A 57,671-nucleotide genomic window follows, 5' to 3' on the forward strand; every position below is an offset into this window, starting at 1 on the left:
AAAGGGTAAAGACCGACTTAACGCGGATGCCGTTGATTTCCCTGTCAACTTCCAGGTCGCCGGCTGTTGCCCGGTCATGGGGGGTCGGGACACCATCCTGCATAACCACGTACTGTTCGGGGGTCCCCAGACCAAGGTCGGCGGCTCGTAGTTTGGGACGGCCCGGTGCGGAGACATTAACCAGGTGGGTGGCATCGCTCCAGGTCGGTTCGCCATCGGCCCGGGCCGCGGCCTGGTTGGGGTTTTCCAAATACTTCCTATCAAAACGTTCTTTTTCAATAATCCACCTGGCCATACCCAGAGCCAGGGCGGCATCAGTACCAGGTATAATTGGTACCCAGCGATGGGCCTTTTCAGCAATGCGGCTTAAACGGGGATCGATTACTACCAGTTTCATACCGCGCTGGAGGGCATTGATGATCCTGGGTGCCAGCCAGGTCGGGCCCTTGTTGGCTACCAGGGGATCGGTACCCCAGATGATGAGGTACTCGGTGTAATCTATATCAGCGTACATTCTATCTTTCTTCTTGGGGCCGCTGAAGGAACGTATATTCCCCTGGACGCCGCTCTGGCCACAAACGCCGCCGTGATGGTAAAAGTTGATACTGCCCAGGCAAAGTTTCCAGAGCCTATCCTGGATGAGATCCCGCCGGTCCCCGGCCATATTTACCACCTGGTTTACCCTGGGCCCCAGGTCTGGATGCCTGGTGTCAATGAGGACATCTTTATAACGCCGGTCAAATTCCTCCCAGGGCATCTGGCCTTTTTCGACTTTATCCCAGTCAGCCATGACGGGCTCCTGGGGCACATAGGCCACCAGGGAGCGGAGGCCGGGGGTTCCCAGGTCGGGGCTTCCTTCCAGGATCTCTTGCAGGGCCTGTTCCCAGGTAATGGTCTGGAACTGGCCGCTACCGCGCGGCCCTACCCGTTTCAGGGGTTGGCGCAGGCGGTAACGGTCATAGGCTATCTGGATACCGGCCTGCCCTTTCAGGCAGGTACGACCGCCTCTGAAACTACGTCCTCGAGTAGCCACATCGCCGTTACCCTTGGCGGCTTTCTCGGGCGGTGTGTTATAAGGGATAGGTCCGAAGGGAACGGTATTCAGCTGGCTATAGGGGTTACCCGTAATTTTGCGGACCATTACCCCTTCCGACGTTTCCTGCACCACGGCCTTGATGGTGCAGTGGGTATTACATTGTTCGCAGACGGTGTAAATAATACTGTCGGCCCCATAATCACCGGTGGCTTTACCTGTACCGTGGTTTTGCGGCGGGATCCACAAATGGTCCAGGCCTGCGGCCAGGGTGTCCGAACTGCCCCCGGCCAGCAGGGCCATAGCCGCGCCGCCCGCCGCCAGGCTGCCGGCCAGGAAGTGGCGGCGGGTTATTTTTTTACCCCCCTTTTTTTTACTCATGGGATACCACGCTCCTTTCATCCACTGGCTCCATGGGGAACCAGTTAATGAGAAGGGTATATAAAAGGGCACCCAGGCTGATAATACCGGTGGCAACCAGCCATTCGGCCAGGTTGGGGACATAGTAACCAGCGGGCAAGCCGGGTAACAGCGGCGGTATAAGCGCCGGTACAACGATATTGAACCGTACGGCCAGGATTCCCACATCTACCAAGGCCGCAGCTAGAACCTGAGCCCATACGGACCGTGCTGTGACCGGATAAAAATAGAGAAAAAGAGGAACAACCGCCCCCAGGCCCAGCTGGACACCCCAGTAAGTCCAGGCAAAGGGGCCGCCGGTCATAACCTTTAATGTGGCCAGTTCAGCTTCTTCCAGGCTGTAAAGCCCGATAAGGATTTCAAAGAACTGTAAGCCCAGGTCCACCAGCAAAAAGGCGATCATGAGCCCGGCAAGATTTCTTACCAGGGCGGGGTCGCTACCTGGCTTCCCCTGCCGGTGGCGCAGGGCGTAGATAATAGTAAGGAGCGCGGTACCCGAAACCAGGGCCGAAATGACGAACACGACGGGAAAGATGGCCGTATTCCAGTAAGCCCGGGCCTTGACCACGCCAAAAAGGGCTCCTGTACCTCCGTGGACGCCAAAGATGGCAATGGGGATACCGAGGATGCCCAGGATCTTCAGCCAGGCGGCGTCACGCCCGGCGCTTCGTGGGGAGAGATCCCTGTATCCCAGGGTAAGGAAACCGGCCAGGACCCCTCTGAAACCTTTTTCCTGGCTCCTGTACACCAGGTCGCGGCGCAGGGAAAAATAGAGTTCAGCCATTAAGAGGAGGACATAAAGTACATAAAACCGGATTTCCCACCCCAGGATGCTGGTCCAGTTCCAGTATATCAGGGCATGCCAGAACCGTTCCCAGTGTCCCAGGTCGAAAAGGATGAAGGTCATGGCCACGGCCATACTGAGTATGGCCACCAGCAACGCATCCCGGGCCACCTTTTCGAATTGTTTGAAACCGAAGACGGAATTCAGGGTTGAAAGCAGGAAGGCGCCCGCGCTCATGCCGACGAAATAAATGTAAAAGGCAACCCAGGCTCCCCACGGGGTGGTGCTGGTGAGATAGGTAGCAGCCAGGCCATGGACACCACGCTGGACGGTGCCGTAAAGACCTAACAGGATCCCGACCCCAAGTAAACTGTACCAGAGGGTCTTGCCGGGGTTTGGGGACACAGAGGGGGAAACCGATGGTACTGCCATCCGGAAAACCTCCTTTCAATTATCTGAGATAAAAAACTCGCGGTTCTGTACCCAGCTCCTCCTTCAGGCGAAAGGCCCGCGGACTGGTTACCAGCCTGGCGACGATACTTTCCGGGTCATTTAAGTTTCCGAAGTAGCGGGCATCTCCCAGGCAGGTTTCCACACACGCCGGTTCCTCACCCCGTTCGAGGCGGTGGAAACAGAAATGGCACTTGCGTGTTACCCCTACCGGGACCTTTTTCTTCCGCCGTGGCCCGCGTTCAATACCATACTCGGGAGCCTGGATCGCCAGGGCTCCTATCATTTCTTGCCCGTAATCTTCACCAAAGTCAAAGGAGCGGGCCCCGTAGGGGCAGGCTGTAATGCAGTAACGGCAACCGATGCACCGGTCGTAATCGATGGCTGTGATACCGTTGGCCATCTTATAAGTGGCGCCTACAGGACAAACCTGGGCGCATGCCGGCCGGTCGCACTGCATGCAGGGCCGCGGCAGGTGAGTAACTGTTACCCGGGGAAAACTCCCCCGCTCTTCTTCCAGGACAACATTGTAGCTGACTCCCGGTGGTGTCCTGTTTTCAGCCTTGCAGGATACCGTACAGGTGTCACAACCCAGGCATTTTTGCAGGTCGATGACCATGGCCCAGCGGGGGCTCTGGTCGGTAGTTCGTTCTGACATTCTTTTCCACCTCTTGCTCCTTATTTGTGCTAACCAGTACATACCCATGGTTATGCAAATTTCATGCCACCCTTCGCCAACTACCGTGACGAACTACCGGGGCATTATTAAAAGGCCTGCCCAAAAGGGCAAGCCTTTTAATAATGCCATTATGTCATGGTCCGTGACAATTTGTCAGGGGATTAATGGTGCGAAGGCTGCCACCCATATTGTTCCAGTTTACGATAGAGGTTGCGCACGCTGATGCCCAGTACCCTGGCAGCCTCCGTACGATTCCAGCCGGTAGCCTCCAGCACCCGGCGGATGTGCCTCTTCTCCACTTCTGCCAGGGGCAAAAGGGTGGGGTCGCTGGCCTTAAACAGCTGCTCTACCAAAATATCCTCCGGTTCCACCGGCCGGTTGCCGCTGAGAAGAAGGCCGCGTTCCAGCAGGTTGAAGAGTTCCCGCACATTCCCCGGGAAAGAATAAGCCATGAGGGTTGCCATGGCCCTGGGTGTCAGGGCATCTGGCGCTGCGCCTTTAAGGCGCAGGAAATGCTCTACCAGGAGGGGAATATCTTCTCGCCTTTCCCTCAGTGGAGGGACAAGAACCTGGACCACGTTTAGCCTGTAGTATAGATCCCGGCGGAAACGCCCGGCTTCCACTTCTTGAAGCAGGTTCCGGTTAGTAGCGGCTACCACGCGTACATCGGCCACTCGCTGGCGGTTATCTCCTACCCGGCGGTATTCGCCCGTTTCCAGAAACCGCAGCAACTTGGCCTGGAGGGCTAGATCCATCTCACCAATTTCATCGAGGAAGAGGGTTCCCCCTTCGGCGGCTTCTACCAGCCCGGCTCGGGCTGTGGTGGCGCCGGTGAAGGCCCCGCGGACGTGACCGAAGAGCTCGCTTTCCATGAGGTTTTCAGGAATGGCCGCAGAATTCACGGCAATAAAGGGCCCGTCCTGACGCCTACTTTCCCGGTGAATAGTCCGGGCAACCAGTTCCTTCCCGGTCCCACTTTCCCCCAGAATGAGGACCGGGACCTCGGTAGGAGCAACCCGGTGCACCACATCCAGCATCCGCCTGATGGCTTCACTACGACCGACGATAGTAGCGGTGGCCGTACCGCGTGAAGCCAGGCGCAGGCCTTCATTATGAACTACCAGGGCGCGTCTATCGGCGGCTTTTTCCAGGACTACTTCCAGTTCGGCCAGGTTGACTGGCTTGGTCAGGTAATCATAGGCCCCCCTTCTCATAGCCTCAATGGCTGTTGCAATGGTGCCGTGGCCAGTAAGAATCACTACTTCCAGATCTGGTTGCCTTTCGCGTGCCTGGTGCAAAAGCTCAAGTCCGTCCCCGTCCGGGAGCTTCAGGTCAAAAATGGCCACAGAATAAATGGCAGTTCCCAGGCGGGCCAAGGCTTCCCCAGCAGTACCGACACCATCAGCTTTCCACCCCTTACGGTTTAGACGGGCTACGATGAGCTCTCGCAGAGCTTCTTCGTCATCAACGACGAGAACACGGGGTAAATCTTTCATCGCTTCTCCTCCTTACCCTCACCTGCCGCTGTGTTCTCTCCCGTACTGGCCAGGGGTAGAGTCACCAATACGGTGGTCCCGTGCCCTGTTTCACTGCTTATAGTGAGGTTGCCTCCGGCCTTGGTAACAATATGGTGGCAAATGGTCAGCCCCAGACCAGTTCCCTGACCCGGTGGCTTGGTAGTAAAGAAAGGCTCGGTCGCCCGGGACAAATATTCTGCCGGCATGCCTTTGCCGGTATCAGCGATACGGATAATTATCATTCCGGCTTCTTGGAAAAGATCAATGGTCACCCTACCACCGGCCGGGGTAGCGTCCAGGGCGTTTTGTAACAGGTTAAAGAGCACTTGCTGGAGTTCAGAGGTATCGATCTTTACCCTGGGGAAAGGCTTAATAGATGGGGCCTCCCAGTTAAGGGCCACCCCCTTTTTGTGAAAGGCATAGCTTACCAGGGCTACTGTTTCCTTCACCGCCGTTAGTACATCTGCCGGGCCGGTTTCACCAAGGGGGGGCCTGGCAAAATCCAGGAGGCGCCGCGTAATTGTTTTACATCGTTCTACCTGAACCCGGACTACCCCCAGGTATTGCTCCAAGGTGCCGCTTTTTACCAGGTAATCCCAACCTTCCTCGTGCCCACGATCGGCCAGGTCTTCTGCATAGGCCGCTAATGTGGCCAGGGGGTTGTTGATTTCGTGGGCTACGTTTGCCGCCAGCTGACCCACTGCGGCCATTTTTTCTGCCCGGCGGATGGCTTCTTCTATACGGGCCTTTTCGGCTAGTTGCCGTACCATGGTGTTAAAGGAGCGTTCCAGATGGCCTATTTCTGTTGTTGATCTTTCCGGTACTGTGATATCCAGCCTGCCACGGCCAACCTCGGCTGCGGCCTTACTGAGGCGAGTAATGGGGGCTGTAAACGCCTCTGCGGCTTTATATCCACATACAGAAACCAGAGTTACTACTATCAATAAAAATAGCAAGAGTTGGCGGGTATGCTGTTGAAGGCGGAGCAGGGCCTCTTCCATTGGGACCTCTACCAGGGTTACCCAACCCAGACCCTCTACCACTTTTCCGGCCCCCAACATTTCCCCGCCGTTCGTTAAGTTGTACTGCAGAGGGATTGCCTGCTTACTTGTGTTATTGGCAAGAATTTGTTGCACACCTGGGTAGTTACTTAGGTCCTCTCTAAGAAGTACTGAGCTGAAGTCAGGGTGGCCAATGAGCTTTCCCTGCCTGTCAACTACATAAAAGGTCGCTCTCTGCAGAGAAATAAGGGTTGTGACATGATCCATGACACCGCGCAGGCTGACCTCGCCCCAGAGCACTCCGACCGGGCCCCCGTCCTTAAGACCCGGAACAGGAACGGCCAAGGATAGAAGTGGTCGCCCATCAACACCCGGTGCAGGCGTACCAAAGGCTGTCTGGCCTGTAATGGCCGTATTCCACACCGGTTGCCCGCGCATATTTACCAGGTCGGCGGGGGTAATAACCCTCCGCCGGGAAACCCGCGTTAACTCGCGACCTTCCCGGTTAGTCACGCTGACTTCTTCCAGGACAGGTACCTGCTGTAAGAGGGAATATAAAATTCGTTCTTGTTCTTCTGGCTTTGATGTAAGCAATGTCTCACGATAGGTAGTGGCCACCAGTTTCATCTGATCGGTCACGCTGACGGTGGCCAACCATACCGAGGAAGCAACTTCTTCTACAGCCTTGAGGTTTTGGTTTTTAGTTGTTTCAACCAAGTCTGCGCGCAGGGTGCGTAAATGGTAAACGCCAAGAAGATAGAGTGGTAGAATCGTTAGCACTAATCCGGCCAGCAATACTCGAAATCGGATTCTATTCCACCATGAGAACGACATTGTTATTGACACCTCTGTCCAGGATTTGACTCGCCAAACCCAGCACGGTAGGTGAAATTTCTATTCCCAACTGCCGGGCCACCCCCAGGTTAACAACCAGTTCCAACCTATCCGGAGTTTCAATCGGGATGGCAGCCACGTCCTTACCAGCTAGAACCTTAGCCACCAGCCTGGCTGCCTGCCGGCCTTGCTCAACAAAAGGGCATCCGTAAGCCGCCAGGGCACCGGCTTCGGCATCGGCGATATTCAGGCCCATTACCGGCCAACCTTTAGCAATGGCCGCTTTCCCGATACTTCCCATACCCTCTTCAAGTAAAAAGCCAGACATAACCAGGACAGCATCAGCTGCTTCTGGTGGAATCATTTCCAGATTTGCTTTGAGTTCCTTCAGGGAAGTTACGGCCACCACGTGTAAGAGGATGTTAAGTTTCCGGGCAGCTTCCTGCACTACCGCCAGGCTGGCCGGTCCAGGTACTACCCGGGGATCGTAAAGAACCAGGACCCGCTGAATACCAGGCACCAGTTTGACCAGGAGCTCCAGCCTTTTCCCGGCCAGGTCTACGTGATAATTATCGATGCCGGTAATGGCACCGCGGGCTCCCAGGTCGCTCTGCTGGACATTCCAGGTAGCAGCTGCCCCCATAAAAATCAAAGGGATGTTTACTTTTTGGGCCTGGGGAGCCAGCACTTCAGCTTCCACCCTCCCGCCGGCTACCAGGACGTCTGGTTTTTGGGCCACAAGTTCTGTGGCCAGGTGTTCCAGGTCGTCCCGCTGACTCCTGGCGTTGGCTGTTATAAAGGTTATATTCTTTCCTTCGGTATAACCCATTTGGGCCAGGCCGTCTCGCAGGCCGGTAAGTTTTTCCTGCCGGGCGTCATTCATCAAGAGCACAGCCACCAAGGGTTGGTGATCCGTCTTGCGAAAAGCGTGGGGTAAAAAGAAGATGGTAGTTACGACTAAAACAACTATTATCCAGCTCCGTACATATTTCTTCATTCAGGAACCCCTCCTCTCTAAATTACTAAATATAGTTCGGTTTCCTAATATGTTTTTTTCAGTTTTCCAGTCTACACTTTTATAGTTTAGCAAATTTCGTGTCACGTGTCAGGGAACAGAAAAACCCCTCAATTCATGAGGGGTCATCAAGGAAGTAACTCTTAGAATACGTCCAGGCTAATCATTAAGAAACTTGTCGAGTTGGAGATTGGTATTATCCTTAATCTCTGCCAGGATCATCCCGGCCAGCAAGCAACCGGCCCCCTGGCGCCAGGTCAGGGTCTCCTGGCCCCAGAGATAGGCTGCCAGGGCGGCAAAGACGGGTTCCATGGTAAAGATAATCACTGTATGGGTAGCAGTGGTAAACTGCTGGACTTTGTTTTGAATCAGGTAGGCCAGGGAGGTGGTACAAAAAAGCCACCGCGGGTAAACCGTGGTGGCTTAAAAAATAATCTATGGCTAGAGGAGGTATGAGGGGAGCGCTAACGGGGCTGCTTGTGCTGGAAAAATTTGCTCAGGTCTAGTTGCTCCAGGCGACTTAAAATCTTGTCGGCTTTATCCTGGGTTAGCTTGCCACTGGCGACTTCCTGATCCAGTTTGGTTTTAGCCTCATTAATTAGCTTTTCTTTGAGCTGTGCCAGGGTCAGGCCCTTTTCAGTAGCTATCTGCTCCAGGGTTTTACCACTCTGGAGTTCCTGGCGCAACTCCTGCGGCGTCATTCCCAGGGCGGTGGCAATGGCGTTACCCGGGAATTGCTGCCGTCCGTGAGGTCCGGGTTTGTACCCTGCGAACCATGGCCAGTCTCCAGCAGCAATGGCCTTTTGCAGCTTCTCTGCCCTGGCGCTGTCCATTAAACCGGCAGATACAGCGGCGTCAAGGGCCTGCTGCCCGGCATTTTTCATAGCATCCTGGAGCTTGTCTACTCCTATTCCCAGGTTGGCGGCCAGTTTTTCCAGGTAAAGCTGCTTCAAGCTGGTCCGGGGCTGGGAAGAGGAATTGTCCTGGGCCATAGCTATTCCCGCGGCAGCCAGGCTCAGGACCACTACCAGGATTAAAACCGGGCTGAGGTACTTTTTGATTTTAGCCAAGTTCATCACCTCCTCTCTGGAGGTTATTTTATCCACCTATGTTGAAAAAAAGATGAAATTAACCTGAGAAAATCATAAGAAATTATGCGCTCCTCAACAACGGCAGGATAACCCTGAAGGTCGTACCCTCCCCTACCCTGCTTTCTACCTTAATCTCTCCCTGATGTTGCTCGACAATCCAGCGGGCAATGGCCAGCCCCAGGCCGGTACCGCCGCTGCTGCGGGTGGTGTCGGCCCGGTAAAAACGTTCAAAAATGTGTTCCAGATCTGCGGGAGCAATGCCAGGCCCGGTATCCTTCACCTCGATAACCAGTCCTTCAGGTTTAACAGATGCCGCCAGCTCGATCTCACCCCCGGCAGGAGTGTATTTAAAGGCATTATCCAGTAAGATAAAAAGTAATTGCTTTAAATAATCCCGGTTGCCCATGATCTGCCTTCCCGCCAGGTTTTCAAGTCCGGTGGCCGTAAAGGTGGCCTCGCCCAGCAAGGGAGCCTGGCGGGCGACTTCCTGCATAAGCCCGGCTATCTCCATAGGCTCGCGTTTAATTTCCTGGCCGGCGTCCGCCCTGGCCAGGGTAAGGAGGTCATTCACCAGCCGGCTCATCCGTTCGGCCTCGCTGGCTATATCAGCCAGGGCTTCTTCCTGGGTTGCCATGTCCGCGCCCTTCATTTTGCGCAGTAAATCCACATTACCGCGGATGGTGGTCAGGGGGGTACGCAATTCATGGGAGGCATCGGCAACAAAGCGGCGCTGGGCGCTGTAGGCTTCCTCCAAACGGGTGTAGGCCCTTTGCAGGCGGCCCAGCATGGCATTAAAAGTGGCCGCCAGCCGGCCGATCTCGTCCATGGGGCCATGGTAGGGAACGCGCTGGGCCAGATCCCTCCCCTCCCCTATCTGTGCCGCCACCTGGGTCAGGCGCTCGATGGGCCTGAGGGCTGCCCGGGCGAGGATATAGCCCAGGATGGTAGCCATTAAAACAGCAACCAGTCCCAGGAAGATAAGTACCCGGCGCAGGTTGCCCAGGGTTTTTTCCACGGTACTCAAAATGGTAGCTACCTGGAGCAAGCCCACCGGCTGGCCCCTGAGCAGGAGGGGTACATTGTAAACCCTTAAGGAGTAATTATCGATGGCCTCTGTCGTAAAGAAAGCAATACCCTGGCGGGCCTGGATTAACGTTTGGGGTCCCACCGGCAGGGTCTGGCGACCTAAATTGTACGACCTGGTAACCACAAAGCCTTCGCTGTCGACTATTTGCAAAAAGATATCGGGAGCAGCAAAAACGTTAACATCGGGCAGGGTGATACGCTGCTGGCGCAGGAAATTGCTTTCAACTTTTATGGAGCTGACGACCTCCTGGGCGCGGAAAGCCAGGGAACGATCAACGGCACTGGTCAGGTAGCGCCCCATAAAGAGGTAGACCAGGCTTCCCAGGACGAGAAAGGTGAGGGTCAGGATAACAGTAACTAAAAGGGTAAGGCGCCAGCGCAGGGTCATGGCTGTTGCTCCTTGAGGACGTAGCCCACCCCGCGGACCGTCTGGATAAGGCGCGGCTCGCCCCCCGCTTCCAGCTTGGAGCGTAAATAGCCAATGTAAACTTCCAGGACATTGGATTCGCCGCTGAAATCATAACCCCAGATGCGGGTCATGAGCTCGTCGCGGGTAAGGACCCGGAGGGGATTTTGCAGGAAATAAGCCAGCAGTTCATACTCCTTGGCCGTGAGGGTGAAGGTTCGCGCGCCTCTTTTTCCTTCCCTTGTGGCTGTATTTAAAGTTAAATCGCTGTACTGGAGGATTTTTGGCTCTTTTCCCCGGGACCGGCGCCGCAGGAGGGCGCGGATGCGAGCCAGCAGTTCTTCCAGGGCAAAGGGTTTAACCAGGTAGTCGTCGGCCCCGGTATCCAGTCCCAGGACCCGGTCGGCGGTATCATCCCGGGCCGTCAGCATGAGGATGGGAATATCACTGTGGGCCCGCAACTGCCGGCATACGGCCAGGCCGTCAATACCGGGCAGCATGATATCGAGGACAATAAGGTCGGGCTGGCTGGCGGCCAGAGCCAGGGCCTGATGGCCGTTGCTGGCCACTTCCACCTCATACCCTTCGTAGGTCAGGGCCCTTTTTAGCATGGAGGTAATCTTGGCATCGTCATCGACAACGAGGATGCGGGTCCGCAAAAATATCACCCCTCAAGTTGCTTAAAATATAACGCGGGGTTAAAATGCTGTCAAGGGTAGCGGCCCGTGTTGTACGTGTCAAGATGTAGTAGGCAAAAAGAGACCTCACATAAAAATCCCATATATATCCAACACCTTTTCCGGCTCCGGAGTATTGTGCAGTAATTCTCTGCGCCTGTCAAGGTTAAAGCCTGCGGCCGCCTACGGCGACCTTGACAGGCTTCGCGAATTACTGCCTGCTCTAATTAAGCCGGAAAAGGGGTTAGAATATAGCTCCACTAATTCTTGTTAGTTGCCTCAAGGTATATTTAACCCAATCTGTTCCCGCCTCAGGGCCAACAAGGGCTGGTACTCTCTTCCTTAACCATGCTTCTACGTCTTCTTTAACTATCTTCTTTTCTTTTATTACTTTAACGGGATTCTTTTCTACTTGTGGCATCTTCTTTTCTAGCCATGCGGCTAATTCTCCATTGGCTTTGAGCATAAGTAATGCTACCATGGCCGTTGCTCCTGCTTCGCTCCAGCTCATTCCCCTCTTTTTCATGCGAATGGCTATTTTTTTGTCTACTGTTGTTTCGGCTACGCCCATCCCGTATAACTTTAGCCCTTCCAGTTGTCGTGGTAACCGCAAGCGGTAATCTAACAGGTTATCGCGATATCTTTGACAGTAGTCATATACTTTTTGGCGTTGTTGCTTGTTTTTGCGGTTCGGTGCTTCTTCTATGAGTGCTTCCATGGTGTCCAAAAAGACCTGCTCTTGACCTTTGGCTAAAATCTCCATTAATCCTCGCGCTGTTTCGTTCCCATAAGCCTGCCTTATATCCCGGTGGAGGTGGTAGCGGTCCAATTGTACAATGGCTCCTGGTAACTGTTCTTTGGCTGTCTTCTGGATCCAGCTGGCTCCGTCGCCATTGACCACATATATTGTTTTTTCGTCTATCTCGTAGTACCTGGCTATTTCCGTGGTGAGGGCTTCCCAAAATTGTTCTCCATCTTCATAGATGCCCATTACTACCCGCGGGTTCTTGAGATGCCGGGCATTCCCTTTTTCTATCCACCCTTCGTATACTATTCCTACTTTTACTTCTATCCGCTCTTGCTTGCTCCTTTGCAGGGGAATCATTATGCCATCGGCTTCGATAAATAGTGCCGGTACTTTTTTCTTTTTGCCTTGGGGCTCTTCCCCGCTCACGAATAGCTTGTTGCGCAGGGCTTCTTGCAGTCCTTTTTGTTCCAGTCCATTTCGTTTTACTTCGCTATGGATGGTCATATGGCTTAATTGGCCCATCCCTGCTTCGGCCATTATTTCCGCTGCCTGCCTGAAGGGTAACCGGGTTGCCAGCGATACGGCTAATTTGAGCAGTCTTCCTGTCAGGCGCTTTCCTTGGCGTAAGTTCAGGGCTTCGTCTAACAGAAACCTTCCCTCGCCTCTTTTCTTTTTGCGCGTCGCTTTGACATATAGTCGGCGCTTAAAGGTTATATCCCCGTACAGGCAGGTGATTGTGCGGTAGCGGAAGCCAGCTATCCTATATCTCTTGGGTTTTGCTGGCATAAGGGCATCATCCAGGGCTTCCAGTACGGCTACCAATAATCGCCTGGCTATTTGCAGGATAACTTCTTCTAGAGTGTTGAAATTCTCGATACCATCTAATAAACTAAAGATGGTAGCGGTACTGGTATTACCGTTTACCATAAAGAGACCTCACTCCTTTTACGGTGTTTTTCTTCTTGTGAGGTCTCTTTTCTCTTTTTTGCTCCTTTTTCCTCCTGCCTACTGTAATTTTACACTAACGCCCGTGTTTTATGTCGTGCTCCCGGTAACCTCATGTAAAAAGCCGGCCATGAGGGCGCCTTGCCCTTTGTCGAAGGGGCCAGTAACTAAGCTGGGTATAGAGTTTTAGATTGCTGTAACTTCCAGGTTAGCCTGAGTCCCAAAATGAAACCGGGTACGCCTTGACTTTAACATGGTTTTGTGCTAATATACTTTTTGCGCGGAAAAACAATGCGGGATGGTGTAGCGGTAGCACCCATGACTCTGGATCATGTTGCCCTGGTTCGAATCCAGGTCCCGCAGCCAGAAATTACCCTCCCCTTCCGGTTGGAAGGGGGTTTTTGCTTTTTATAACGCCTGCAAGTCTATACCAATATTACTAAGGGGCCAGTATGCTGCTACTGGCCCCTCCCTTTTCCTAAGCCAGGTTTTCCCGGATCCACCTGGAGGCCCGGGACAGGCGCTCAAGGACGGTTTCCCTACCCAGGAGTTCCAGGATCTCAAAGAGGCCGGGGCCCATGGTGCGGCCGGTGACTGCCAGGCGGGTGGGATGAAAAAGCTGCCCCGTACTTATCCCTTTCCTTTCAGCCAGGGTCCGGTAGGCCTCTTCAGCTGCCGCGGCAGTAAATTGGGGTAAAGCTGCCAGCTCTTCCCTGGCTTCATCCAGCAGGGCGGCGGCCCCGGGTTTGTTGAAGTACTTGCGGACACCCTTTTCCTCATAGGAGGTTACCTCGCTAAAGAAATAGCTGGCGGCATCGGCCACTTCGGCCAGGGTCTTGACCCGGTCGCGGACGGCAGCAATGATGGCCCGGACATGGTCATAGTCCTGCTCCGGTAACGGGTCGGGCAGGAGCCCTTTAGCCTGTAAAAAGGGCACGGCCAGGCGGGTGATCCGGTCGAGGTCACCCTCCCGCAGGTAGTGGCCATTAATCCAGGTTAGCTTTTTGGTGTCGTAAATAGCGGCATTTTTAGAAACTCGCTCCAGGGAAAAACTGTTAATTATCTCCTCCAAAGGTATAATTTCTTCCTCCCCTTCAGGTGACCACCCCAGGAGGGCCAGGTAATTGATAATGGCTTCCGGCAGGTAACCTTCATCCCGGTATTCTTCTACCGAAGTAGCACCATGGCGTTTACTTAACTTGCTGCGGTCGGGGGCCAGGATCATGGGCACATGGGCAAAGGCCGGTAACTCATACCCCAGGGCCTGGTAAACCAGGATCTGTTTAGGAGTATTGGAGAGGTGCTCCTCGGCCCGGATGATATGACTGATCTGCATTAAGTGATCGTCAACCACGGTGGCAAAATTATAGGTTGGCATGCCATTGGATTTAACAATGATAAAATCATCGATGGTATCATTATCAAAGGAGACATCACCGCGAACAATATCCTTTACGGTCGTTGTACCCTGGTCGGGAACTGCCAGCCGGATAACCGGCTGCCGCCCCTCCTTTTCCAGGCGGGTACGATCTTCCGGCGTAAGATAACGGCAGCGGCGGTCGTACATGGGGGGGCGACCTTCGGCCTGGGCAATCTTACGCCGGGCGGCCAGTTCTTCCACGGTACAGTAGCAGAGGTAGGCTTTACCTTCATTTAACAGCCGGGCTGCCGCCTGGCGGTAAAACTCCAGGCGCTGGGACTGGAGATATGGTCCATAAGGGCCGCTCTTTTCCGGTCCTTCGTCCCAATCAAGGCCCAGCCAGCGCATGGCGGCCAGGATTTCCCGGTAGGAAATATCCGTCGAACGTTCGGTATCGGTATCGTCAATACGCAGGACAAAGGCACCTCCATGGTGCCGGGCAAAGAGCCAGTTAAACAAAGCTGTACGGGCCCCGCCGATATGTAAGCTGCCGGTAGGGCTGGGGGCAAAACGGACACGAACCGTGGACAAACGACAACACTCCTATCTTAATAACACTTGATACTGGGCTTCCAGGCGGCGGGCCATGGCCGCTGCCGCAAGGCCGGCAGCATTATGACGGGCCTGTTCACCCAGCCGCCGCCTGAGGCTTAAATCCTTAACTAATTGCAACACACAAACGCTGAAGGCATTTATATCTAGTGGGGTTAAAAAACCATCTTTTCCATTGACAACCATTTCCTCGACACCGTAGGCCTTGACGGCAACTACCGGCAGGCCGGCAGCCTTGGCTTCCGCGATTACCAGTCCCTGGGTTTCGGTGACGGAAGCAAAAATAAACAAGTCGGCCCCCGCATAGACGGCCGGCATTTGTTCAAAGGGAAAAGACCCGGCAAAGGTAACGGCCTGGTTGATTCCTAAAGAACGGGCCTGGCTTTGCAGGGTTTCCTTTAAGGGGCCGCTGCCCACCAGGACCAGGCGGGTATGCGGTACCTGCTGGTGTACAAGAGCAAAGGCCTGCAGGATAAAGGTGATGTTTTTTTCCTTACCCAGGCGTCCTACATGGAGGAGCATGACCTCCTCCGGTGGTAGTTGCAGGTAGCGGCGCAACCAGGTGGGATCGAGGTTTTGAAAGCGGTCCAGTTCAATACCAGTGGGGATACTAACCACCGGTACCTTGACGCCGTTTTCCTGTAAGTAAGCGGTAATGACCTCTGTCGGTGTAATTACCAGCTGGCAACGGTTACAAAAAGATACGGTATAATGGCGGACTGCTTTGCGCATCAGCCTGGGTGCCAGGGGAAAATAGTGCACATATTCTTCATAAAGGGTGTGATAAGTGGCCACCAGCGGTAACCCCAGCTGCCTGGCCATCCGTGCCCCCAGCTGCCCCATTAAAAAAGGGGAATGTACATGGATGAGGTCAATCCTTAACTCCCGCAAGGCCCTGGGCAAAGCCGGCGCCACCGGGATGGCCAGGGCAAATTCTTTAAAGGTAGGTGCCTTTAGCGAACGGAAACGGTAGATGTCTTTTTCGGGCCGGCATTTACCATAACTGGGAGCAAAAATAGATACCCGGTGACCCAGGTTACGCAGTTCATTAGTAAAGGTGACAATGGATCTGACTACCCCGCTGGTATATGGTAAATAGCTGTCAGTGAAAATGCCAATATGCAATTTTAGAGCCGCCTTTCTTCAGGTGGCATTCCGGGCAACAGCCTGGACAATATCGTGGCGCCGGACGAGCCCTATTAGCTGGCCTTCGCGGACAACTGGCACCTGCTTGATTTTATGGTCTGTCATTAAACCGGCGATTTCAGCGATACTGGCGTCTTCCCCGACGGCAATAACTCTGCGCGTCATGATGTCTTTAACAGGTCTTGGGGTGAGGAATTGGACCTTAGTGGTTAAATCATTATTGTCTTCCAGGACAAAGAGCGAATTAAAAAGATCGACAAAAACCGGGCGCCGCTGGCGAACGGCAGCCATGATATCGCCATCGGTAATTATGCCCTTGATCTTACCCTCCTTATCAATAACAACAGCGCTGGTAACGCCCTCCTGGACAAAAAGCTGGACTACATCACCAACCCTATCATCCGGGTGGACGACAACCACATCGGTAGTCATAATATCCCTGGCCAGGATCACGGTTTATTCCCCCCATTAAACTTATTATATCACTACGGTCGCAGGGTAGCTACTACCCGCTGGGGTTTTAAGAGGAAATCAAGGGCGGCCAGGATACTGGTAAAAACCACGTCCGCCTGTTGCAGGGCCTGGACGGAGGCTCCTTCTGGTCCTAGAACCAGCAAACCCAGGGCGGCCTGGCCGAGCATCTGCGCATCATTGACCCCGTTGCCAACAGCGGCTGTATGTTGGGCTCCCAGCTCGGTAATTATCCGTTCCTTATCCGGCCCGCCGGCCCAGCTGTCGACTTTAGTTAAAACCACCGGCAGGTGCCGGCAGGCAGCGGCAGCTGTACCGAAGGTATCGGCCGTCAGGATATAAACCTTAAGCCTGTTTGCCAGGGCCTGCAGGCGCTCTGCCACCCCCGGGAGGAGCTGGCCGTCGCAGGCAATGGTACCGTTAAAGTCCAGGACTACCTGGTGAATTTCTATCCTGCGCCCGGGTACTTCATAAATTAGCATTTGCTTTTCCCTGCCAAAAATATTTATAATGTTCTTCCTGCTTGCCGGCAGGATTTATAAAAGGGTAAACGAAATAAAATTAATTAGACATTAACAAAGGAGGTTGGCCAGGATGTTTGTCCGCGACCATATGAGCCCCAATCCCATTACAGTTACCAGGGAGACTTCCGTCCTGGATGCCCTCGAGCTAATGAAGAAGCATAAAATCCGGCGCTTACCTGTGGTCCAGGATGGACGGCTGGTAGGGTTGGTTACTGAACGGGATATCTTAAGGGTTTCTCCTTCCCCGGCTTCAACCCTCAGCGCCTTTGAAGTCAATTACCTGGTAGCCAAGATGACGGTTAAAGATGCCATGATTAAACGCCCCATTACCGTTCCTCCAGATATGACCATTGAAGAAGCGGCCCTTTTGATGCGGGAGCATAAAATTGACAACCTCCTGGTCATGGAAAAGGAAAAGCTCGTCGGTATTATTACCCAGACCGACCTCTTTGAGGCTTTGATTAAACTCTTTGGCCTGCGGCGCCCGGGTGTGAGGGTTACCCTGGAAGTAGAAGACCGCATCGGCGTCCTGGCTAACATTGCCCGGCGGGTAGCAGACGCCGGCATCAATATTATTAACGTTGCCAACCGCCATAAAGACGATGTCCATACCTATGTCGTCCTGCGGCTGGCAACAGGTGATGTCAGCGCTCTCCTCCCCGCCCTGGAAGCAGAAGGCTACCGGGTAATTCACGTAAGTTCTTATAACGGCTAAAACTTAACCGCATTTACTGAAGCCGCAGCTGCAGGTGACGCAGCCTTCCTGGAAATGGAGGTTGGAACCGCACTCCGGGCAGATACCCTTCTGGATGAGTTCGGCTTCGGCAGCCGGGCTCAAAGGCTGGAAACCGGCCGGCTGGTTTTCAATGGTAGCGCTAATTTCGGCCAGGGCGCGGGCGCTGAAATCAGATGGTAGCTGGTAAGAACCGTGGTCGTGCCAGTTTTTCAGCTCCTGGGCCAGGACGCGGCCGATGATGTCCGGGCAGGATTTACCGACTATACTTTTATCGGTGGCCCGGCGCCGTAAGAAATTGGGGCAGCTTACCGAGGTGAGCTGGTCAATAATGGCCTCCGGGGCAATATTGGCCCGCAGGGCCAGGGAAATCAGCCGGCTGACACCTTCGGTAAATCCGCTGCAGCCACCGGAAGAGCCGGTGGTGATAAAGGTTTCGATTAAACCCTCCTGGTCATAATTGACGGTGATATACATTTTACCGCAACCCGTCTTAACCTGCTCGGTAACGCCGCAGGTACGTTTCGGCCGCGGCCGGGGATGGGTTTTCTGGCCGGAGGGCGTCTTGACAGCAGTATTTTTGGTGCCGCTGACCAGCACTTCCTGTTCCCGGCTGCCGGAACGGTAGACTGTCACCCCTTTACAACCCAGCTGGTAGGCCAGTTCATAGACCCGGCGGACGTCTTCCCTGGTGGCACCGGGCGGGAAGTTAACCGTTTTGGAGACGGCATTATCGGTACTGGCCTGGAAGGCGGCCTGCATGCGGATGTGCCACTCCGGGGCGATTTCCAGGGCCGTGACAAAAACCCGGCGCATATCCGGCGGGATCTGCTTGATATCATGGATACTTGTCCCGGCGGCAATTTGCTGGAAAATTAACCTGGCCTCATCCGGCGCAAAATTTTCCTCTATGTAGGCCCGGAAAACAGGGTTGACCTCAATAAGGCTTTCGCCATCCAGGACGTTTTTAGTGTAGGCCAGGGCGAAAACCGGTTCTATCCCTGAGCTGGTACCGGCAATCATACTGATGGTACCGGTAGGGGCAATGGTGGTGCAGGTGGCATTGCGGAGTTCCTGCCCCCGGTAAATGCTCCTGTCGATATTGGGAAAGCTGCCCCGCTCTTCCGCCAGCCTCCGGGAAGCCTGGCGGGCTTCTTTTTGAATAAAGGCCATCACCCGGCGGCCCAGCTCCACTGCTTCTTCTGTATCATAAGGAATCCGGAGCAAGAAAAGCATATCGGCCCAGCCCATGACTCCCAGGCCGATTTTCCGGTTACCCATGACCATGGCCTTTATCTTTTCCAGGGGGAATTCATTGATCTCAATAACGTTATCCAGGAAGCGTACCGACCAGTAAACTGTTTCCGCTAACTTGTCCCAGTCTACGCCGCCCTCCCGGACCATATTGGCCAGGTTCAGGGAGCCAAGGTTACAGGCTTCATAAGGTAAAAGGGGCTGTTCCCCGCAGTTATGGGCGTAGATGCCGTTGGCGTCGAAGGCGTTGATGCCGGGAACCTGGACGTCATATACGTCTTCGACCCCGTCATCTTCGATGGCAAGGACCGTGGCTGTAAAGCGCTCACGATTCATTCCTCGCCGGTAAGACGCAAGGAGTGAATTTAATTTCCTCGCCTTGTCGACATCGCCAAAGCCGATCCGCCCGGCGAAAAAGGCCAGGTTATCCCCGCTGATGACCAGCTCATGCTGGGCCTTGATCTCATACTCCCGGGTACCTCCTTTACCATCGGGCAAGGGCCGGCTACCGGCCGGACGCCGTTCTGCATAAATGGTACTGGCAATGCCCAGGCGAAGGAGCATGCGCTGTACCGTGCGCAGGAGATCAAGGTTGCTCTGGGCCAGGCGGATGCTAACGCCCTTTTGCTGGCTCCCCTGGACCGAGGCATCGCAGTCAAACAGGCCCCGCAGGAAGCCCCGGTAGCCGTCTGACGAAGCACGTTCGATTGCCGGGGTAACGGTCTTAACGCCGGGCCCCATACCCATCCGCCCGGCCAGCATTTTCAGACTGGCTGACTTGAGGCGGAATTCGTCGCGCCCTTTAACGGCCATCCAGCCGGTAAAGTCGGAACGATGGGGTAATGCTCCGGCGTAGCTTAAAGCCAGCTTCATGACTGAGGCTGTACCGTCTTCTGCCTGCAGGTCGCCAACTGCCTTCTCCCTGGCCCAGACGGAAAGAATAGCGCTGTCCTTCTTGAGGACACCGTCACCGACCAGGAGACCAAGGAGGTAACCCTCACCTTCCGTCAGTTCGCCAGGCCACCCTGCCAGGGGGCGGTGATTATGCAGGAGAATCTGGTCGCCGGGCTTCAGCTCTTTGACCGGGACCCATTCGGAAGCAATACGGTAGCGCGTCCGGTCAACCATGCGCAGCACCCGGTGGTCAGCGGTGAGCCGGACACTGTATCCTTCCCGGGTGCGCAGGCTGACGACCGGCTTTGTCGCCGTCTTGAAGAAGCCTTCTTTACCTGTGGCGTAGGGCCGGCCGTTGACTACTGCTGTAAAGGGGCGGCCCAACAGTTCCCATACCTGGCGCGGGCCTTCACTTGTAGTCACCCAGGTATCGCCGGTCACGCAAGGGTTGGTGGCCTCGATGTCTCCCAGTTCAGGGGTGGGATTATCTTCATTTAAACGGTCCAGGAAGATGATGCCCGGCTCGCCGTTGGCCCAGGCATGGTTTACGATTTCCTCGAATACCTGCTGCGCTTTCAGCTTCTGGTATACTTTGCCGCCAAATTTTAGCTCATAGTAATCGTCCCGGGCCAGGGCTTCCATGAATTCCTTTGTCAGGCCCACGGAGATGTTGAAGTTGGTCAATTCATTGTTATTTTCCTTGCAGCTGATAAATTCCAGGATATCAGGGTGATCCACCCGTAAAATCCCCATATTGGCCCCCCGCCTGGTCCCTCCCTGCTTGATGGCCTCGGTGGCGGCATTGAAAACCTTCATAAAGGATACGGGGCCGGAGGCTACCCCGCCGGTAGAGCGTACGGGGCTGTTTTTCGGCCGCAGGCGGGAAAAGGAAAAGCCTGTCCCCCCACCACTTTTATGAATCAGGGCCGCGTCTTTAACCGCGGTAAAGATGGCCTCCATACTGTCTTCCACCGGCAGGACAAAGCAGGCCGACAGCTGGCCCAGCTCCCGGCCGGCGTTCATCAGGGTGGGGCTGTTGGGTAAAAAGTCCCAGCTGGTCATGAGCTGGTAAAAGCGCAGGCTTATGTCTTCTAGCTGCTCTTCTGTCCAGGCGGGGTTGAAAATTTTTTCCGCCCCGGCTACGGCCCTGGCCACCCGGTGGAACATCTCCTCCGGTGTTTCCACCGGGACACCATTTTCTTTCTTCAAGTAACGTTTTTCGATAATCAAGCGGGCATTGTCTGTTAATTTCATTCTGTCACCATCCATATATTGACATAAAAGAAAGTTATCTACATAGTTATCCACTTTATCCACTGGTTCCAGTTTAAGTTACAGGCAGGTAAATACTGAAACAACTTCCCTCCCCTACTTTGCTTTTAACTTCTATTTTACCACCATGACCGGCAACGATACGGTTGCTCAAGGTTAAGCCCAGGCCGGTACCGTTTTCCTTGGTGGTATAAAAGGGCTCGAAGATTAATTTTAGCTGTTCCGGGGGAATCCCCGGGCCATTATCTTCAACGGTGGTGACGACCTGGCCGGTAGTCGTATCCAGGTAAGAAGTTACAATTACCTGGCCTCCTGGACCGGCCGCCTGGATGGCATTGGAAGTCAGGTTGAGAATGACCTGTTTAATCTGGCCGGGATCCAGGCATAAAAGGGGTAAATCTGGTGCCAGGTACTGGACCAGTTTTACCTCATGCATTATAGCTTCCTGCTCGGCCAGGAGCAGGGCTTCGGCCACCAGCTGGCCGAAAGGCGTTATTTGCAGCTGGGGCTGGGAAGGCTTGGCAAGGGACAGGAACTCCTTGATAATATTATTGATGCGATCGAGTTCGTCAAACATAATGGTGAAATATTCCTGCTCGAGGGCCTGGGGGTCAAATTTAGTTTGTAAGAGTTGTAAAAAACCGCGAATGGAAGTTAGAGGATTGCGGATTTCGTGGGCCATACCGGCAGCCAGTTCACCGACAATGGCCAGTTTTTCTGTTAAATATTCCCGGTCCTCTTCAGGAAAAGAATAAGCCACTACCCTCTCACCTCCGGCCCATAACTAATACATTTCCACAAGATGGCCATTTTTCCTCCTGGCAGGAGATTACTGGCGATAATTTTGTTGCATCTCCTGGAGAAGCTGGCCCAGTTTCTTCATATTTTCGCCATAACCAGCCCAGTCGCCCAGTTTTAGTTTTTCCTGGGCCTCACTGTAAAGGCGGTTGGCTTCCTGGATGGAAGTTGCTAAATTGCTAGTTGTAAGCGGGCCGGAAGGAGGTGCCGTTGTTGCCGGTGGCGGGGTAACAGGTGCCCGGTCACCGAAAATGGCCTTCAGGGCGCCGGCCAGGGTATCGGCCATGACTATTTTCTCCCCGTAAGCTACTACCACCTGGCGGAGTTCCGGCAACTTGCTCTCCTGGGCCTGGAGGAAAATTGGTTCCACATAGAGCAATGCTTCCTTAATGGGTAGGACCAGGAGATTGCCGCGGATAACCCGGGAACCGTGCTGGTCCCAGAGGGTAAGTTGCTGGGAGATAGTGGGTTCCTGGTCAATGCGGGCTTCAATTTGCATGGGGCCATAAATGGAACGATTTTTAGGGAACGTATAAAGTAGGAGCTGGCCGTAGTGGGGGCCGTCGTTGCGGGCCGCCAGCCAGGCCACCATATTAACCTTGCGCGCCGGGGTGAAGGGCAGTATTAGTATATATTCCGCTTCCTGTTCGCCGGGCAAGGGCATTAAGGTATAGTAGGGCTCTATGGCCTGGCGCTGATCGCCCACCATTTCCTCGGCAATACTCCAGGCGTCTTCTTTATTATAGAAGAGCATGGTGTTTTCCATGTGGTAGCTGGCCAGCATCCTGGCCTGGATGGCCAGCAGTTCCGCAGGATAACGCAGGTGCTGCCGCAGTTCGGCCGGCATGGCCTCCAGGGGTTTAAACAGGCCAGGGAAAATCTTACCCAGGGTCTGGCTTAAGGGATCGCCGGGATCCACAATATAGTAATCGACCGTACCGTTATAGGCATCAATTACCACCTTGACGGCATTGCGGATGTAATTAAAACCCTCATTGACCGGTTCGGAATAGGGATACATACTGGTTAAAGTATAGGCGTCAAGTAACCAGTACAGCCGCCCGCCGGCGACCACCAGGTAGGGGTCGGCGTCATAACGCAAGTAAGGCATAATCTTGCGGGCCCGTTCCTGGATGTTGCGGTAGTAGAGGATTTTGCTCTGGGGAGTCAGTTCCTTGCTCATCAATAACCGGTAATCATTAAAGCGGAAGGCAAAGATGAGGCGCCGCCAGTAGTTATTGAGGGCTACTCCTCCCCTGCCCTCATACCTGGTTTCCACGAAGTTATCGCCAGCGCTGGCGGGATAATCGAATTCAGCCGCCTTGCCGCCGGTAATAACGTAATCGCCGGTTAACTCACCGTAATAGATGCGGGGTTCGTTAAGCTGGAGACCGGCAGTACTGCGGAAGGGCAAATCGCCGGCAATAAATTCGGGCTGGCCACCGGGGGTAACGGTGCTGGCCAGATTCATGGCCAGGCCGTAGCCATGGGTATAGCGCATTTTTTCATTAATCCAGGTCCTGGCCCGGTCAGGCAGCTTATCCTGGTCCAGTTCGCGGGCTGAAAGCATGACCTGGCGCTGGCTGCTTCCGAAGGTATAACGGTCGACATCAATATCCTTAAAGCTATAATAGGAGCGGATTTCCTGGAGCTGGCTGTAGGTTTGCTGCAGGGGCCGGTAATCCCACAGGCGGATATTATCCAGGGTAATCTTCTCCTGTTCCAGGTCGGCCGGGGTAAGATTATCACGGGCCGGGAATTCCCGGACGGTTATTTTATCTAAACCAAAGGCGCGGCGGGTAAAGTCAATATTAAAACGCAGGTAGGGCTCTTCCCGGACAAACTCATTGGGCTCGACCTGGAACTTCTGTATTGCCAGGGGTAGAATAACTACCAGCAAGGCATAAGCAGCAATGAAAGTCAAGATCCCCAGGCCTACCAGCTTGAGGTTGCGGCGGAAGGCATTGAGGAAGATAAGCAAGGCACAGGCCACGGCTACACCAGCCAGGATGTTATACCCCGGTAGCAGGGCGTGAATATCCGTATAACTGGCGCCAAAGGCTACACCCCGGGGCGAACGGACCAGATCAAAGGCCCGCAGGCGGAAACCCCAGGCCTGGACCAGGAAGAAGAGGGCCACCAGGGTGGAAAAATGAACCTGGGGACGGGCAAAGCGACCCTTTCGTAAGCCCAGGAGTTCTCCCGGGTTAAAAAGCAGGTAGAAAAAGCCGGTAACCAGGGCGGCCCCTACCAGGGCCGTAACTAACAGGCCATAGAGAAAATGATAAAAAGGCAATTTAAAGACGTAAAAGCCAATATCTCTGGCAAATAAGGGATCAGTAAACCCAAAGTTAGTTGCCTGCAGGTATTGCTGGACAACCAGCCATTTACCGGCTGCCAGGGGACTGAAGAGCAAGGCACCAATCAGGCTCACCAGGAGGTAAAGGATGGTTAACCGCTGCCGGGTAACAAAACGGTCAACCAGGTACTCTTTTAAGGTCCAGCTTTCCCGGGTGGAGGAAGGAGTTAAATTTAGACCCCGGTAAGTAAAAAGCAGGTTGAGGTAAAAGAAAAGGAAGAAAAAGGATAGGACTGCCAGCCGCAGGCCCCAGTCGGATAAAAGCCTGGTAATGAGGACCTGGCGGTAGCCGGCTTCGCCAAACCAGTACCAGTCAGCCAGGAAATGGGAACCCAGGAAGGTAATACCCAGCCCGGCCAAGATGATGATTAACAGGATTATCCGTATGCGGTTCAGGATGCTCATATTAAAAACCTCCTGCAGGGGGTTACAAGTAATACTTCGCCACCGGGGTGGCCTTTCCTCCTGGTTAAAAGAAAAAGCCCCGTGCTACCGGGGCTGCTCCATGACACTTTTCAGGCTTCCAGGGCCAGGTCGACTATTTTTTGCACCAGGGCCGGGAAATCTAACCCGGCAGCCCGGGCAGCGTCGGGGACCAGGCTGGTGGCTGTCATGCCGGGAACACTGTTGACTTCAATAACCTGGGGAACCTGGCCCCGGGCCACAATCATATCCACCCGGGCAAAGCCACGGCAGCCCAGGAGGGTATAAGCCTGGCGGGCCAGGGAGGTGGCTGCGGCCAGGACGGCCTCCGGCAGCCGGGGTGGGATAATATGATCACTTAAACCGGGGGTATATTTAGCCGTATAATCATAAAACCCGGTATGGGAAACAATTTCAATTAGAGGTAAGACCCGGGGATCACTGTTGCCCAGGATGGCGGCCGTTATTTCCGGCCCGGGAAGAAAAGCCTCGGCCATAAAGCAGGGGTCATACTTTAAGGCGCCTTCAATGGCGGGAGTCAACTCTCCTTCCTCCCTGACGATGAAGGTGCCGATGGTGGAACCCTGGGTCGGGGCTTTTATGACCACCGGTAAACCCAGGTCCTTTAAAATGCGTTTCTTTACCTCTTCCCTGCCGGCAGCATACTGGCCGGCAGTCCAGCTCAAAAAATCAGGGGTGGGCAGGCCGGCCTGGCGTAAGATGCGCTTGGTCATGATTTTATCCATGGTAATGGCGCTGGCCAGGACGCGGCTGCCGGTATAGGGGATGCCCAGAATCTCCAGCAAGCCCTGGACCGAACCGTCTTCTCCCGGCCTGCCGTGCAGGGCGTTGAACACAACGTCAGGAGCAAAGGCCTTTAGTTTAGCAACAACTTCCTCATCCAGGTCAATCTTCATTACCTCGTGCCCCAGGCCTGCCAGGGCGGCAGCAACAGCGGCCCCGCTCTTTAAGGAAATTTCCCTTTCAGAAGAAGGGCCACCCATTAAGACGGCTATTTTCATATTTATACAGGTACCTCCTTATAATCCTTTAGCCTGGCAACCATCCTGGCGGAAATGCCCATAGCCCCCATTTCCACCGGCGCGTAAATACCGTGAAAATCGGTGCCTCCGGTAATGAGGAACCCTCGATCCAGGGCCAGCCGGTAGAAATAACGGATAGCGTCTCTCCCTTTATCCCCTAGATAATAATAAAATACCTCCAGGCCGTCAATGCCCTCTTCCAGGATGAGCTTTAATAGCCCTTCATCCCTGATCAGGCCGGGATGGGCCAGGATGGCGATACCTTTAGCGGCGTGAATCAAGGATACCGCCCGGGGCAAGGGGTTACCATCATAAGGGATGTAGGCCAGGCCGCCGGGGGCTAAATAATATCGTAAAAATTCAATTGTCTGGGCCGGTTCTTGCACATAACCGTTCTGCCGTAAAAGCTGCAGGATGTGGTTTTTACCCAGGACACCTCCGGGAGGGATAAGCTTTAAAGCCTGCTCCCAGCTAAGATTAAAACCCAGGGCCTGCAGGCGCCGGATGACCTGCCGGGCAAGGAAATTTCGTTCCCGGCAGATGGTTTGTAAAGCGGAGATTAATCCAGGAGAATAGGGATCAAAATTATAGCCCAGGAGATGGATTTCCTGGCCTTTAAAACTTGTAACCATTTCAATTCCAGGCAGGAGATCCAGGTCGAATTCCCGGGCATACTTGTAAGCCTGGTAATAACCTGCTAGGCTTTCATGATCGGTAAAGCTAAGGGCCTTGAGGCCGATTTTTTTCGCCTGTTCCAGGGCTGCTGCCGGCGCCAGGCTGCCGTCCGAGGCCAGGGTGTGAATGTGGAGGTCGGCATATACCAAGGGCAACACCTCGAAAAGCTGACATTATATCTATATTCGGCTTTGAGAAAAAGAAACCTGCCGGGCGTTAAAAAAACGGCATCTTGACTGGCGGGCGGGAAGGGGGTATAATAAGGTTGCTGTAGGGGTGTAGCTCAACTGGTAGAGTAGCGGTCTCCAAAACCGTTGGTTGCGGGTTCGAGCCCTGCCACCCCTGCCATAAAAAATCTAGACCCCGCAAGGCTTGCGGGGTTTTCGCTTTTTAAGGAGATACGCAGGTTTTGGCGGCGGTATCTTCTGCCGCAAGGCATTTATTAGCCTTAATTTTAACTGGGCTGGCAGTCAAAAGGCGGCCCGGCATAACGGGAAAAAGCCGGGCTACTTGCCCATCAATGCTAGCCCTCAAACCTTATACCTTGAAGCGTGCTACCTGTTCCTCCAGCCGCTTGGCCACCGCCAGCACCTGCTGGGCATTGGCGGCTATCTCCTGGGTGGAGGCCGATAGTTCCTCGGCCGACGCGGAGATCTCCTCGGCCGAAGCCGAAGCTTCCTCCGACACCGCGCTGACGCTCTGGACCCGGTCCAGCACTACGTCCTTGGCCTTCACCGTGCTGTCTACTTCACGGTAAGTAGCTTCGATCATGGGCGCGATGGCGGCTACGGAATCGAGGATGTCGTCAAAGGATTGAACCGTTTTCTCCACGTTCTCTAGCTGCGCCACTACCTGCCTGCTGACCCCCTCCGAAGTGTGCACTACTTCACTGGTCTCCGTACCTATGGTGTTCAGGAGAGCCCTTATCTTATCCGATGAAGCCCTGGACTGCTCGGCGAGCTTTCTTACCTCGTCCGCCACTACCGCGAAGCCCCGGCACCTGGTAATATCTTGCCACATTTTGGTGAGTTTTGTCAATACGATCTCCTCAAACATCGGTTTCCGTCCGGTTGCGACCGTGGGATTTGGCCGTGTAGAGGGCTTTATCAGCTCTGGCGATAACTTCCTCCAGCGTCTCATTATCCCTAGCCCGGGCAATACCTGAGCTTACGGTGGCGCGGATGACAATTTGGGAGGTGATAGGAAACGAATATGCCTCTACTTCTCGACGTAAGCGCTCGGCCACAGCTCTGGCTCGAACCTCGTCCGTATTCCATAGGGCTACGATGAACTCTTCGCCTCCAAATCTACCGGCAACATCATAACTCGAGCGAACGGTCTTGAGGATTAATCCTGCTAGCTCCTTAAGCACCATATCTCCGGCCTGGTGGCCGTAGGTATCGTTTATTTTTTTAAAATGATCTATGTCGATCATTATGAGGCTAAGTGGGAGGGCCTGCTTACGACTTTCCTCCAGCATGGTTTCTATCAACAGGTTAGCGGCTCTCCGGTTAAGCAGACCGGTTAGAGGATCGGTTGTAGCCAAACGCTCCAGGCGCAGCTTATCTTGATAGAGGTGTAAGTAAAGGTTGGACAGCGGCTCGCGGATACACTTGTCCAATATACCGTAGAAGAGAAGAAAATAGCTCCATAGCTTAAATATGTGACCCAGAAAATTGGCCAGGTCGTAAACATTTACATAAAGGGTGAAGCAAAACTCACTGATTATAGTCACAAGGATAGAGTAAGATAGGTATTGCACTATAACTCGGGGTAGTAAGGGTTGCCCCTTGCGTATGCGGTACAGTGCCGTAAGGAGTAGAGCGATTATCGCATATTCAGCGGCAACCTTAAAAGTTGTAAGGCCGCTTCCTTCCAGATAGCATACAGGGAAAACTTTCCACCAGAATATGGTGAGCAGAACGAAAACGCCATAAGAAGCAAAGAACAGTGATAGGACATGTCGAGTTTTGGCTGTGCGCACGAGGGGAGCAGTCAAAAGGACCGTCGCTTCCAGAAACCTTCCTGCTATCCATAACTGCGTGGCCAGATTGGCTCCGGTCTCCGCAAATATGCCCATACCCTTATAGGCGATAGTATGTATCAAATCCAATAACCCCACAAAGGCGTATCCTACACCTATAACGCTGGGAAACAAGTTATACTCCTGTTCCCTGGTGAGCCAGGAGAGGGCAAAGATAAGTCCTGCCACCACCACACTGAATAGCTCAACAAGGGCATGAAAAAGGAGGTAATTCGCGCAGGAGATTAAGTATAGTCCAGCTGTTAGAACTATCATCGCTAACCAGAACACTTGATCCTCTCCTCACCAGGCCGGGGCCAGAATCTACCAAGCCGGGTAATTACAGCTTCTTCTGGCCTCGCCCTGATGTTCAGGAACATATTTACTTACCTACCACCGCTTTGATTATACTTTATCATATTAGTGGTGGTCGTGCAGGATTAAATTATACTTAACCCGCGACCCCTCCCCATTTCTCCGCTTTTACTCCACATCCACTCCGCTTATGTGCCTATTTTCACAATTAAGTACAGTTAAACTCAAGCCCCCTCCTGGCGAGGGGGCTTTTTGAGATCCTTACTCATCCTTTTCCCTTCTGGCTTCCTGGATAATCTTTTCGGCAATGCTGGCCGGGACTTCTTCGTACTGGGCGAAGTCCATTTTAAAGTGGCCACGGCCCTGGGTGATGGACTTCAGGTCGATGGCGTAGCGGTACATTTCGGCCAGGGGTACCTGGGCGCGGATGATTTGATTTTTACCCTGGGGTTCCATTCCCAGGATCCGTCCCCGGCGGCCGTTTAAATCGCCCATAATGTCGCCCATGAACTGTTCGGGTACGGTAATTTCTACGTTCATAATGGGCTCCAGCAGCACCGGCTTGGCCTGTTCTACGGCCTTGCGGAAGGCTATCCCGGCGGCAATCTTGAAGGCCATTTCTGAGGAGTCTACCGTATGATAAGAACCGTCGGCCAGGTTAACCTTAATATTGGTTACCGGGTAGCCGGCCAGGATCCCTTCCTGCATGGCTTCCCGGATGCCCTTCTCCACGGCCGGAATATACTGCCGCGGGACGGCACCGCCGAAGATGGTTTCGGTAAACTCAAATTCCTTGTCCGGCAGGGGGGCCATGTCGATAAAGACATGACCGTACTGGCCGTGACCGCCGGTTTGTTTCTTGTGCTTGCCTTCCACCCGGTTAACACTGGCGCGAATGGTTTCCCGGTAGGGTACCCTGGGAGTACTCATTTCTACTTCCACGCCGAATTTCCGCTGCAGGCGCTCCAGGGTAATGTCCAGGTGGGACTCACCCATGCCGGTGAGAATGGTTTCCCTGGTCTCGGTATTTTTACTCAGGCGCAGGGTCGGGTCTTCTTCCAGTAGCCTTGCCAGGGCATTGCTGAGCTTATCTTCATCGCCTTTACTTTTAGGCCGGATGGCCACGGGAAGGGTCGGTTCGGGGAAGTTGATTCCTTCCAGTTTGACCGGGCTGGCCTTGCTGGTAAGGGTATCGCCGGTAGTGGTAACCTGCAATTTGGCAATGGCCCCCATGTCCCCCGGCCGCATTTCGGTAACGGCAACCTGAGTTTTACCCTGGAGGGCAAAAAGCTGGCCGATTTTTTCTTCACTTTCCCGGTTGGCGTTGTAAACACTGGAGTCCGATTTCAGAATGCCGCTGTAGACCCGGAACATGCTTAACCTGCCGACATAGGGATCGGCCAGGGTCTTGAATACCAGGACGGCCAGGCTTTCCTTTTCCAGTTCGGTGGCTGTTTTACCGGCCACATCCACAGGTGAGGGTAAATAATTAACAATATAATCCAGCAACGGTTTAACGGCCATATTTTTCAGGGCCGAACCGCAGAGGACAGGGACAACTTTGCCTTCGGCAATGGCTTTTTTGAGGCCAATTCGTACCTCTTCCGGGGTGAGTTCCTCGCCTTCCAGGTATTTCATTAAAAGTTCATCATCGCCTTCGGCAGCAGCCTCGACCAGGGCTTCTCGTAAAGACGCAACTTCACCGGCGTATTCAGCCGGGACAGGGCCCTCCTTTTCATTACCGTTACTGTCATAGGTGTAGGCCTTCTGATTGAGAATATCAATGACACCGGTAAAGGTTTCGGCAGCTCCTATGGGCAGCTGGACGGGGACAATACGACCGCTCAAACGTTCCCGCATGGAGTCTACGGCCTTCTGGAAATTGGCGTTTTCCCGGTCCATTTTATTAACATAGGCCAGCCGCGGCAGGTGTCGGGCCTCGGCTTCTTCCCAGACAACCTCCGTCTGGACTTCCACCCCGGCCACGGCACTGACAACTACCAGCACACTATCAACTACCCGTAAGGCGCTTACCACATCACCAAAGAAATCGCTGTAACCCGGCGTATCAAGGATATTTATCTTATGATCCTGCCACTCGGCAAAGGCCAGGGAGGTATTAATGGTTACCTTGCGCTTAATTTCTTCCGGGTGGTAGTCGGTGACGGTGTTGCCCTCGTCAACCCGGCCCAAACGCTTGGTGGCCCCGGCATTATACAGCAGTGCTTCCGTGAGGCTCGTTTTGCCGGCACCGCCATGGGCTACAATGCCAACGTTACGGATATGGGTACTGGGGTAAACCTTCATTAAATTAAGCCCTCCTCATCCTTCTGCTGTTAACGAAAACTTAACAGGGAATATATTAGCCTTCCCTTGGCGAAATTCCTCTTTTTCCGGTGAAATATTTTTAAGATAGGCCGTTTCTACTTTTCCCCACTTCTGGTTCTTCTAAACATTTCCCGGCCGGCATAAGTTTAGATGGGGTGAAAGTATGCGCGCATCTATCTGGCAGGGTGCTGCTATTCTCATGCTGGCCAGCCTGTTAAACCGGATTATCAGTTTTGCCTACCGCATCCTGGTGGTACGTTTCATTGGCGCCGAAGGCATGGGCCTCTATGAAATGGTTTTTCCCTTTTATAGCCTGGTCTTAATGCTCGCTACTGCCGGTGTGCCGGTGGCCCTGGCCAAGTTAATAGCGGAAAGGGTGGCTCTCCAGGCCTGGGGAAAGGTACGCAGTGTTTTCCGCCTCTCCCTGCTCTTTTTAGCCGGTAGTGGGCTCCTAGCAGCCTTAATTCTATGGTTTCTGGCTCCTTATCTAACTGGCAGGATCTTCGCCGATGCCCGGGTTTACCAGGCTTTTCTGGTTATGCTGCTGGCCCTTCCCGTGGTCTGCACCTGCTCGGCCTTCCGCGGCTATTTCCAGGGATTGCAACTGATGCAACCCCTGGCCCTGGCCCAGGTAAGTGAACAGGTGGTACGGGTAGGCGCCGGCCTCTTCTTTGGCCTTCACTTCCTTCCCTATGGGGTGGCCATGGCCGCCGCCGGCCTGGCTATGGGGATGGTCCTGGGGGAACTGGCAGGGCTGGTGATAAGTATCGTTATTTTCTGGCAGGCACGTTCCTACTATGATGTGGCTAGCTACCAGGAAGGTTCAATGCAAGCCGATATTTTACCCCTGGCGCGCCTGTCCCTGCCGGTCATGCTGGCCCGGGCTGCCGGCGGGGTGATGTTGACCCTGGAAGCCCTGCTGATCCCTCGCCAGCTGCAGCGCTGGGGAGCAAGCGTAGCGGAAGCTACGGCTATCTATGGCCAGTATGCCGGCATCGCCCTGACCCTGGTTTACCTGCCCATGGTCATTACGGTGGCCGTCGCCATGGCTATGGTCCCGGCTATTGCTGAAGCCCAGGCCATGAAGGATTATGATCTGTTATCTAAACGTTGCCGGCAGGCTTTAAAACTTACGGTTTTAAGCGGTTTACCCTTTGTGGTCATCTTTTATCTCCTGGCTACACCCCTTTGCGATCTTATTTTCTCCACCCCGGCTGCCGGGGTAGCCTTGCAAATGCTTGCCTGGGGCAGCCTTTTTATCTACCTGGAACAAACTACCGTCGGCATTCTTAATGGCCTGGGGGCCATGCCCACCGTTCTCCGGACGACCGTTACCGGCGGGCTGGTAGATATTCTGGGGATTTATTTCTTTACTCCCCTGCTGGGGATTACCGGAGCTGCCCTGGGGGTGAACCTGGGTAGCGCTACGACGGCTGTTTTAAATCTCCTGGCCCTGGCCAGGTATACCCCTTTACGCCTGGATCTGCGGACTTTTGTTTGCTGGCCGGTGGTGGCCGCCGGGGGGCTGGCCCTGGCTACTTCCTTTTTCTGGACGGTTCTCGCGGCTGTACCGGCAACCTGGCGTCTTATCCAGACTATTGCCGGCGGCGGGTTAATCTATCTCTTCATCCTCTTCGGCGCCGGCGTGATTAACCCCAACCACCTTTACTTATTACCGTGGCCCGGCCAAAGATATGGCAGGTAGGTGCTTAATTCCTCCTGAAAGGCGTAATGGGTTAAATCTAGCTGCAGAGGCGTCAGGGAAATCAAGCCGCAATTCAAGGCGCCGATATCGGTATCGGGGCCCTGGTCAAGCTCCTCTTTCTCACCGGCCAACCAATAATAAGCTCGTCCCCGGGGGTCCTGCCGGCAGCTGACGGTATTGATGTAGCGCCGCCGGCCCAGGCGGGTGATAGCTATTCCTTTTATCTCAGCCTCAGGCAGGTGGGGAATATTCAGGTTTAACAAGGTACCATCCGGCAGACCCCGTTTGAGTATTTCCCGGGCCAGGCGGGCCGTGAAACTGGCGGCAAAGGTAAAATCAAACTCTTCTTCCCCCACCAGGGATACCGCCAGGGAAGGCCGGCCGTTGATACAGCCTTCAATAGCTCCCGAGACGGTTCCGGAATAAAGGACATCAGTGCCCAGGTTTTCACCGCGGTTAATACCGGAGACAACCAGGGCCGGTGGTTCCTCCAGGAGGGCGTCCAGGGCCAGTTTGACGCAATCGGCAGGGGTGCCGTTAATGGCCAGGCCCTTGCCGATGGGCTTTTCCCAGGGGACTTCGGTAATCCGTAACGGTTTATGCATGGTTATGCCGTGGCCGATGGCGCTGCGTTCTCTTTCAGGGGCTACCACGACCACCTTGCCGATGGCCGTCAGGGCCAGGCTCAGGGCCTTGATACCCGGCGCGTGGATACCGTCGTCGTTAGTTACCAGGATTAGCAAGGTTACACCTCGTAAATGGACAGGGTCATGGTTTGCCCGCCCGTATCCCTGGACAGGCCAAACATGAGGTTATAATCCTTCAGGGTTTTATTTAATAAGTCGACGATTTTATATAATTCATCGTTACTGGTAAAACTCTTGCTGACCAGCAGGCGCATGCCAGGTCATCCCTTCCTTCCTTCTTCCCTGGTAGGGGTCAATCCCCAGGCCCGGTTGTAACAGCAGGCGGCAGTTTCAGGCTCACCCATGGTATCATACAAGATTCCCAGTAGTTGCCAGCCATCGCCGTGCCGGGGCTCAAGGCGCAACAATTCTTCCAGGACTTCCCGGGCTTCCCCTAAACGACGTAATTTGATCAAGCAGGCGGCACAATTTAGTCTAACCTGCAGGTCAGCAGGCTGGAGAGCCAGGGCCCGGGCATAGAGGGGGGCAGCCAGGTAATATTTACCCAGGGCTTCCAGGCAGGTGGCGGCATTATTGAGTACGGAGACGTCCGCCGGTAACAGGCGCAGGGCCATTTCCAGGCATTCAATTGCTTCCAGCCAGCGCCGGCCCTGGATCAGGGCGGCCGCCAGGTTGGCGATAATTTCCCCCTGCCGGGGAGCCAGGGCCAGGGCCTGGTGGTAAAATTCGATGGCTTCTTCAATACGGTTGAGCTGGGCCAGGCAGACACCTATGTTATTCAGGAGATCGGCATCCCTGGCACCATACTGGCTGGCCCGCTGGAAACACCGGCAGGCTTCCTGCCATTGCCCCAGGCGCTGGTAACAGAGCCCGGTATTAATTAAAATGTCCGCATCCCTGGGGGCAAGTTTCAGGGCTTCCTGGTAACAGGCCAGGGCCTCCTTTGCCTCTCCCATCTTAAGAAGGCAATAACCCAGGTTGTTCCACCCGGCAGCATCACGTTTCCTGGTATGAAGGATTTCTTGATAAAGCGGAGCCGCCTCGTGAAAGCGACCCTGTTCCAGCAGCTGCCAGGCCTGCTCCTCTTTACTTAATGTTACCTTTTGGGAGAGGGCAACTGGCTGCTGCTCCCGGCTGTAAGCTGGATTTTGGACAGGACTGGACACGGTGCATCGCTCCTTTTCATATCCATCCTGTCCTTAATTTTTCGTCCTCCTTTATACCATTTCCTCCCATATATACCAAAAATCGTACGTCAAATAGCGTCACCACCCGACTTTCACCGGTCTTTGGCGGCGCAATCGCGACAGTATCCGAAAAATTTTAGCTGGTGATCGGTAATGTGGAAACCGGTCTGCTGGGTTAAAAGTTTTTCCAGGGATTCCAGCAGGTCATCATCAAACTCCTGGACCCGGCCGCAGCCCAGGCAGATCATGTGATGATGGTAGTGGGTTTCGTGCTGGTCCAGTTCATAACGGGTGCGGCCATCACCAAAATTGATTTTCTGTAAAATATCAAGTTCGGCCAGGAGATCCAGGGTGCGGTAAACGGTAGCCAGGCCAATATCGGGGTACCGTGCCTTGACGATGTTATATACCTCTTCGGCACTCAAATGCTCGGCCGCATTCTCAAGGAAGGCCTTGAGGATCACCTGGCGCTGGGGGGTTACCTTATAATCCAGCTGGTGGAGCTTTTGGCAGATGGCGTTGAAGGTATTTTCCATAGTAACACCTGTGATCCTTTAATCCCTGGCCGTTAAGGTTTCCATAAACCCCTGCCCGGTAACTTCCTCTTCCGGCCGGGTGGCCAGCTTTAGCTGCCCGTTAAAGCGGCAGTAGAAACCTTGCGCACCCATGGTGGTAACTAATCGCGGGCTCAAAGCTGTTGTTTGTTTAATATCCAGCCTGATCAGGGGTGTAGTACCGGCCTGCAGGGACAGTTCGGCAGGATAGCTCAAGCCACCCTTGCTTTGCCGGTCGAAGACCTGCACTTCCAGGTTGCCGGTGGCAGCCAGCATTTCCTCCGCGCGAGCCAGGTAAAGGGCAGTTACGTGTTCACCGCTGTAGAGGAGGTTGCCCCAGAAGTCGGCCCACAGGAGGGTATAGGCTTCGGTATAATAACGCCCCAGGATGGCGCCCCCTAAGGTCCGGGGTAAAGGGAAATTATAACGGCGGTGATCAATATAGCCCTGGCCATTAAAGCGCTGCTCCTGGCCCGCCACTAACAGGCTGCCGCTGACCCTGGCCCGCGGCACCGGTACGGACCAGAACAGGTATTTATCACCCTTCTCGCCGTAGTTAATCCGGCCGTGGCCCGGTTGCCACCCGGGCAGGTGGGGTTGAAACTCTAATTCCAGTACCGGCTCCTCTGACCGCCATTCCAGGCGGAAAAGGTTTCCTTGCTGGTAGATACGATTACCGGCCATTTGGACTTCGAGGTGATCAGCAGCAGCCGTAAAAGGGGCAGTGACTTCCCGGGTAATTACTTCCTTACCTGGTTGGGCCAGGAAGAGCCGGGCTTTCCCTTCTTTCCCGTAGACGGCAAAAAAAACGTTCAGGTAGGTACCATCACTGCTGCTAACTTCCCAGAGCCAGCTCTCTTCCTCTCCGGCCCGGCCCTGGTAAGCGTTGTCAGCTGCCGCCAGGGGTTTACCTGGTAAAGCGTTAAACTCGGTATCCTCCCAGAAAGAAAAGGTACTTTCGCGCATGCTTCTCCGCTCCTTACCTTTCTTATTCTCCAAGGGTATCCCATTTGCCACAACGGCTGCCCCAGCGGGCAATTATCCTGCCTTCTTCCTCTATATTAACAATTTCACACAGGTTTGAACACCCCTGGCAGGTAAAACTGTGGGCCCGGAATTCTTCTTCGGCTACTTCGAAACCTTTAAATTTAGTCTCCCGGTTATTGTTAACATAATCTCGGGCCAGGAGGGCGGCGCCCAGGGCTCCCATGACGGCAAAGTGGCGGGGCACGATAATTTCCTGTTGCAAGGCTTTACTGAAGGCGGCCCGGATACCGGCGTTGGCCGCCACCCCCCCCTGGAAGACGATGGGGGTGAGTATCTCTTTGCCCTTGGCGACGTTATTTAAGTAGTTGCGGACCAGGGCCTCACAGAGGCCGCCAATAATATCTTCTATATTGTGCCCCATTTGCTGTTTATGAATCATATCGGATTCGGCAAACACGGTGCAGCGGCCGGCAATGCGTACGGGATGCCGGGCCTTTAAAGCCAGTTCGCCGAAGTTTTCGATGGGGACACCTAAGCGGGCGGCCTGTTGATCCAGGAAAGAACCCGTCCCGGCGGCACAGACGGTGTTCATGGCAAAATCGATAACAACCCCCTGGCGGAGAATGATAATCTTGGAGTCCTGGCCGCCGATTTCCAGGATGGTCTGGACCTCCGGTACTTCCAGGCGGGCGGCCACGGCATGGGCCGTGATCTCATTTTTAACAATATCAGCGCCGATAATGGCCCCGGCCAGATAGCGGCCGCTGCCGGTGGTACCGGCCCCGGCGATGATCACGTCTTCCGGCAGGGTGGCCTTCACCCGGCTGAGGCCTTCTTTCACGGCCTGGATGGGCTGGCCGTGGGTACGTATGTACAGGCTGCTTAATACTTCTCCTGCAGCGGTAATGACAACAACGTTGGTACTGACGGAACCGACATCAATACCCAGGTAACAGGGCTGCATTACTCCTGGCCTCCATTTGCTCGCGCCGCTGGCGCAAAAGATCGACAAAGGCTTCCAGCCTGGTTTCCACCCCGGCCCGGCCGGTCTGTTCGTCAATGGTCAGGCTTAAGATGGGGATGCCCAGGTCCCGGCTGACTCGCGGCAAAATACTTTTGGCTACTATTTCCGGAATACAGGTAAAGGGAGCCAGCTGGATGACACCGTCAAAACCGTTCCGGGCGTAAAGGATGGTTTCGCCGACGCTATTCTGGCCATGGCCGCCGACAAATTGATTTAAATAAGGGTGGGCCAGCTGGCGTACGTCCTGGGCACCGTGGGCCAGAACGTCGGTGGCCGTGTACTGGGTCAGGTAAATAGAACGGTGGGTAACAACCCCCATCTCCCCCAGGGTTTTTTCTATTTCCAGGTTCATAAAAGGCTCCAGCAGGACGTAAATTTCCCCGACAATACCCACCTTGAGGGGGCGGCGGCCGGCATCCCGGGGAATATTTTGTAGAAGCTGCCGGCATTCTTCCCGGGCGGCGGCTATTTCCTTCTGGCTCCGGGCTTGATCAATTATTTTAAGGCAGCTGCGGAAGGTACGGGTAGTTTCCCCGCGTTTTAATTCATAGGGGCGGATGCTGGTAGCCAGCTGTTCCAGTTCATCCAGGAGCTTTAACTTGGCCCAGGCGCGGCGGACGACATCGACAAAGGCCAGCCAGGAAAGGCCGGCTGCCTTGAGTACGCGCCTTAATTTAATAAAGAAGGGCCAGAGCCCCGTCAGGGGAGGGTCAAAAATAAAGATTTCCAAGTTAAATCCCAGGTTGCGTAAAATCCTTTCATGCATCATGCCGTACAGGCCGGCCCGGCAGGGTCCTACTCCCCCGGAGGTAATGATCATCTCCGCCCCCCGTTCCAGGACTTCCAGGTAGGTGCCCAGGACCATTTTAAAGGGGATACAGGCATATTCCGGGGCATAGGTGACGCCCCGGTCCAGGGTGGCGGGGCTGGGGCTGGCCGGGACGACGGCTTCGAAACCCATATCTTCCACCAGCTGTTTGAAACCCAGGTAGGAATACCCCATATGGGCAAAGGAAACCTTTTTCACCTGTTACCCCTCCTCTGGTGCAGCATATCGACGAAGGCTTCCAGGCGGGTGGTTATGCCGGCATCACCCGTTTGCTCATCGATGCTCACCGACATAAAGGGTAATTGCCCCTGGCTTAACTTACGGATGTCCAGTTCCATAATCTTATCCACCATGGCATCGGGGCCACAACCGAAGGCCGTGACGTGAATAATGCCGTCCATATTTCCTTGCTGGAGATAATGATAGGTGGCTCCCAGAACCAGGTTGGAGAAATGCCAGAAAAGGCGTTTGGGAAGGCGGCTGCTCAACCGGTAAAGCCGGGCCGGGTGGACCATTTCCATGGTCCACACATTCACGCCCATCTTTTTTAACTTGCCAATGAGATCCAGGCTGATATATTGATCATAAACCTGGTAGGGATAGCCCAGGACGGCCAGGTTCAGGGCTCCCGGTTCCCTGGCTGGAGCTTCTACTGTCTCGCCCCGTAGTTTGGCCATGGCCTGGAGGGGCAGGTAACCTGCCAGGAGCAATTTCTGGTAGGCATCCTGGTGGTGCCTTCCTTCCCGGTAGGCGGACCAGGCCAGCCGCAGGCTAAAACCCAGCAGTTCGGCCAGGCCCCGGCAGGTGGGCCAAAAGCCCCATAAGCCCCGGCCCGCATCGACCTGGAGATCGATGATGGGGGGCAGGTGGGCCAGGGTAGCCCGCACCATATCCGGTAAACCCAAAAATTTGGGACAAAAAGTGGCGCGCTTATTTGTCCTTACCATGCGCGGGATAAAGATGGCCTCAACTTTATCTTTAAGGGTCAGGACGTGACCGTGGTAGAGCTTAATAGGAATACAGGCATCGGCGACTGCTTCGCGGGCGCCGTCGTCCAGGATAGCCTTGGTAGTCAGGGGTGAGGTAACAATTTCGATTCCCAAACGGTTAAAAAAGGCCAGCCAGAAGGGAAAATGGCTGTAATAAATCAAGGCTGTCGGGAAGCCAATATGTAACGCCAAAGATTTCTTCCTCCTGCTGAACTATCCTTCCTAGATTTCGACGTCCATTAAAAAATACCTGCCAGGTTCATCAAGAAGCAGGTATTTTATCTAGCGGGCCGGCATAGGGTTTAGGTGAGACAAGAATGGGGTTCGGGGGTGGAAAATTTGCTGCGGGCTGTTTTGACAGGGTTACTTTATGCCATGTTAGCTGGCCTGGGTATGGCCACCTTGCTGGGGTTGCTGCTGTATTTTACCCCCCTTTCCGAGGGCCTGCTTCCCCTGCTGGCCAGTATTATCGTGGCCCTGGCCGTCTTTTTGGGGGGCCTGCAGGCGGCAAGGATGGCTACGGCCAGGGGACTTGTCCAGGGCTTAACTGTAGGCCTGCTCTTTTTCGCAGTCACCCTGGCCATGGGCTGGACCGCCGGGCCCCTGGCCCTGGGAGCTACCGGCCAGAAGGTGGGGCTCTGTCTCCTGGCCGGGGCCATGGGCGGGGTGGCCGGCATGACCGGCCGTTAATTTAATGCCTTAAAGCTACCAGTAACCAGCAGAGGAACCCTCCTGCCAGGAGGAAAAGGCCAAAGATCAGGCGAAAACGCAGGCCCCCACGGGAAGTAAAACTGCCAGGCCACCGGGCCTGTTTTTCTTTGGATTCTTTAATGCTCATTTTTACCCCTGCTCTTTGATATCCTTTATTTTCCATGTACCGCGCTCGTTGAAAATAGTAATGGTCTGGGGAACGGAAAGGGTACCCTGCCGGGCTGAAACCCACTCGGCGCTTCCCCGGGCCCGGGCAGTCCCGGTTTTAAGATCAACCTCCTGTTCTTTAATCAGGAAAAAAACGAACCGCAGGGAAGGATCCTGCTGGCGGCGTTGCTGCCACTTTTGTAGAAATTGATTTTTTTGCAGGGTTATTAGCAATTCCGGGGTTACCAGGAAGGGAAGCTGGTCCTCCCTTCCTGTGGCCAGGGCCTGGTAAAAGTTAAAAATAACAGCAAAGGGTGCTTGCTGTTGACCAGCCGGAGCCAGGGCCGGCAGGACAGGCTCTGCTTTGTTTTTTTCGCTAAAGGAAAACCACCCCCAGGTCAGCCCTATTCCCAGAATTAAACCCCAGGCGAAATATTTACAAGGCCGCATTCTCAATCCCACCCCCATGGTTAATTGTAATGGTGGGACCGGCCTTTTATGCTAAAAAAGAAGAGAGGTTGCCCCCTCATTCCTGGTGCAAAATTTTTTTTAACAGGCGTTTTAAGAAGGACGGCAAGGGAATAAAGTAAACCCGCATGCTATTCACCTCACTCTGGTCTGGCCTCCGTAAATGGATGTGGGAAGCGGGAGGTTAGAGGTGGGAAACCGGTTCCTCTTTAATTATAGTATTAAGGAGGCGACTAAAAAGTGCATCTCAGGTGGAGGCAGGCGGGTTAAACCAGGTAGCGAGCCTTTCAGGGAGTTCGGCCGGGGTCACTTCGGCTGTGGTAACCGGCGGCAGGGACTGGAGGAAATGGCGGCCGTAACGCTGGGAGAGGAGGCGCTGGTCGAGGATTACCAGGGCGCCGCGATCGGCAGCGCTCCGGATCAGGCGCCCAAACCCCTGGCGGAAACGGATAACAGCCTGGGGCAGGCTTAAAGTGGTAAAGGGATTTCCTCCTTGAGCAGCCAGGTGTTCCGTGCGGGCGGCCAGGGTTGGGATGCCGGGAGACGGGAAAGGCAGGCGGGGAATAATGACACAGCGCAGGAGATCCCCGGGCAGGTCGATGCCTTCCCAGTAACTGTTGGCCCCCAGGAGAACAGACCGCGGTATTTGCCGGAATTCCTCCAGGAGCTGGGAACGACCGCCGTCAATCCCCTGGGCCAGGACGCTATAATCACTGCCTGCCAGCATAGTGTTCAAGATGTTGTACATATCGCGCAAGAAACGGTGGGAGGTACAGAGGATCAGGGTGCGGCCACCCACAGCAGGCAAAATCTGCGTTATCACCGGCGCAACAGCTGCGGCGTAAGCACTGTCATTAAGCTGGCCGGGGTTGGGGAGCCCCCTGACGGTACACACCAGGGCCTGGGAACGGTAGTCAAAGGGCGAGGCCACCTGGCAGGTAGCTATTTGCCCGGGAGGTAACGCCGTTAATCCCACCTGTTGCTGGTAAAAATCAAAGGTATTATCAACAGTTATAGTGGCCGAGGTTAAAATTACGGCTTCTTTTCGGGCAAAGAGCAGTTCTGCCAGCAGGGGCCCAACTTCCAGGGGGGCCAAACGTAAGGTATACTGGCCGGCATTGTTTTTTTCCAGCCAGCTAACGCTGGTATCCGGGTCGGCCTCGAGAATTTCCCCCAGGTCATGGCTGTACTGGGCAAAGATATTGCCCAAATTGGTGGCATCAGCGGCCATTTCTTCAGCACCGGCAGCGAAAAGCAGTTCCGCCAGGCGTACCAGGCGACCGGCCAGGCCGTTCAGGGTTTCCTCCAGGCGGCCAAAGATGGTTAGCAGGCTGTCCCAGGCCGGCGTTTCCTTCAAGCGGGCCGTGAAACGTAAAGTGGAGTTACCCTGTTCCCACAGGGCCGCCTCACTTAATTGCGCCAGGCCATCCCAGAAGGCCTGCCATTCCTGGTGCATCCTGGCAACTGTTCCCTCCAGATCTTCTAACAAAGGTAGCAGTTCGGCGTTTCCTTCCCCGGTTAAACGGCGGGCGAGGTTCCAGGCCCGGCCTAAAAAGCTAAAGGTACTACCTTTCCCTCCCAGGCGGTGGAGGAAAAAGCCACAACTGGCCTGCCTGACCGAGGTGCCCAGGTGTTCGGTGGCCGCTTCTTCCAGGTGATGGGCTTCATCAATAATGAGATAGGGATAATCGGGCAGGACCTGGTTGTTTAAGCGGACATCACTTAAAAGCAGGGAATGGTTTAAGACCAGGATACTGGCCGCCTCAGCCTCCCGCCGGGCAGCATTGACGAAACAGCTGTCATTAAAGGGACAGCTGTTACCGGCACAGGTGTCCTTTTCGGCGGCCAGGGCAAGCTTCAAGCTTTCTTCTTCCGGTTTCAGCTTCATTTCGCTCCAGTCCCCGGAAGTAGTCAGCTTGAGCCAGCGCAGTACCCTGAGGATAAAGTGGCGTTCCTCTTCCCCGGGTGGCGGGTTATGCAGGTAATCCCTGAGCTTCCGCCGGCAGAGGTAGTTATTGCGCCCCTTGACCAGGGCGGCCTTGAAGGTGAAAGGAAGGATTTCCTTTAACAGGGGCAGGTCCTTATTCATAAGCTGTTCCTGGAGGCTGATGGTATGGGTGGCAATGGCCACCCTCTTGCCCTGGTGGCAGGCCCAGTAAATGGCCGGCAGGAGATAGGCCAGGGATTTGCCCGTACCTGTTCCGGCTTCAACAATGAGGTACCGGTTGCCGGACAGGGCCGTAGCTACGGCCCGGAGCATCTCTGCCTGCTGGGGGCGGTATTCATAGCCGGGGAGTTTACCGGCCAGCAGGCCTCCTGGAGCCAGGAGGGCCGCTATTTCGTCCGGGCAAAAGTCAGGGAGTGCTGGCGGCGGTGGCGGTGTTTGCTCCAGGGCAAAGAGCCCGGTAGCGGCTATTTCTGCCGGGGTTACCGGGATGGATTCGGCGGCCAGGGCAGCCTGGAACCAGGGTTGCAGGCCGGCCGGAGCCAGCCTGAACAGGTTGGTTAATAGATCTTTATCCAGGGCCAGGGTAGCCCGCCAGAGGGTATGTAACAGCTGGACGGTGGTTGATACATCCCCCAGGGCGCGGTGATGTTCAGTCACTTCCAGGGCGAATTTTTGGCTTAAAAACTCCAGCCGGTAAGAAGGCAGGCAGGGATAGAGGATGCGGCTTAAGGTTAAGGTATCAAGCAGGGGGCGGTGCCAGGTAGTAGAACCCAGGGCCTGGTTTAAAAAGGCCAGGTCAAAATTGCCATTATGACCCGCCGGGATGGCTTCCCCTATAAAGTCCAGCAACTCAGGCAGGATTTCTGCCAAACAGGGTGCTTCCCGGACCATGGCGTCATTAATACCCGTAAGTTTCTGGATATAGGCCGGTATCGGCCGGCCGGGGTTGACCAGGGTGTGAAACTGGCCCGTTATCTGACCTTTCTCCAGGCGGACGGCGGCTATTTCAATGATCTGGTCCCGGCCCGGATCCAGGCCGGTTGTCTCCACGTCCAGGACGACATAAGTATGGGGTAGCACTTCCCAGCACTTCCTTTTGCGGGGCTGATTAGCCCAGTCTAACAAGGGGCTGGCCACTGGCGACGTTAGTACCAGCCTGGACCAATATCTCCTGGACAACTCCCCCGGCTGGAGCCTGGATTTCATTTTCCATTTTCATGGCTTCGATAATGAGCAGGACCTGGCCGGCAGTTACCTTTTGTCCCGGCTTAACCCTGACTTCTACTACCGTACCCGGCAAAGGAGATGTAACTGTACGGTTATCCTGGGGCAAGGAGGCTCGCGGGGAAAGGCCGGCCTGGTGGACGGGTGGGGCTTTTTTCGCGGGGGGCTTCACCGCCGGGCGCAAATGCTCAACCGTCCCACCTACCTCCTCTACTTCGACACTAAAGGTTTCCCCATTAACGGTGACCTGAAAATGGCGCTTCAACCGGCCATCCGCCTCCTTTCTAACGCCAGCGAACTATGCATCAGCTCCTGCCGCCCGGCCAGGACCCAGCGATTGGCAATCCTGTTCAAGGGCCGGATGGTTGTGATTTGCCAGCCGGTTTCTGCCGGCATATATACTGCTATGGCAGCGGTAATGGCGGCCACGATTTCCGGGGCAACTGCTTTATTTAAAACAATTTGCTGGTAAGAAACGACCATAAAATATCACCTGCCCTGAAAATAAAAACTGTTAAACGGGGAAATTACCGTGTTTTTTAGCCGGGCGGCTTTCCCGTTTGTTAAGTAAAGTTAACAGGACCTGGACCAGGTGCCGGCGGGTCAGGGCCGGGTCAATGACGGCATCCACCAGCCCCAGGCCGGCGGCTATATAAGGATTGGCAAATTTCTCCCGGTATTCGGCGATTTTTTGCCGGCGCACCTCAGGAGGGTCACTAGCCTGGCTGATTTCCTGGCGGAAGATAATATTGGCCGCCCCTTCGGGACCCATGACGGCAATTTCCGCCGTCGGCCAGGCTACCACATGATCGGCCCCCAGGGAGCGGGAACACATGGCCAGATAAGCACCACCGTAGGCCTTGCGCAAGACCAGGGTCATTTTGGGAACGACGGCTTCGGCAAAGGCATACAGCAGTTTGGCCCCGTGGCGGATAATGCCGCCCTGCTCCTGGTCGACCCCGGGTAAATAGCCGGGGGTATCGACCAGGGTCAGGAGGGGGATGTTGAAGGCGTCACAGAAACGGACGAAACGGGCGGCTTTATCGGCAGCATTGATATCCAGGCAGCCGGCCAGGTGCCGGGGTTGATTGGCGACAATACCTATAGTATACCCGGCCAGGCGGGCCAGGCCGATAACTATATTGGCGGCATATTGAGCCTGGATTTCCAGGAACAAGCCGTCATCCACCACCCCGTAGATTATTTCTTTGACGTCATAGGGTTTATTGGGATCGACAGGGACCAGGTGCCGCAAATGGGGGCACTCCCGGTCAACGGGGTCAGGGCCGGGCACATAAGGCGGGTCCTCCAGGTTGTTGCCCGGGAGGTAGCCGAGCAAGGTCCGGATTAAATGCAGGCAATCTTCTTCCGTGGGAGTGTGGAAATGGGCCACCCCGCTTTTCATGGCATGGGTGGCAGCCCCGCCCAGCTCTTCCGGGCTTACCTCTTCGCCGGTAACGGCCTTGATTACCTGGGGCCCGGTAATGAACATCTGGGCCGTACGATCAACCATGAAAATAAAGTCCATTAATCCGGGCGAATAGACGGCACCGCCGGCACAGGGTCCCATAATGGCGGCAATCTGGGGGATAACACCGGAAGCATGGGTATTACGGCGGAAAATTTCCCCATAACCATTAAGGGCCGCCACCCCTTCCTGGATGCGGGCGCCACCGGAGTCGTTTAAACCAATAACCGGTACCCCTGTCTTCAGGGCCAGGTCCAGGACCTTGCAGATTTTGGCGGCATGCATTTCCCCTAAAGAGCCGCCCATGACGGTAAAATCCTGGGCATAGACATAAACCTGGCGGCCGTTGATGGTACCAGAGCCGGTAACCACCCCTTCCCCTGGTGTTTCCATATTTTGCATATCAAAATCAGTGGCCCGGTGGCGGACAAACTGGTCCAGTTCCAGGAAACTGCCCGGGTCCAGCAATAACTCTATTCGTTCACGGGCCGTAAGCTTGCCGGCAGCATGCTGCCTGGCGATGCGTTCCTCACCGCCGCCGGCTAAAACTACTGCGCGCCTGGCTTCCAGGTCGGCCAGCCTGGCCTTGATATCTTCACTCAATTAAACTATCCCCCTTATTATTCCCTACCTCCTTATATTACCAGGTAATAAGGGCAGCTTGCAAGTCCTGCCTGTAAAACTTTCAACCCTTCTACCGGGCTATAGCTTGCCCTGACGCTCCCTGAAACTACCCTGGGCAGCAAGAACAGGGTTTTAAGCCATTACTGGAAATGGTTATAACCCCCGGGATTTAAAGGCAATCTCTTCCCATCGATGATGATGGTAATACCTTCCGTGGCCGGGACCACATTACCGATGGGCGTAACGGGGGTCTGGCAGGCCCTGGCTATGGCTTCCTGGACGGCAGCCACCTTGTCTGGCCGGCAGGTGAGGAGGAGTTCGAAATCCTCACCGCCGTAGAGGGCATAATCCAGGGGATCTTTTTGATAAATAGCGGCCAGCTGCCTGGTGGCCGGGGCGATGGGCACGGCAGCGGCTTCCAGGATAATACCAACACCAGAGGCCTGGGCAAGGGTATATATTTCAGCTACCAGGCCATCGCTGATATCATCGGCCGCCGTTATCCCCCCTGCCGGTAGGGCGGCCCGGATTTCAGTTACCCTGGGGGTGGGCCGGAAGTGGCGTTCCCGGGCGAAGGCCACGGCCTCCGGTGGGGCCGGGCGGGGCGCAAGCAAGGTATCCAGGCCGGCAGCCGACCCCCCGAGATCGCCCGTTACCAGCAGGACATCCCCCGGCCGGGCGCCGCTGCGGTAGAGGCAGGCTCCCTCTTCTACCCGCCCCAGGATGGCCAGATTGATCACCATTGCCCGGGGGGAAGATACGGTATCGCCACCGATTATATTGACCCCAAAACGCTGGCCGCATTCCCGTAAGCCTGCGTAAAGCTCGTCCACAAAGTCCACCGGTTGCTCCGGCCTTAAGCCAAGGGAAACAAGGGCCTGTTCTGGTATACCACCCATGGCGGCAATATCGCTCACATTTACCGCCATGGTCTTGTAGCCGATTTCCCGGGCCGTAGCCGTGGCCAGGGTAAAGTGGATATCTTCCACCAGCATGTCCGTAGAGGCCAGGGTCAGGTAACCACCTTCCCCCTTTAAAACCGCAGCATCATCGCCGATACCCATAATGACTTTATCCGGGACCACAATGGCCCCGGCTTTCAGGCGTTCGATCAAACCGAACTCGCCAATAGTTTTCAGATCCAAGGCTTACTCTCATCCCCCTTTTTCTGGCTATCTATATATTGCCACAGGGACAGGACAGGCGCAAGCCTTTAGTGCTGTGGCACGGCTGGTTGGCTGCCCTGGATTTGCTTCCCAAAACTGGTGTCAGCTCAGTTTTTTTGCTGTTCTGAGGCAAGTAATAGTTGCTGTAATAACGATAGAAGGTCCTGGAGGCGTTCCTTGATGAAGGCATCGTCCGGGTCCAGGTCGTGGGCGGCCCAGTAACTGGCCAGGGCCGGGGCAAAACGGCCATGGTATTCATGAATGACCCCCAGGGCCAGCCGGGCTTCCAGATCCCGGGGGTCATTTTCCACCCGGCGCAGGTAGGTTAGGTATTTTTCTTCCTCCTCAAGGAGGTCCTGGTCAAAAAAAACGCTACCTATTTTAACCCGCCAGGTACAGGAATTATCCTGGACTTCAAAAGGACAGGTGCAACTAAAACGAATACCGCGGTTTTTTAAGGCTTTCCGGAAATAACGGCAGAAGGCGCAGCGGCCGTCATAGCCCTGGCCCTGGATAGTCAGGTCATTACCGCCCAGGTTGATGCCGGCCCAGGTGGGTATGCGTTCCCGGGTCAGGTCCAGGTAATAGGCAATTGTTTTCCTCTCCCCGGCGTGCCGGAGCTGGAAATTAATCCGGCAGGTCGTAGGGTTGCCACCGGTTCCAGTCATTATTTCTCTCCCCCCATTCCTGTTACATCCTATGGCCAGGAAGGGGAAGAAATGACTAGTTCACGAAGTGGGGTTAACCCCCGGCAAGCCTGTAAGAGGGATCACCTTTTATTTCTGCAGGCAGTAAAGGGAGGGCAACCATCCAAACTTTCCAGCCAGGGCTGCGTATTGAGGCGCTGTAGCCCCCAGGGCCACCAGTATAGCTTCCATGGCATTGGCCGCCGGGCTGAGACCCTCGAAGACGGGGGTTGTTGCCAGGAGCCAGGCAGCCCCGCGCCGGCGCAGGAGTTCCCGGTCGCCGGGCGTGGTACCACTGGTAATAACTACTTTGCCGGCCAGAGAAACAGGTAGATGGCGACGGATAAAATGCCAGTCCCCGGCAATGATTTTGACCCTGGCGAAGAGATGACGGTAATGGGGGTGCGATTTTTCCTGGTCATGCCCCAGAGGGTAAAGGTAGTCCAGGGGTAAATGGGCCAGCAAGGGCATGGTTAAATAACCCAGGATCATGAAGGTTGATAAAGGAAAGCCAAGGGGGAGATTTAAACCAAAGGCAGCATCCCCGGCCAGGACGGGATAGCCGGCTGCCTGTAAAGCCCGGGCCAGCCAGAAGCGGTCCAGGACGGAAACTACCAGCGCCCTGCTACCGGGGGGTAAAAAAGCCAGCTGGTCTATGGCCCGGGGCTCCACCCATTGCTTCCAGCCAGAGCCATCCACCAGGGGGGTCTCTTTAACCTGGTGGGCTAAATACCGGCCTGCCGGGCAGGGATAACACCGCGAACCCAGGTGGTAGTAAAAATTGGCGCCACCCAGCCCCAGGGCATCCACCCGTCCATCCAGTTCCTTAAGAAGGCGGGCCGCCAGGTCCAGGCGGCCATTGCAGCCGCGCCGTTCCAGGAGGATTGTCTCCTGGCCGCAGTTCAGCTTTACCTGGTAATCCCTGCTATTAGTACCCAAACTGATGCTGACTACATGCTTGATAGCTACTTCGACTCCCTCGCTTGGCCCTGTAAACGTTTGACAAGGTATTCAGCCAGCACGGCGTGATCTTCCGTGGCCAGGATTGCCGCCGCGGAAGCATCGAAAAGGATAGTACCGCTGGGGGGGATTTCATCATCGCCAGCCCAGATAACCAGCCTTACCGGCAGGGTGGGAAAGGGATTAAGTTCAACGGCAGCATCTCCCAGGTTTACGGGTCGCCCACCAAGGGGCCGGGCGGCCTGGAGGAGGCCGGCGGGATCCTGGCCGAAGGTGCGGACCAGGGGCAAGACGGCCCGGCCATAAAAGGGTTGCTGGTAGATGAGGCCGCCGGGTAATTCCTTAAAGGAAACCCATTCACCCCGCCGGGCAACTGCCGGGCCCATCAGGTAGTGGAGGATTAAAACCTGCACCCGCGGGTCGACGCTGCTGCCGTCACTGGTGCTGATGGTCCCGCCGGGGCAGGATATGTGAAATACGTCACTTAAAGAGGGCAGGATTAACACCTTTTTTTCCCCATCCCAGGTAGCTCCCTTATTGACGGCTATTTCCCGGGGGTTGCCTTGCTCCAGTTCCTTGCGGGCCAGGTCCAGGGTGACATCCAGGTTATAGGGGAGGGCCAAGTAAACCACGTCCTCTTTCATTATTTGCCTGGAGAGGGTGTTACCGTTACCAGGAGTTCCTTCCATGTTAGAAAAAATAAAAGCCGGCTCATGCCGGACCGGGGTGCCTAATGTAACGGGACAACGATGCAGTTTTGTTTTTCTTCTTCAGCAGCCAGGACCCTTTGTAACTCCTCAGCGCTGACAAACCGGTAATCTACCTCTTCCCCGTTAATCCAGGTCAGCAGGTAATCCATAACCCCCGCCTCCTCCGGTGTTTTGTATACACCATCCTGTCTTCAGGATAACACCTGAAGGAGGAAAATGCAAGGGGAAAATTAAAGGTTGCTGAAAAAGTTATCAGGATAGGAGGAAAGGTAAAAAATCGCAGGGCAGATATAAACGTTATTTAACGCACCAGGCCTTTTACTACTCTGACAGCTTCAATAGCATCATCAGCATAGCCATCGGCGCCTATACTGTCTGCAAAGGCCCGGCTTACCGCCCCGCCTCCTACCAGGACGGCAACATTTCCTCGCAGACCTTCTTCCCGCAAGAGGTTTATCACATCCGCCATCCTATCCATCGTGGTAGACATCAGAGTAGACATGCAGAGTATCCTGGCACCGGTTTCTTTCACTCCGGCAACAAAGTCACCGGGAGGTACATCCCGTCCTAAATCATATATTTTAAACCCGGCTGCTTCCAGCATTAATTTAACTAGATTTTTCCCTATATCGTGAATATCCCCTTCGACTACCCCGATAACTGCAGCCACCTGGTTAGGTGTATTTTGGGGCGTTATACGGGAAGACAGGATATTCAGGCCGGCATACATTGCATCTGAACACAACAGTAGCTCGGGTACAAAATATTCCCCTTCTTCGTAAAGTCGTCCCGCTGCTCGCATCCCTTCCAGTAACCCTTCATTGATGGCTTTTAAGGGATCAATATTGTTGGCCAGAGCCTCCCTCGCTGCCTTGATGGTAAGCGCTTCATCCATGTCTCTGACCCCCGCAGCTAGCAAGTTTAGTATTGCTTTATCAGTAGCCAAACGATACACCCCCATAATTCAAAGCTTGATGAGTTGATACTCGCGACTACCCAGACCAATTGTCTCAGCATATTCCAGCATGTAGAGGCCATTTACCCCTGTAAAATCATGAAGGGCTTTTTCTGGATAAACGGCTTTAATGTGCATATCTACCAGATCATAGCTTGCCTGCTCTATGGCAAGGGGATCAGTGCCTGCCAATATGCCGATATCGTGGATAATCGGTAGAGGGCTCCAGGAGCGGCAGTCGCAAAAGGCAGTAATATCCACCAGGAAACTAACAAAAAAAGCTCGCCCCTTTTTATTAGCTAAGACTGCAGCACAGGATTCCACTAGTTTACGTTGCATATCCTTATCATCTCTTGCCCAATTAACAGGTATTGCCTTTCGTGGGCATATTACCAGGCAATCACCGCAGTTATTGCAGTTGCCCTGTTCGATGAACGCTTTGCCTTCTTCAATTGCAATGGCCTTCACCTTACAAACCTCTACGCACTTGCCGCAACCGTTACAGAGGGACGTCTCAACAACGGGTTTCATGTGGGAATGGATGGCCTGTTTTCCAGGCCGAGCGATAGCTCCCATCCCCAAGTTTTTAATAATACCTCCGAAGCCTACATCATCATGACCCTTGAAATGGGTAACAACGACTAACTTATCAGCTTCGTAAATAGCTGATCCCACTTTGACTTCGCTTAAACCTTCCCGGGCCCTGGCTAGTCTGTAGTCCAGACCTTTAAGGCCGTCGGCTATAATTAGGGGCGCCCCCATGGCCGCCTGGTCGTAACCATTGAAATTAGCTGTTTCCAGGTGACAGACAGCGTTAAATCTGCCCCGGTAAAACAGGGTGTTGCAGTCCGTTAGAAAAGGATGACCACCCCTCTCTTTCACTAACTGAATAATTATTTTTAAGAACTGCGGTCTGAGCATTCTGGTATTACCCAGCTCACCAAAATGGAGTTTGATGGCAACTAGGTCACCTTCTTCAATTATCTTATTTAAACCCGCGTGGTTACAAAGCCTTTTTAACTTGTCGAGGACACTATCGCCTCGTGTTCCTTCAAAGTTAACAAAAAATACCTCGCCGCCCATATCCAGTCACCATAGTATTGGATTAATTTATGGACAAAAGCCGATGAGCGTTTCGTCATCGGCCTGTCATTCTAATGAAGTATTGCCTACTTCCATCCTTCAAAAGAGTTCACATTCTCCCTATCTACAATTGCCAAGGGGGTCCAGTAAATCTCTTGCTTTATTTCGTGCCCTTCCAAAACTTTCAGGGCAAGTATTAGGCCACCTTTGCCAAAAAGGTAGGGTGACATAGCCACTGAGGCATCTAATTCTCCTTTGGCTATGGATTTACGGGCATCATCGATAAAATCAACGCCAACCACTGTTACCTGGTCTTTCTTACCAGCTGCCTTGAGGGCCTCCACAGCGCCCAAAGCCATAACATCGTTGGCACAAAAGATGCCCTTCAGGTCGGGGTGAGCCTGAATAAGGTTGGCCGCTATATTATAAGCCTTTTGCCTGTCCCAGTTACCCGGCTGGATTGCCACCAGGGTAATATCTTTGTTACCTTCAAAGGCTTTCTTAGCACCTGTTTTCCGGGCCTCACTCTGGGCTGCACCGGGGAGCCCTTCAATTATCGCCACTTTGCCAGCACCTATTTTTTTAATTATATACTCGGCACCCAGTTTACCCTGATCTTCAAAATTGGAGGTAATAAAAGCCTGGACCCTGGCCCCCGCTCTGGTAGCTGCTTCCTGGTCTACACTGGTACCCACTGCGACAACCGGTATGCCTTTTTTTGTGGCTGCAGCAACGCCTGGGACCAGGTTAAACGGTGTAATAGCCGAGATAGCAATGGCGTTATAATCTTTGCTAACAATGGTTTTCAGAGTTTCTAGTTGAGAATTTACATCATCTTCTTTGGGGGCGGACATCACATCTACTGTTACGCCATATTCTCTGGCTGCATCTTCATACCCTTCTTTCACAGTAACCCAAAATGGATTGGCCAGGGTAATTAACAGGGCAGCAATTTTATATTTTTGCGAGGCTTTGGGAAGGGGTTGCAGGGATTCTAGGAGCTCGGCTTCCGCTTCTTTAAAGGCTTTATTTTTCACAGTTGCCGGGGGTTGGGTATTGGTGGTTTGGGGGTTGTTATTCGCAGTTCCCCCTTTGCCTGAACAACCCGCTATACCTATCAATAGGACAAATACTAACGCGAATGCCAAGAACTTCCGCATACTTAAAGTCTCCACCCTCTCTTTTTGAATATATTTATCACCAAACAAGTATACCTGTTGGCGGCCCTTCTTTAAGGCCCCCATTTTATTGTTTTATTGATTATTCCTGGTTAGAAAAGAATTCACCTCCTCTAAACTGGCCTTGAAGCGGGCACCCAGCTGGGTGCACTTGATTGCCCCGCAAGCGTTAGCAAATTCCAGCGCCCGTTGTCGCCCCATCTCCTGGCAGAAATAGGCATATATTAGCCCTGCAATAAACGCATCCCCCGCTCCTGTTGTATCAATAGCTTGGATGTTAAAAGCCGGGGCAAATATGCTTGTCTTATCTCCCAACCACCAAATTGCTCCTTGGGTGCCACAGGTAGAAACTATTCCTTCAGTGGGCCGGTAACGCTGGTAGAGCGTCTGGCCGGCAACCTGCGGGTCCTCAACTCCTGTGAGTTCAAAGAGTCCCTCCCGGGACATGCAAAGCAGATCGCAAAGAGAGATCATCTCCTCAATTTCTGCCATGGTTACCCGGCATAGTTGCATAAAGGAGGGGGCGCACTCCAGGTTGAAGAAGACTCTAACGCCCAGCTCGCGGCTGAGACGGGCCAATTTAAGGGCAGGCCGGCCGGGGAACATGTCTGTATAAAAGACCTTTACTCCCTGTAACATTTCGGGAACTACCTCATCTTCCGCCAGGTCTAACAAGCTATCGCCCAGGTGGCAGAAAATAGCCCGCGCACCATTTGGAGCCAGCGTTACGAAGGTGTGAAGGGTAATGCCGCCGGGACGGGTAAAGAGGTATCTGGCGCATACACCTGACCTGACTATATCTTCCCGGAAGGCTTCTCCGTATTTGTCGTCGCCAATTTTAGCTACCAGGCTGGTGTCCACTCCCATCCTGGCCAGGGCTACCAGCACGTTGGCGCAGCTTCCTCCCGGAAAGAGGCTCTCATAATGGACAAAAGCAAAGCCGTCTTCCCGGGGTAAACTTTCACATTGCAAGACAATATCCATTGCGGCAGTACCCAGCCCTAGTACTTTCATCCAGTACCAATCCACCCTAGCTTTGCCTGTTTTAGTTTTCACTGCCCCGGGTATTTAGCACGCGCGCCCCCAATCAGCTTAGGGCGCGTACGCGCTGCAACTATCCGGGCACCACCAATATATTCATTAGCCAGGAGGAGCGGCTTCACTACCGGTTTCAAATGCATTCCGATCATCGTTAAGCCAATGTCAATGCCCAAATCCGCTGTAATACTCTCTACCACTACCGGATTCTTAAAAAAATGTTGGTAAGCAACAGCGGCAAAGGTTCCCCCCGCTTCCGGGACGGGAATAACACTTACCTCTACCAGCCCTTTTTCCACCATTAATTCCCGCTCAACTATCAATGCCCGATTCAAGTGCTCGCAGCATTGTACAGCTATCTGTATTTCGGGGGGACAAAATTCCCAGATAGCCCGGCAGATAACTGCGGCCAGGTGAGGGTCGCCGGTGGTATCTTCACGGCGTCCTTCAACGCGGCTGATGCTGCACGAAACCACGAGGATGGCACCCGGGTTATAAGTGCCAGGGGTAATAAGTTCCTTAAGAACTTCCCGCGTCTGAAAGTAAATCTGCTCATCCCTCGCCATATTTTTTCCTCCTGAAATTATTCTCAATAACCATTTCGATAAAGGCGCCTATCCTGACACGCAGGTTTTCCCGATCTAAAGTAGAGTAGTCTGTTTCCAATTGCAAAAACGGCAGCCCAAAATGGTTTTTGATTAAATCTGCCACAAAATAGGACTCTATATTGTAGGTATGACAGGCTCGCCAGGTTAAATCTATTACACCATCAACCTGGAAGTCTCTCACCATCTGTCGGAGGAGTTCTAACCTTCTCCCGTTAGGGGACATTATTGAACATGGTATTTTAAGATATTTTTCAGCGAGAAGCAGGAGAGGGTCGCGCTGGTCGCTTTCATCTATCTTTAAACCGACTGTCTTGTAACCGCTACAGTTTTCCATAGCCACCACCAGCCCACCGCACTCTTCGACCAAGGCGACCACTTTTTCACTCCCCACGCCAACCGGCGTGCCGGTAAGTAAAATCCGGGGTGTCTCTGAATCCCCTACACAATAACCCCGGGCAGCTAGGCTTTTGATCTCATCTACCATACGGTCGAGTAGTTTGATACGTTCCCACCTGTCAATGTGAAAACCGAGCTGCCAGCTTACCGTGACCAGATCCATACCAGAAATCATTGCCGGGCGTATCATGTTGAGATCAAAAAGAGCTTTTAAGGCCCGGTTACCCTCATTAATCACATGAATGGCCTCGCGTAGCGATTGCTCTGTTATCTCGACTTGTAAAAACTGTTCCAGGGCCTTTTTAAGCCTTATCATTTCTCCGTATAAAAGTTGTATGGAAGCGGGCTGGTCAGCTACCTGGGGGAGGTGCATTACATGCAGCGGCTTAAACCTGCCCATGAGTTCGAACATCTTTTTTTTACCGTCACAGGTCGTTTCTCCGACGACCATATCCGAAAGGTGAAAATAAGGGCAGGTATCACTTACAGCAAATCCATATGATGACTTAATCAAAGGGCAAAGGTTGTGAGGCAGGTCCTTTTCTGCTGCTTGAATGGGTTCCTGCCTGGTACCACAAAGCCCCACAGGAATAGCCCCCGCAGCCAGCACCAGCTCCCGGGGACCATAGGTGCAATATATGCCCACTACCTTGGCACCATTTTCCTTAGCCTCCTTCAGCGCCATCAGGTTTTGCTCACGTAAGCCATCAAAGGATGCCAGCATACTGGGTTTCATCTGCTCCGGTTCTCCAATCTTAAAAGTTTACTTTGGTAAATATTTACCCGTTAATTCAGCCTCTCGGGATCAATCGGCATCCTGCCGTAGATTCGTGCCGCCTCCATAAGGGCCAGAATATTGTCAGGGGGCGTGTTTAAAGCAACGGAACACCCCGAGCCCAGGATAAAGCCCTTGGGGTTGTCAAAAGCCTGGCGTATACATTCCTTCGCTGCAGCGAGGACTTCATCCCTTGTTCCGTGTAGAAGAACTTCCACCGGTGCCACGTTACCTTTGAGGGCCACCCTTGTCCCCACAGCCCTTTTAGCTTCCTCCAGACTCACCTGGTTATCCAGACTGATGGCACTTACGCCCGTGTCGACCATGTCTGCCCAGATAGCCCTGGTATCACCACAGATATGCAGTGAAGGTCCGCTACCACATGCCGCCTTGACCCAGGCGGCGATCTTGGTCAGGTAGGGCTTAACAAATTCCCGGAAATGGCGGGGGCTAATAACGCTGGCCGAAGCCAGCGGGTCACCTATACTGCAGGAAAAGCCCCTTTTTCTGGCTGCTTCTATGTAGTTGATGATGCTTCGGGTAGTCAACTGTAACAGGCTGTGGACGAACTCGGGGTTTCTACGTAAGTCTTTAAGAAAATCCTCGACCCCTCTTAGAAAAGCAGCCGTGGTAAAAGGGCCACCTATTCCTGTACCTACCGGGACCTGGTGACCTATACTTTCATTGATGATTTCCAGTGCTTCCAAATAAAGGGGGAGCCGGCCGGCATGTTCAGCATCAACTGGTTCCAGATGGCTGATTTCACTATAAGAGCGGATGGCCGGTTCCGCCAGCTGGGGACGGTCATTGTCTGGAAACCGTAGTCTGGCTCCCATTGCCTCTGCCAACCCATAAAAATTAGGCCCTACACCGACGGAATCATATTGATAAATTTTAAAGGCAATTATATGGGCCTCTGCCATCAAGCGCGAGGAATGACAGTAACGGGCCACCGAAACACCTATCAGCCGGCAGACGTGCTCCGAAATACTGGGACTGCAGGGTATACGGTCTACCGGTAAACCTTGCTTAAAGGCTGTCATGCGCTCCAACGGGGTCATGCGATCTTTAAACTCCATATGCAGGTAATCTCCTATCCCTCTCACTAAACTTCTCAGTGTAAGCTAAGTGCCAGATCGATGTTGTCCATCAGAGAACGCAGCTGCAATATGGAAGCTTTGCCTCCGGTAAGGCGGTCAAGGGCAGCGTTTACGGCCGGGTGAAATTGACGCATTTGCCTGGCTGCCGCTTCCCCCTGCGCTGTAGCATTAGCCAGGATGGTACCATCGGTGAAACGCAAGCAAAGAGGCAGGGGGTTTAAGATCAGACATGGGCCATTCTTAATGAGCTCCTCAACCTTTTGGCCGCAATAAACCCCGTCCAAGGGAAAACTTTCTTTTATGAACAGAAAACCGTTGCACTGATCGGTACCATTACCAATTAAACACACTCCTTGCCCTCGCAGGTAGCCCAGGGTGGCTGGCAAATCCAATGTATCTTTAGGAGAACTGGCTACCAGGACAATGGGCATCTGGCTCAAGGTTACCAGATCATTAGATAAAATTTTTCCTCTAATTCCTCCCATACCGGCAGTAACTACAATAAAGTTTCCTGTTTGAGCCGCAACCCTCATTACTGCCGCGGCGGTCATATAGCCACTAACCCTTTCTCTTATGGCCACCGAAAGGTTGCTGGCATCGATGCGCTCCATATCTGGATTACCCCTAAGCTGCAGAAACTCCTTAATGTTACCGAAAGTAATCCGCCCATTTTCCAGCCACACCAGAGCTATGGAGGTGCTATGTCTCCATTCTCGTAAAATATAGTCATTGGTGAGGGATGGTAAACCCTGACCCAGCAAGGCAGTTTCGATCAAAGCCTTCCTGGTATGCCGCACCTTTTTTCCTTGCATCATGGTCATAAAGATTTAATCACCACTTGTCCGGGATTTTAATTCAGTTACGAGGACAGTTGCGAGGATAATCACACCTGTTGTTAACTGTTGATAGTAGGAGGCAATTCCATGAATGGTCAGCCCGTTATGTAATACCGCCAAAAGGAGACCTGCAAGCACAGTACCCCCTATACTCCCCCTGCCGCCTTTTATGCTAGTTCCTCCGAGAACTACCGTGGCAATAGCATCTAGTTCCATCATATATCCAGCCGTAGGATCGGCACTGTTAAGCCTTGCGGTCAGCACTAACCCTGCTAAAGCCGCGGTAAGAGCCCCAAGCATATATACAATAATTTTAAAAGTTACTGTGGAAACTCCGCATAAACGCAGGGCTTCTTCATTGCCACCCAGGGCCAGAGTATAATAACCTAGCTTCGTATTGTACAGGACAAAAGCACCCAGGATGGCGACCAGCGCAGCAATAACAACAGGAACAGGGAATATGCCCACCTCTCCGCTCCCGAACCATGTAAAGCCTTCCGGAAAGCTGGAAATAGGGATGCCTTTGGTAATAATTAAGGTCAGACCCCGGATAGCGGACATTGAAGCCAGGGTAACAATAAATGGGTTTAAACGGGATAGCGCTATAAGGGACCCATTAATTAATCCAACTATTAACCCTACGGCCATCCCCATAATAATGGAAGCAGCTACCGAAAGGAACCAGAAATGCATGGCAACAGCCATAACTACACCACTTAAAGCAACTATAGCCCCTGCCGAAAGATCAATGC

Annotated in this window: 53 protein-coding genes, 2 tRNA genes and 1 pseudogene (2 of these 56 only partly in view); 5 read left to right on the plus strand and 51 right to left on the minus strand. The window is 53.9% G+C overall.

The features are described 5' to 3' along the window. From MGLY_RS14390 to MGLY_RS14440, 11 genes and pseudogenes are all read right to left on the minus strand, one after another. On the minus strand, window positions 1–1,414 hold the beginning of the coding sequence (locus tag MGLY_RS14390) for a molybdopterin-dependent oxidoreductase (RefSeq protein WP_156274928.1). Its footprint begins 1,697 nt before the window's first position; 1,414 of the gene's 3,111 nt are visible here — the first part of the coding sequence; the start codon lies at window positions 1,412–1,414; the stop codon falls past the left edge of the window. Next, window positions 1,407–2,669, minus strand: a complete 1,263-nt coding sequence (gene nrfD, locus MGLY_RS14395) for an NrfD/PsrC family molybdoenzyme membrane anchor subunit (protein ID WP_156274932.1) — start codon at window positions 2,667–2,669, stop codon at window positions 1,407–1,409. Before nrfD ends, MGLY_RS14390 begins: the two co-directional genes overlap by 8 nt. A gap of 19 nt (window positions 2,670–2,688) precedes the next feature. After that, window positions 2,689–3,315 (minus strand): annotated as a pseudogene (locus MGLY_RS14400) (4Fe-4S dicluster domain-containing protein); the annotation flags it as partial. 212 nt (window positions 3,316–3,527) lie between these two features. Then, on the minus strand, window positions 3,528–4,862 hold the full coding sequence (locus tag MGLY_RS14405) for a sigma-54-dependent transcriptional regulator (protein WP_156274936.1): 1,335 nt from the start codon (window positions 4,860–4,862) through the stop codon (window positions 3,528–3,530). Beyond that, window positions 4,859–6,601, minus strand: a complete 1,743-nt coding sequence (locus MGLY_RS14410; RefSeq protein ID WP_170291107.1) for a sensor histidine kinase — start codon at window positions 6,599–6,601, stop codon at window positions 4,859–4,861. Before MGLY_RS14410 ends, MGLY_RS14405 begins: the two co-directional genes overlap by 4 nt. 94 nt (window positions 6,602–6,695) lie before the next feature. Further along, entirely contained in the window at window positions 6,696–7,715 is a 1,020-nt protein-coding gene (locus tag MGLY_RS14415) for an ABC transporter substrate-binding protein (protein ID WP_156274940.1), read from the minus strand. A 177-nt stretch (window positions 7,716–7,892) separates the two neighbouring features. Further along, window positions 7,893–8,114, minus strand: coding sequence for a DMT family transporter (locus MGLY_RS14420; protein WP_277997935.1), 222 nt, complete (start codon window positions 8,112–8,114; stop codon window positions 7,893–7,895). An 83-nt stretch (window positions 8,115–8,197) separates the two neighbouring features. Further along, the gene (locus MGLY_RS14425) at window positions 8,198–8,803 is read right to left on the minus strand and encodes a hypothetical protein (protein ID WP_156274942.1); all 606 of its coding nucleotides are present in this window, start codon (window positions 8,801–8,803) and stop codon (window positions 8,198–8,200) included. Between the two features lie 82 nt (window positions 8,804–8,885). Next, entirely contained in the window at window positions 8,886–10,298 is a 1,413-nt protein-coding gene (locus tag MGLY_RS14430; protein ID WP_156274944.1) for a sensor histidine kinase, read from the minus strand. Then, on the minus strand, window positions 10,295–10,975 hold the full coding sequence (locus tag MGLY_RS14435; protein ID WP_156274946.1) for a response regulator transcription factor: 681 nt from the start codon (window positions 10,973–10,975) through the stop codon (window positions 10,295–10,297). Before MGLY_RS14435 ends, MGLY_RS14430 begins: the two co-directional genes overlap by 4 nt. Before the next feature lie 262 nt (window positions 10,976–11,237). Beyond that, window positions 11,238–12,668, minus strand: a complete 1,431-nt coding sequence (locus tag MGLY_RS14440; RefSeq protein WP_156272057.1) for an ISLre2 family transposase — start codon at window positions 12,666–12,668, stop codon at window positions 11,238–11,240. A gap of 310 nt (window positions 12,669–12,978) precedes the next feature. Here MGLY_RS14440 and MGLY_RS14445 point away from each other — a divergent pair. Beyond that, window positions 12,979–13,052, plus strand: a tRNA-Gln gene (locus MGLY_RS14445). 112 nt (window positions 13,053–13,164) lie between these two features. Here the strand turns inward: MGLY_RS14445 and gltX are convergent. From gltX to MGLY_RS14465, 4 genes are read right to left on the minus strand one after another with little or no spacing between them, the layout of a single operon-like run. Then, window positions 13,165–14,637 (minus strand): glutamate--tRNA ligase, encoded by a 1,473-nt coding sequence (gene gltX / locus MGLY_RS14450; protein ID WP_156274948.1) that lies wholly within the window; start codon window positions 14,635–14,637, stop codon window positions 13,165–13,167. Window positions 14,638–14,649: 12 nt separating this feature from the next. After that, entirely contained in the window at window positions 14,650–15,783 is a 1,134-nt protein-coding gene (locus MGLY_RS14455; RefSeq protein ID WP_156274950.1) for a glycosyltransferase family 4 protein, read from the minus strand. Window positions 15,784–15,801: 18 nt separating this feature from the next. Then, window positions 15,802–16,257, minus strand: coding sequence for a CBS domain-containing protein (locus MGLY_RS14460; RefSeq protein WP_156274952.1), 456 nt, complete (start codon window positions 16,255–16,257; stop codon window positions 15,802–15,804). 32 nt (window positions 16,258–16,289) lie between these two features. Beyond that, complete coding sequence (locus MGLY_RS14465; protein ID WP_156274954.1) at window positions 16,290–16,757, minus strand: HAD family hydrolase; 468 nt, start codon at window positions 16,755–16,757, stop codon at window positions 16,290–16,292. A 112-nt stretch (window positions 16,758–16,869) separates the two neighbouring features. On the opposite strand from MGLY_RS14465, the gene MGLY_RS14470 reads away from it, so the two are divergent. Beyond that, window positions 16,870–17,514 carry a CBS and ACT domain-containing protein gene (locus MGLY_RS14470; RefSeq protein ID WP_156274956.1) on the plus strand — a complete coding sequence of 215 codons (645 nt, stop codon included), beginning with the start codon at window positions 16,870–16,872 and terminating at the stop codon, window positions 17,512–17,514. 3 nt (window positions 17,515–17,517) lie between these two features. Here MGLY_RS14470 and MGLY_RS14475 read toward each other — a convergent pair whose 3' ends face one another. From MGLY_RS14475 to MGLY_RS14495, 5 genes are all read right to left on the minus strand, one after another. Continuing rightward, window positions 17,518–20,934, minus strand: a complete 3,417-nt coding sequence (locus MGLY_RS14475; protein WP_156274958.1) for a TSCPD domain-containing protein — start codon at window positions 20,932–20,934, stop codon at window positions 17,518–17,520. Window positions 20,935–21,007: 73 nt separating this feature from the next. After that, window positions 21,008–21,712 (minus strand): two-component system sensor histidine kinase NtrB, encoded by a 705-nt coding sequence (locus MGLY_RS14480; RefSeq protein ID WP_156274960.1) that lies wholly within the window; start codon window positions 21,710–21,712, stop codon window positions 21,008–21,010. Window positions 21,713–21,781: 69 nt separating this feature from the next. After that, window positions 21,782–24,514, minus strand: a complete 2,733-nt coding sequence (locus tag MGLY_RS14485; protein WP_156274962.1) for a UPF0182 family membrane protein — start codon at window positions 24,512–24,514, stop codon at window positions 21,782–21,784. Window positions 24,515–24,624: 110 nt separating this feature from the next. After that, window positions 24,625–25,554: a D-alanine--D-alanine ligase gene (locus MGLY_RS14490; RefSeq protein WP_156274964.1), complete on the minus strand. Its 930-nt coding sequence runs from the start codon at window positions 25,552–25,554 to the stop codon at window positions 24,625–24,627. A 2-nt stretch (window positions 25,555–25,556) separates the two neighbouring features. After that, entirely contained in the window at window positions 25,557–26,408 is an 852-nt protein-coding gene (locus MGLY_RS14495; protein WP_170291108.1) for a PHP domain-containing protein, read from the minus strand. 114 nt (window positions 26,409–26,522) lie between these two features. On the opposite strand from MGLY_RS14495, the gene MGLY_RS14500 reads away from it, so the two are divergent. Further along, window positions 26,523–26,598 (plus strand) — tRNA-Trp (locus tag MGLY_RS14500). Window positions 26,599–26,787: 189 nt separating this feature from the next. Here MGLY_RS14500 and MGLY_RS14505 read toward each other — a convergent pair. The 3 genes from MGLY_RS14505 to fusA all read right to left on the minus strand — a co-directional run bounded on the left by MGLY_RS14505 (window position 26,788) and on the right by fusA (window position 30,895). After that, the gene (locus MGLY_RS14505; RefSeq protein WP_246187347.1) at window positions 26,788–27,306 is read right to left on the minus strand and encodes a methyl-accepting chemotaxis protein; all 519 of its coding nucleotides are present in this window, start codon (window positions 27,304–27,306) and stop codon (window positions 26,788–26,790) included. Next, window positions 27,299–28,564 (minus strand): sensor domain-containing diguanylate cyclase, encoded by a 1,266-nt coding sequence (locus MGLY_RS14510; RefSeq protein WP_156274971.1) that lies wholly within the window; start codon window positions 28,562–28,564, stop codon window positions 27,299–27,301. Before MGLY_RS14510 ends, MGLY_RS14505 begins: the two co-directional genes overlap by 8 nt. Before the next feature lie 285 nt (window positions 28,565–28,849). After that, window positions 28,850–30,895, minus strand: coding sequence for an elongation factor G (gene fusA / locus MGLY_RS14515; RefSeq protein ID WP_156274973.1), 2,046 nt, complete (start codon window positions 30,893–30,895; stop codon window positions 28,850–28,852). Between the two features lie 184 nt (window positions 30,896–31,079). On the opposite strand from fusA, the gene MGLY_RS14520 reads away from it, so the two are divergent. Continuing rightward, entirely contained in the window at window positions 31,080–32,621 is a 1,542-nt protein-coding gene (locus tag MGLY_RS14520; protein ID WP_156274975.1) for a putative polysaccharide biosynthesis protein, read from the plus strand. On the opposite strand, the gene surE is transcribed toward MGLY_RS14520, so the two are convergent. The 8 genes from surE to MGLY_RS14560 all read right to left on the minus strand — a co-directional run bounded on the left by surE (window position 32,582) and on the right by MGLY_RS14560 (window position 39,030). Further along, window positions 32,582–33,364, minus strand: coding sequence for a 5'/3'-nucleotidase SurE (surE, locus tag MGLY_RS14525; RefSeq protein ID WP_156274977.1), 783 nt, complete (start codon window positions 33,362–33,364; stop codon window positions 32,582–32,584). The genes MGLY_RS14520 and surE overlap by 40 nt on opposite strands. A gap of 2 nt (window positions 33,365–33,366) precedes the next feature. Beyond that, entirely contained in the window at window positions 33,367–33,522 is a 156-nt protein-coding gene (locus MGLY_RS14530) for a YpmA family protein (RefSeq protein ID WP_156274979.1), read from the minus strand. 6 nt (window positions 33,523–33,528) lie between these two features. Further along, entirely contained in the window at window positions 33,529–34,434 is a 906-nt protein-coding gene (locus tag MGLY_RS14535; protein ID WP_156274982.1) for a tetratricopeptide repeat protein, read from the minus strand. A gap of 113 nt (window positions 34,435–34,547) precedes the next feature. Then, entirely contained in the window at window positions 34,548–34,991 is a 444-nt protein-coding gene (locus MGLY_RS14540; RefSeq protein WP_156274984.1) for a Fur family transcriptional regulator, read from the minus strand. 18 nt (window positions 34,992–35,009) lie between these two features. After that, entirely contained in the window at window positions 35,010–35,975 is a 966-nt protein-coding gene (locus MGLY_RS14545) for a hypothetical protein (protein ID WP_156274987.1), read from the minus strand. A 22-nt stretch (window positions 35,976–35,997) separates the two neighbouring features. Further along, window positions 35,998–36,960 (minus strand): acyl-CoA dehydratase activase, encoded by a 963-nt coding sequence (locus MGLY_RS14550; protein WP_156274989.1) that lies wholly within the window; start codon window positions 36,958–36,960, stop codon window positions 35,998–36,000. Continuing rightward, window positions 36,935–38,047 (minus strand): 2-hydroxyacyl-CoA dehydratase, encoded by a 1,113-nt coding sequence (locus MGLY_RS14555; protein WP_156274991.1) that lies wholly within the window; start codon window positions 38,045–38,047, stop codon window positions 36,935–36,937. The genes MGLY_RS14550 and MGLY_RS14555 overlap by 26 nt, the downstream gene beginning before the upstream one ends. Further along, entirely contained in the window at window positions 38,044–39,030 is a 987-nt protein-coding gene (locus MGLY_RS14560) for an acyl-CoA dehydratase activase-related protein (RefSeq protein ID WP_156274993.1), read from the minus strand. Before MGLY_RS14560 ends, MGLY_RS14555 begins: the two co-directional genes overlap by 4 nt. A 162-nt stretch (window positions 39,031–39,192) precedes the next feature. On the opposite strand from MGLY_RS14560, the gene MGLY_RS14565 reads away from it, so the two are divergent. Continuing rightward, on the plus strand, window positions 39,193–39,528 hold the full coding sequence (locus tag MGLY_RS14565; RefSeq protein WP_170291109.1) for a TIGR04086 family membrane protein: 336 nt from the start codon (window positions 39,193–39,195) through the stop codon (window positions 39,526–39,528). A gap of 1 nt (window position 39,529) precedes the next feature. Here the strand turns inward: MGLY_RS14565 and MGLY_RS14570 are convergent, their stop codons facing one another. From MGLY_RS14570 to MGLY_RS14660, 20 genes are all read right to left on the minus strand, one after another. Then, the gene (locus MGLY_RS14570; protein ID WP_156274997.1) at window positions 39,530–39,676 is read right to left on the minus strand and encodes a hypothetical protein; all 147 of its coding nucleotides are present in this window, start codon (window positions 39,674–39,676) and stop codon (window positions 39,530–39,532) included. 2 nt (window positions 39,677–39,678) lie between these two features. Beyond that, on the minus strand, window positions 39,679–40,146 hold the full coding sequence (locus MGLY_RS14575; RefSeq protein ID WP_156274999.1) for a hypothetical protein: 468 nt from the start codon (window positions 40,144–40,146) through the stop codon (window positions 39,679–39,681). 265 nt (window positions 40,147–40,411) lie between these two features. Then, window positions 40,412–43,192 (minus strand): helicase C-terminal domain-containing protein, encoded by a 2,781-nt coding sequence (locus MGLY_RS14580; protein WP_156275001.1) that lies wholly within the window; start codon window positions 43,190–43,192, stop codon window positions 40,412–40,414. Window positions 43,193–43,220: 28 nt separating this feature from the next. Continuing rightward, window positions 43,221–43,601 (minus strand): biotin/lipoyl-containing protein, encoded by a 381-nt coding sequence (locus MGLY_RS14585; protein WP_156275003.1) that lies wholly within the window; start codon window positions 43,599–43,601, stop codon window positions 43,221–43,223. Further along, window positions 43,598–43,819 carry a hypothetical protein gene (locus MGLY_RS14590; RefSeq protein ID WP_156275005.1) on the minus strand — a complete coding sequence of 74 codons (222 nt, stop codon included), beginning with the start codon at window positions 43,817–43,819 and terminating at the stop codon, window positions 43,598–43,600. Before MGLY_RS14590 ends, MGLY_RS14585 begins: the two co-directional genes overlap by 4 nt. A gap of 31 nt (window positions 43,820–43,850) precedes the next feature. Continuing rightward, window positions 43,851–45,407: an acyl-CoA carboxylase subunit beta gene (locus MGLY_RS14595; protein WP_156275007.1), complete on the minus strand. Its 1,557-nt coding sequence runs from the start codon at window positions 45,405–45,407 to the stop codon at window positions 43,851–43,853. 161 nt (window positions 45,408–45,568) lie between these two features. After that, the gene (gene thiL, locus MGLY_RS14600; protein WP_156275009.1) at window positions 45,569–46,573 is read right to left on the minus strand and encodes a thiamine-phosphate kinase; all 1,005 of its coding nucleotides are present in this window, start codon (window positions 46,571–46,573) and stop codon (window positions 45,569–45,571) included. Window positions 46,574–46,701: 128 nt separating this feature from the next. After that, on the minus strand, window positions 46,702–47,262 hold the full coding sequence (locus MGLY_RS14605; protein ID WP_156275011.1) for a tetratricopeptide repeat protein: 561 nt from the start codon (window positions 47,260–47,262) through the stop codon (window positions 46,702–46,704). A 108-nt stretch (window positions 47,263–47,370) separates the two neighbouring features. Further along, on the minus strand, window positions 47,371–48,291 hold the full coding sequence (locus MGLY_RS14610) for a DUF8753 domain-containing protein (protein ID WP_489676591.1): 921 nt from the start codon (window positions 48,289–48,291) through the stop codon (window positions 47,371–47,373). Beyond that, on the minus strand, window positions 48,246–48,884 hold the full coding sequence (locus tag MGLY_RS14615; protein ID WP_170291110.1) for a DUF3786 domain-containing protein: 639 nt from the start codon (window positions 48,882–48,884) through the stop codon (window positions 48,246–48,248). Before MGLY_RS14615 ends, MGLY_RS14610 begins: the two co-directional genes overlap by 46 nt. A gap of 86 nt (window positions 48,885–48,970) precedes the next feature. Continuing rightward, the gene (locus MGLY_RS18610) at window positions 48,971–49,099 is read right to left on the minus strand and encodes a hypothetical protein (protein WP_269085219.1); all 129 of its coding nucleotides are present in this window, start codon (window positions 49,097–49,099) and stop codon (window positions 48,971–48,973) included. Window positions 49,100–49,251: 152 nt separating this feature from the next. Continuing rightward, window positions 49,252–49,911: a corrinoid protein gene (locus MGLY_RS14620; RefSeq protein ID WP_156275017.1), complete on the minus strand. Its 660-nt coding sequence runs from the start codon at window positions 49,909–49,911 to the stop codon at window positions 49,252–49,254. Window positions 49,912–49,914: 3 nt separating this feature from the next. Continuing rightward, on the minus strand, window positions 49,915–50,988 hold the full coding sequence (locus tag MGLY_RS14625) for a DUF362 domain-containing protein (RefSeq protein ID WP_156275021.1): 1,074 nt from the start codon (window positions 50,986–50,988) through the stop codon (window positions 49,915–49,917). An 86-nt stretch (window positions 50,989–51,074) separates the two neighbouring features. Further along, window positions 51,075–52,025 carry a sugar ABC transporter substrate-binding protein gene (locus MGLY_RS14630; protein ID WP_211661919.1) on the minus strand — a complete coding sequence of 317 codons (951 nt, stop codon included), beginning with the start codon at window positions 52,023–52,025 and terminating at the stop codon, window positions 51,075–51,077. Window positions 52,026–52,241: 216 nt separating this feature from the next. After that, complete coding sequence (locus tag MGLY_RS14635; protein ID WP_156275025.1) at window positions 52,242–53,180, minus strand: carbohydrate kinase family protein; 939 nt, start codon at window positions 53,178–53,180, stop codon at window positions 52,242–52,244. Window positions 53,181–53,218: 38 nt separating this feature from the next. Beyond that, window positions 53,219–53,770, minus strand: coding sequence for a TIGR01440 family protein (locus MGLY_RS14640; RefSeq protein ID WP_156275027.1), 552 nt, complete (start codon window positions 53,768–53,770; stop codon window positions 53,219–53,221). Beyond that, complete coding sequence (locus MGLY_RS14645; RefSeq protein WP_156275029.1) at window positions 53,757–54,944, minus strand: double-cubane-cluster-containing anaerobic reductase; 1,188 nt, start codon at window positions 54,942–54,944, stop codon at window positions 53,757–53,759. Before MGLY_RS14645 ends, MGLY_RS14640 begins: the two co-directional genes overlap by 14 nt. 50 nt (window positions 54,945–54,994) lie before the next feature. Then, window positions 54,995–56,062, minus strand: coding sequence for a uroporphyrinogen decarboxylase family protein (locus MGLY_RS14650; RefSeq protein ID WP_211661920.1), 1,068 nt, complete (start codon window positions 56,060–56,062; stop codon window positions 54,995–54,997). A 35-nt stretch (window positions 56,063–56,097) separates the two neighbouring features. Next, window positions 56,098–56,904 (minus strand): pseudouridine-5'-phosphate glycosidase, encoded by an 807-nt coding sequence (locus MGLY_RS14655; RefSeq protein ID WP_156275031.1) that lies wholly within the window; start codon window positions 56,902–56,904, stop codon window positions 56,098–56,100. Between the two features lie 6 nt (window positions 56,905–56,910). Continuing rightward, window positions 56,911–57,671, minus strand: the 3' portion of a protein-coding gene (locus tag MGLY_RS14660) for an ABC transporter permease (RefSeq protein WP_211661922.1). The gene runs 160 nt beyond the window's last position; the window shows 761 of its 921 coding nt (coding positions 161–921); its start codon lies off the right edge, out of view; the stop codon is at window positions 56,911–56,913.

The sequence above is a fragment of the Moorella glycerini genome (genome assembly GCF_009735625.1).
Lineage (GTDB): Bacteria > Bacillota > DSM-521 > Neomoorellales > Neomoorellaceae > Neomoorella > Neomoorella glycerini.

Coding starts and splice junctions, on each gene's coding strand:
- MGLY_RS14440 (WP_156272057.1), bottom strand. CDS start 12,668: ATGGTAAACGGTAATACCAGTACCGCTACCATCTTTAGTTTATTAGAT.
- MGLY_RS14485 (WP_156274962.1), bottom strand. CDS start 24,514: ATGAGCATCCTGAACCGCATACGGATAATCCTGTTAATCATCATCTTG.
- MGLY_RS14605 (WP_156275011.1), bottom strand. CDS start 47,262: ATGACTGGAACCGGTGGCAACCCTACGACCTGCCGGATTAATTTCCAG.
- MGLY_RS14490 (WP_156274964.1), bottom strand. CDS start 25,554: ATGAAAATAGCCGTCTTAATGGGTGGCCCTTCTTCTGAAAGGGAAATT.
- MGLY_RS14590 (WP_156275005.1), bottom strand. CDS start 43,819: ATGGTCGTTTCTTACCAGCAAATTGTTTTAAATAAAGCAGTTGCCCCG.
- MGLY_RS14615 (WP_170291110.1), bottom strand. CDS start 48,884: ATGAAAGAGGACGTGGTTTACTTGGCCCTCCCCTATAACCTGGATGTC.
- MGLY_RS14520 (WP_156274975.1), top strand. CDS start 31,080: ATGCGCGCATCTATCTGGCAGGGTGCTGCTATTCTCATGCTGGCCAGC.
- MGLY_RS18610 (WP_269085219.1), bottom strand. CDS start 49,099: ATGGATTACCTGCTGACCTGGATTAACGGGGAAGAGGTAGATTACCGG.
- MGLY_RS14645 (WP_156275029.1), bottom strand. CDS start 54,944: ATGAAACCCAGTATGCTGGCATCCTTTGATGGCTTACGTGAGCAAAAC.
- MGLY_RS14570 (WP_156274997.1), bottom strand. CDS start 39,676: ATGAGCATTAAAGAATCCAAAGAAAAACAGGCCCGGTGGCCTGGCAGT.
- MGLY_RS14465 (WP_156274954.1), bottom strand. CDS start 16,757: ATGCTAATTTATGAAGTACCCGGGCGCAGGATAGAAATTCACCAGGTA.
- MGLY_RS14635 (WP_156275025.1), bottom strand. CDS start 53,180: ATGAAAGTACTAGGGCTGGGTACTGCCGCAATGGATATTGTCTTGCAA.
- MGLY_RS14640 (WP_156275027.1), bottom strand. CDS start 53,770: ATGGCGAGGGATGAGCAGATTTACTTTCAGACGCGGGAAGTTCTTAAG.
- MGLY_RS14575 (WP_156274999.1), bottom strand. CDS start 40,146: ATGCGGCCTTGTAAATATTTCGCCTGGGGTTTAATTCTGGGAATAGGG.
- MGLY_RS14540 (WP_156274984.1), bottom strand. CDS start 34,991: ATGGAAAATACCTTCAACGCCATCTGCCAAAAGCTCCACCAGCTGGAT.
- MGLY_RS14470 (WP_156274956.1), top strand. CDS start 16,870: ATGTTTGTCCGCGACCATATGAGCCCCAATCCCATTACAGTTACCAGG.
- MGLY_RS14405 (WP_156274936.1), bottom strand. CDS start 4,862: ATGAAAGATTTACCCCGTGTTCTCGTCGTTGATGACGAAGAAGCTCTG.
- MGLY_RS14530 (WP_156274979.1), bottom strand. CDS start 33,522: ATGCGCCTGCTGGTCAGCAAGAGTTTTACCAGTAACGATGAATTATAT.
- MGLY_RS14505 (WP_246187347.1), bottom strand. CDS start 27,306: ATGTTTGAGGAGATCGTATTGACAAAACTCACCAAAATGTGGCAAGAT.
- MGLY_RS14475 (WP_156274958.1), bottom strand. CDS start 20,934: ATGAAATTAACAGACAATGCCCGCTTGATTATCGAAAAACGTTACTTG.
- MGLY_RS14650 (WP_211661920.1), bottom strand. CDS start 56,062: ATGGAGTTTAAAGATCGCATGACCCCGTTGGAGCGCATGACAGCCTTT.
- MGLY_RS14545 (WP_156274987.1), bottom strand. CDS start 35,975: ATGCGCGAAAGTACCTTTTCTTTCTGGGAGGATACCGAGTTTAACGCT.
- MGLY_RS14625 (WP_156275021.1), bottom strand. CDS start 50,988: ATGGGCGGCGAGGTATTTTTTGTTAACTTTGAAGGAACACGAGGCGAT.
- MGLY_RS14430 (WP_156274944.1), bottom strand. CDS start 10,298: ATGACCCTGCGCTGGCGCCTTACCCTTTTAGTTACTGTTATCCTGACC.
- MGLY_RS14550 (WP_156274989.1), bottom strand. CDS start 36,960: ATGCAGCCCTGTTACCTGGGTATTGATGTCGGTTCCGTCAGTACCAAC.
- MGLY_RS14415 (WP_156274940.1), bottom strand. CDS start 7,715: ATGAAGAAATATGTACGGAGCTGGATAATAGTTGTTTTAGTCGTAACT.
- nrfD (WP_156274932.1), bottom strand. CDS start 2,669: ATGGCAGTACCATCGGTTTCCCCCTCTGTGTCCCCAAACCCCGGCAAG.
- MGLY_RS14620 (WP_156275017.1), bottom strand. CDS start 49,911: ATGGGGGTGTATCGTTTGGCTACTGATAAAGCAATACTAAACTTGCTA.
- fusA (WP_156274973.1), bottom strand. CDS start 30,895: ATGAAGGTTTACCCCAGTACCCATATCCGTAACGTTGGCATTGTAGCC.
- MGLY_RS14655 (WP_156275031.1), bottom strand. CDS start 56,904: ATGACCATGATGCAAGGAAAAAAGGTGCGGCATACCAGGAAGGCTTTG.